This is a genomic window from Streptomyces sp. NPDC005281 (assembly GCF_040607495.1).
Classification (GTDB): domain Bacteria; phylum Actinomycetota; class Actinomycetes; order Streptomycetales; family Streptomycetaceae; genus Streptomyces.
In genome coordinates this window covers 1-56519 of record NZ_JBEXGX010000004.1, presented here as the reverse complement: position 1 = coordinate 56519, position 56519 = coordinate 1, and the positions used below count along the sequence as shown (strand labels likewise).

Here is a 56519-nt window from a genome sequence, read left to right as displayed (position 1 = left end):
TCGCCGCTTCCCGGAAACGAACCTGACCCACCCCTGACCCACCCTCATCTCCGGGCGGGCGTGACGTGCCCTGACAACCGTCCCGCCCGCCCGGGCACCACATCGAAGGATGCACATGCGTCGCGACGTGCGACTCCAGATCATCACCGAGGCCATCGAGCGCCTCATCCCCGGCGCCATCCCGGCCCGCATCAGCGTCCAGGTCGTCGAAGACGTCCGGACCGGCAGCCAGAACACGTGGAGCGGCGACGCCGATGCCCTCGCAGCGGCCGTGTTCACCGCCCTGTTCGGCCGCCCCCGGCCCATCGAAGACAGTCCGCTCGCCCGGGCCGACGCTGCCAAGGGCACCGGAGACCTGGTGGGCGAGCTCGCGCCGCTCCTTGACGGCGACCAGCAGCTCACCTCCGCGCCCTGGTACCCGGCCCGCCCCGGGGACCTGGTTCACGTCTGCTACGAGCGGACCGACGGCCTGGAAGCGTTCGGCGAGACGTACATCGTCGGCGACGTCGGCGACGGCCTGATGAACATGCAGCTGCTCAGCCACAGCTTGCCCGCCGACATGGCCGAGGACGCGGTCGAGAAGCTGGCCGGCTGGTTCACCACCGAGGCCTCCGACGACCCGCTGTACGAGGCCTGGTTCGCGGCCGGGTCCGAGCGGCTCACCGTGGTCCGCGACGGCCGCCCCGTCCACGTCGGGCGTGCACAGTGACGCCGGGCTCGGCGCGCAATGTGCGCCGCGACCGGGTGCGCCAACTGGCGCAGGATGAGCCGGAGCTGAGCCACCGCGCCATCGGTGAGCGCCTCGGCGTCTCCAAGGACACCGTACGGCGCGACCTTGGAGCCGTGGCGCAGGAAGAGCCGGACGCGGTGGCGCAGGCTGCGCCGCAGGTCAGCGAGGGTGGCGCACGCCACGGTGAGCTGGGCAGCGCAGACTGCGCCACCGGTGAGCCGGGCCGTCCTGCGCCGGATGCGCAGGCTGCGCCACGCCCCGCGCTCCCGCAGCGCATGGCGCAGGGCATGGCGCAGCAGTGTGGCGCACTCGACCTGAGCCGGTGCGCCGGGTGTTGCCGTGATCTGGCGATCCTGGCGCAGACCGGCAAGAGCGTCGATGCGCTCGTGCACCAGGCGATCGTCGCGATGGCCTTCGGCTACCGGACCGCGCTCGCCCGGGGCGAGGTCGAGGCCGGCGCCCCGTTCATCGTCCGGGACATGACGCTCGTGACCGCCGTACGGCCCGAGCGCGTGACCGACCCGGCTCCCGGCGCCGAGTAGGACGTCGTGGCCGACCGGTGGCCGCCGCGCGATTACCCGGGCCTGTGGGTCCGGTTCGCGGACCGGCGTGCCCCGGCGGCCGCTATGAGGCCCACGGCGCGGCCGAGGTCACCCACCTGACCCACACCATCGCCGAGACCCACGCCCGGGAATGCCCGGGCGCCCCTCCGCCAGACGCCCGGCCCACCCGGGGCCGGCCCTGACCCAGAACAGGAAGCTCTTCGTGTCCGACCATGCGCACCTCGCCCGTACCGGAACCATCGCCATCGTCATCGGCGGCACGGTCATCTCCGGCTGGTACCTCCTGGCCGTCGCCGGCGCCGTCATCGCCGCAGGCGCCTTCCTGATCCGCTTCGGCTTCCGCCGGGGCAGGAAGGCGGGGCAGCAGTGACTCAGCCCCTGTCCGCCCACGTTCACCGCTCCGGTTCCGCGTTCGGCGCGGCTGTCGTCCTGGTGGCGGCCGCCGTCTGGGCCGCCCATCACGGCCTGCAGGCCGGCCAGTTCGAGGGCCGTACCAGCGGCCGTCTCGCCGCCGTCTGGTCGACCACGTTCGTGATCCTGCTCGCCCAGACCGTGCTCTATCACTGCGAGCGCACGCGGCGGCCGAGCCCGCGCGCTCGCCGCCAGCTCGACGCGCTGCACGTCGCCGTCCTGCTGCCCGTCTACAACGAGGACCCCGGTTACTTGAAGCTGGGCCTCGAATCGCTGATCGGCCAGACCCGGCGCCCGGACTCGGTGCACGTCGTCGACGACGGCTCGACGAGCAGCGACTACGCGGCCGTCAGGACCTGGTGGACCGCGGCCGCGGCCGCCGCCGGCATCACGACGACGTGGCACCGCCAGGCCAACGCGGGCAAGCGCGAGGCCCAGGCCGCCGGCGTCCACGCGAGCCCGATCGCGGACGTCTACATCACGGTCGACTCGGACTCCTGCCTGGACCCCTACGCGGTCGACGAGCTCCTCCTGCCGCTCGCCCGCAAGCAGGTGCAGTCGGTCGCCGGGATCGTCCTGGCGACCAACCACCGGGCCAACCTGCTCACGAGGGTGACGGATCTGTGGTTCACCACCGGGCAGCTCACCGACCGCTCCGCCCTGTCCGCTATGGGCTGCGTCCTCGTCAACTCCGGCCCGCTGGCCGCCTACCGGGCCCCGGTGGTCCGCGACAACCTCGACAGCTACCTGCACGAGACGTTCCTCGGCCGCCCGGTGAAGTTCTCCGACGACTCCCTGCTCACCCTGTACGCCCTGCTGCGCGGCTCCACGGTCCAGCAGCCCTCCGCCGTGGTGTTCACCGCCCTGCCGGAGAAGCCGTCGCACTTCCTGCGCATGTACCTGCGGTGGATGCGCGGCTCGACGATCCGCTCCGTGTGGCGGATGCGCTACCTGCCGGTGACCGGCTGGGCGTACTGGGCGCACTTCCTGCGCTGGTTCGGCCTGGCCCTGTCCACCGTGGTGGTCGGCTGGCTCCTGGTCGTCGAGCCGCTGCGCTCCGGCAACCTGCCGCCGGCGTCGTTCCTCCTGGTGCCGTTCCTGATCGGCTGGGCGCAGGCCCTGCGCTACCTCGGCGTCGTCCGCTCCGACGAACGGATCCGCCAGCGGGCCGTCACCTGGCTCCTGATGCCCCTGGCCGTCATCGCGTCCTGGACGGTCCTGCGCGTCATGCGCTGGTACGGCGCCGCGACGTGCGCCCGGACCGGCTGGGGGACGCGCCAGCACGGAGCCGAGGTCACCCTCGGCCCCGCGGTCACCGAGGACGTGCCCGAGGTCGAGAGAACGCTGCCGCTCGCCATCCCCATATCCGGCACCTGACCGCCCGCCATCGACCCTGCCGGGCCCCGGCCACCCGGGGCCCGGCCATCCAACCCGAGGAGCTCCACCGTGGAATCCCTGCGCATGCCGACCCCTGCCGCCATAGCCCAAGTCCTGGCACCCCGTACCCGCAACGCCTACGACCGCCACCGCTGGGAGGAAGCCCTCCTGGCCACCAAGGTTCCCCACCACAACGCCCTGCTGCTCGGCTGGACCCTCGCGCACATGGCCGGCGACGCGGGATACCTGCCCGCCGGCAGCACGCAGATGGAACGGCTCGCCGCCCGCGCCCAGATCAACCCCAAGCAGGCCCGCCTCAGCGTCATGCAGCTGATGCAGGCCGGTCTGGTCACCCGGCCGGACATCGAGACCTGGGAGCCGCGCGAGGTGACCCGGCCGATCACCCTGACCCTGCCCACCGGGCTCCCTCATCCCGGCGGGGACCCCGAGTGAGCGGCGTCGAGGGCCAGTTACCGCTCCTGCCCGACGACCCACCCGCCTACGGGTGCCCCGCGGCCGCCGTCGACCCGATCCGTACGCAGGGCCGCGTCGAGTACGCCGTGCACTGCGAGGGCCCGGGCGGCTGCGGCTCGATGCACCGGCACATCTTCCCCGGCGTGCGCACCGGCCCCTGCGGCGCCACCTACACCGTTCCCCACCCCGACGTCAGTACCGAGACCAGCTAGGACACCGTGACCCACTCGCCCGAGCTCGCTCCCGAGCCCCGCCGCCACCGCGGCGGGGCCGGCAGTGCTGCCCGGGGCCAGTGGGTCCGCTACCCCTGGCGGATCGTCAACGACGCCGACACGTACGCCCCCGCGGACACGAACGTCTACGGCAAGGTCGCCGCCCTGTCCGCGCGCGGCGTCTCCACCGCCGGCGTCGAGCGCCTCGCCACCTACCTCGGCACCTCCGTCTCCACGGTCGAGCGAGGCCTGCGCCGCCTCGGCCGCCCCGCGCCGACCGACGGCGTACGCGAGCTCTACACCCACCGCCGCAGCCACCCCGGCACCGGCACCGGCCGCACCGCCGAACGCTGGTGCCGCACCCCAGCCCGCGGCGAGGCGTACGTGTGGGGGCCCGTCCTCGCCGCCGACACCCTGCGCCCGGTCCTGCACCGCCTCTACCTCGCCCTCCGCTACCAGGTCCACGTCCGCGGCCACCAGCCCACCCTCGCCGAGCTCGCCGGCCTGCTCCGCCACCACAGCGGCAAGAGCAAGGGCCAGGCCCTCGCCGAGGCCGCCGTCTCCCGCCTCCTGGACGAGCTCACCGACCTCGGCTGGATCTCCCTCGACAAGGGCGCCGGGTACCGCGGCCGCCACGCCGTCACCGTGCACGACGACCCCGTCCACCCCGCCACCGAGCCGCCCGTGACCCCTGATCCTGGTGACGGATCGGGTCCTGATCTTGGTGACGGATCGCTCGCGTATAAGGAAGACCAAGAACTGAACGACGCGAGGAACACCCCGCCGGGTGGTCCTTTCCGCCGGAGGCGAGACGACCGTAAGTGGGTCGGCGAGCCTGTGGATAACGCCGTCTCAGTCGCTTCGGTCGCTGCCACGTTCCGGCCCGCCGTACGCCCCTCAGCGCGCTCCGCGTACGCCGGACCGCCGCTCACCCTCAGCCCACGCGTCTGGGCCGTCCTGGCCCCTGTCAGAGACCTCCTGCCCGCCGTCCAGATCTTCCAGGTCCGCCGAATCGCCCGGGAGATCGGACGCCAACTCGACGCCGGCATCTGGCCCGAGGACATCCGCGACCAGCTGCAGACCCTCCGCGGCTGGACCGACACCATCCGCGACCCCGGCGCCTGGATCCTCCACGCCGCGCTCCCCGTGGCCCCCGGGCCCTGCGGCACCACCGACTGCTACCGCGGCTACCAACGCCACACCGGCACCCCCTGCAAGGCCTGCACCGAGCTACGCGAGGCCCGCCGCCGCGCAGCACACCCGCCCCATCCGCACCCCAGACCCACGGCCACCGCCTGACACGGAAGGACCCCTGCCGATGTACCCGCCTCGCACGACACCCCGCAACGGCTTCGGCCGCTGCGACGACTGCGACCGCGCAGTCCTCTGGTGCACCACCACCGCCAACCGCGTCCCCATCGCCATCGACCCACCCGAGGACTCCACCGGCAACCAGGCCATCCGCGTCGACGCCGAAGGCCGCTACTGGGCCCGCCAGCTGTCCGCCGCCCGCCCCGCCATCGAGACCCGCGAGGTCCTCCGCCGCCCCCACATCGCGTCCTGCCCCATCGCCCGCTCCCGAGCAGCCGCCCGCCGACGCACCACCAGCCGCACCCACACCGGCGTCCGCCCCACCAGGTGGCAGCGATGACCCGACCCGGCCCTGCCTGGCGCACCCGCGCCGTCGACGCGCTCACACCCAAGGTCCTCACCATGCTGCGCACCGGCGACACCCTCGAAGCCGTCCACCGTGAGACCGGGCTCAGCCGGACCACGATCGCCTCCCTCCGCGACGACCACCAAGTCGTCGTCCCCAAGCGCACCGCTCCCTCGCGCTCCTTCGCCGAGGCTCTAGCCCTCCACACCGAGGCCTTCGGCGACGGACACCTCCGCTGGACCGGGCCCACCCGCGGCCGTACACCCCTGCTCTACGCGAACAACGCCCGCTACAACGCCCGCTACGTCATCTTCCGGCGCCGCCACGGCTGCGACCCCGTCGGCTACATCCGCACCATCTGCACGGCCCCGGCCTGCATCGCTGGCGAACACCTCGCCGACGACATCAGCAACACGAACCCGGCCATCAGCCAGGCCGCAGCGATCACCTACCTCATCAGCAAGGGCGCGAGCGACTGGCAGATCGCGTGCCACCTCGGCGCCGGCGCCCAAGCCATCAACCAGATCCGCACCCAGCTCAAGGAAGCCGCCCGTGCCCGCTGACCGCACCCTCGCCACAGAAGAACCCACCGAGCTCATATCCGCCGCGCTCTACGACTGGTGGACGACCGCCGACCCCGGCACCCAGTTCCACGCACCCGACGTCGCCGACCACGTCAGCGCCACCCTCGCCCACCACGGCTACACCATCACCCGCGCCACCTCGACGACCCCGATACCCACCCGCCTCAACATCATCACCGGCGCGCTCATCGCCTTCCTAGCAGCCCTCTCCACCGCCTTCGCCATCCGCCTCGACCTCTGGATCTGGGCCGGCATCGGCGCCTGCGTCACCGTCCTCACCACCCACGAGACCGTCGTCGACTTCACCACCCGCCTCATCTCCCGTAGGAACCAGCACCGATGACACCCCTGCAGACACTCGCCGTCGCCTTCATCGGCGGACTCGCCGCACTCTTCAGCATCGCCCTCTGCGTCGGCCTGGCCCTGCTCGCCATGAGCGCCTGGGACCACCTCAGCAACCTCCCCGAGGCCTACCGCACCCGCCGCGAACGACTCCAGGCACGCCGCAAAGACTTCGACACCTGCCGCGCCATCGACGCCCTCCCTGCCCGCACCCCCGACGAATGACCCAGCCCTCGCGCGCACGCGCCCGCCTGCGTTCCGCGCGCGCAATTGCAGGCACGCGCGTGCGCGCGAGGCAGCCCCACTACCCGCCAGTACGGATGCCCCTCACCCACCGACCGGAGACCCCGATGCCCGAGCACGTCTACGTCAACCCCGACAAGACCTTCTTCGCCAACCGCAGCGGCGTCAGGGTCGAACAGCACCTGCACTGCGCCCACGGCGACAGCTCCCTCTTCCTCGCCCTCTACGGCGCCTACGACCACCAAGGCGACGACACCGCGGCCCTCTACGTGGCCCTCCCGCGATGCGCGTTCGCCGAGATGATCGGATCCGTCTACGCCCAACTCCGCCACGCCGAAGGCGAGGCCGCCCTCGCCGACTTCCAGGACGCGATTCAGCAGTCCGTGCAGAAATTCGCCACCCAGATCGAACGAATGTACGAGCAGCGGCGAGACTGCTGTGAAGCCGGCTTCCGTACCAACGGCGCCGAGCACACCTGTGGCCGGACGGACGGGACCCAGAAGTGACCCAGCCCAGCATCGAACAGCAGCAGCAACTCAACGACGAGCTGCGCGAGCTCATCCGCGAGGCCCACGGCGTCCTCAAGGACATCCGCCGGGAAAAGCGCGAGGCCCGCGAGCTCCTCCCTCTCCTCACCGACGAACTGTTCAGCGACGAGGTCAAGAAGCAGCTGGCCGCGCTCAACAAGGTCACCAAGCAGGCCATGGACGACGCCGTCGCCCGCGTCTTCAAAAAGTTCGACGAGCTCGGCGCCATCGTCATGGGCGAGGACCGCATCAGCCGCCGCAAGGGCAAGCCCTCCATCCCCTCCCTCGTCAACGCCCGCGCGGGCAAGGCCGGCCGTGACTAGCTGCGCCATCTGCCCCCGCAACTCACCGGACGGCCAGCACCTGTGCCTGGTCCACTCCGGCGAGCTCCGCGGATGGCTCACCGAACTCCCGCACCAGGCCCGGCTCCTGGAACAGTTCCTCGTCCCGTCGGTACAGCCCACCCAGGGCCGCACCGGCGGGACCGGCCGCGCCCACGCCCCACTGCCCGTCGACATCCGCGTCCTGGTCCTCCTCGGCCCCGGCCGCCTCGACGACACCCCCGACCCCGACGACGACGGCACCGCACCCATCGCCGCCGTCCTCGACGCCTGGGCCGGCCACATCACCTACCACCACCCGTCCGTCACCCGGGACCGGCACGGCGCCGTCTACATCCGCCCCTGCGAGCAGGCCCGGCCACGCCACGGCGCCACCATCACCGGCTGGTGCCAATGGCTCACCGCCTACCTCCCCTTCGCCCTCACCCTCCCGCTCGCCGGCGACCTCCACCGCCAGCTCGGCGACCTCATCCGCCGCCTCCGCAACCTCACCCACACCACCCCGAGACACCACCCGCGAGCAGCACCGTGCCCCGCCTGCGACCTCTGCACCCTCGTCAAGACCGACGGCCGCTGGCACATCCACTGCCTCGACTGCGGCCACCAGATGACCCCCGACGCCTACGACCAGCACACCGCCCGCTACCTCGCCCAGCACCAGGCCGACAACGCCGCCTGACACACCCGCGCGTTTCTGCTGGACAAGATCCTCACTTAGCGTGAACATAGGGCCAGCACCACACGTGTGCCCAGGCCGCTCAAGACAGCCCCGGACCCCACCAGGCCCGGGGCTGTCGCACGTCCGAACGGAGGCCCGTGACCCAGCTCTACAACGGCGCCCAGGCCGCCGACCTCGCCACCCAGTGGCGCCGCACCATCAGCGCCACCGCGGCCGCCGTCACCCGCCCGGCCATCTGCAACTGGGTCGCGCGCGGGCATCTCACGGCCGCCGGCCTCGACGACCACGGCCGCCCCCTCTACGCCCTCGCCGACCTCGCCCGAGCCGAAAGGGCCACCCGCGGCCGCGCCCTGCGCCTGGTCGCCCACTAACCACCTCATGCGGAGGGGTGGAGGGGAAAGCCGCCGCCCAGGAACGCGCAGGCCTGGGCGGCGCACCCCACCCGGCACCCAGTCCACGGCGCAGCTCCCGGAGACCTGAATCCCGGAGCTGCGCCGTGCCCCAACACGCCGAGACGGAGCCAGCTGTGCCTGATCCCCACGCGGACTTCCACAGCCGTCAGGTGACCCGGTGGTTGGAGCGCAAGGTCATCGAGGCGATGCGAGAACGCATGCGCACCTTCATGGCCCAGTTCAAAGCACAGGACGGAGCGCTCATGCCCGACACCGCCACGGCGCCACGCAGCGCCGCCGAGGCCGCTCACCTCCTGGCCGTGCAGGGCAAGCACGTCCACTTCGCCTCCGGCGGAGACATCACCTGCCTGCGGGCCACCTGCCAACACCCCGGCTGGCCCACATCCGCACAACCCGGCTACGACCAACGGAGGTAGCAATGCCCGCGCCCGCACTCGGCCAGATCGTCCTGGTCCCTGCAGACCCCGCAGTGAACAACGGGGCCGACACGGCACCGGCCATCATCACCCGCGTCTGGAACGACCGGATCGTCAACGTCCGCGTACTGCTCGACAGCGACGCCATCCAGTGGCGCACCTCCGTCACGTACGCCGACAGCCTCGACGACATCGAGTACACCCACGCCTGGACGTGGCCACCGCAGGTATGAGGCGCCAGCGTCCCTGCCTGAACTGCGGGCGCCTCACCCGCAATGCCTCACGCTGCGACACCTGCCAGGCCACGTACCAGCAGCGCCGAGACCAGGCCCGAGGCAGCGCACACCAGCGCGGCTACACCCAGGCCTGGCGCACCGCAGCAGCAGCGGCAGTGGCCCGGCACAGATCCCAGTACGGCGACTGGTGCCCGGGCTGGAACGTGCCAGCCCACCACGCCACGGATCTGACCGGCGACCATATCCAGCCCAAGGCCCAAGGCGGCACCGACGACCCGGCCAACATCCAGGTACTGTGCCGCGGCTGCAACAGCCGCAAGCACGCTCAGACCTGACGCCCCCACGCAGGGCCTGCAGCCTGCTGTCCCGTACCGTCCTGCACTGCCATCAGCAGCTGGGCCAGCAGCTGGTTGGTACGCCGCTGCTCTTCGAGCAGTGCGTCGAGCCTGGCGTTCGTCTCGCCCTGCGCCTTCTTGCCCTGCTTCAAGATGGCGCTGTCGCCCATCACACCCACGGCTACCCCCACACGCACAGTGCCCCTGCCATCACGCAGCGGCCGAAGTGCCACACGGTATCGACGCCCGTGACAACGCACGCCCGGAACACCCCAATCCGGACGCGATCGGATGGACTCCACCCATCCCCAGACTGACGGCGGCACGGAAGCGCTGATGCAGCGTCCGGACAGCGCAGGGGTGCGCACCCTGCCCGTGCCGCCGTCACATCCCGTCATCCCTCGGCGAACCTCTGGCCAGAGGTCGCTGCGGGTGGGGGGTGGGGCAATCCGTGGCGCGTGCACCTATCCGGACCCGGCCCCCCACCCCGCACACGCGGCCGCGAAATTGGACCATTTTTTCGCCGGGCCGATCTTCCGGGAGGCGATCATGTCCGCAGGCCGGCCGCGAACCCCCACGGAACGTAAGCGCCTCACCGGCAACCCGGGGCACCGGGCACTCCCTGAGCCCGTCATCGTGCAGCTGGTCGCCGCCGCCGAGATTCCCGCGGTGCCCGACACGCTCGGCGAGCTCGGCGCCAAGATCTGGGAGCGGCTCTGGACCGCAGGCCAGGCCTGGCTCTCGCCGACCACCGACCTCGACATCCTGACGCGTCTGTGCGAGGCGCACGAGGAACGCGACGCCATCCGCGACACCATCGCGTCGACCGGCTACCTGGTACCCGGCTCGATGGGCCAGACCCGGGCCAATCCGCTGCTGTCCCAACTGCGGGCGCTGGAGTCGCAGATGACCAAGTGGGAGAGCCTGTGCGGCTTCACCCCGACCGACCGGGCCCGCCTCGGCATGACGGAGGTCAAGGTGAAGAGCAAGCTCGAAGAGATGCTGGAACGGCGCGCCAAGCGGACAGGCACCGGTGGCACGTAGGGCGGCCGCACCGCCCCGGTTCCCCAAGCGCCTCCCGCGCGGCCCGCAGCTCTGGGATCCGGCGAAGAGCCGCTGGCACGAGGACAACACCGACGGCATCTTCGCCTGCGACCTGATCCAGAACTACCTTCGGCTCACCAAGGGCCCCCGCCGCGGCGACCTGGTCGAGCTCCGCGAGTGGCAAGCAGATCTGATCTGCGACGTGCTGCGCCTCGAACCGGGTAGCAGCCGCCGCCGGCAGTACTGGACCTACCTGCTGCTCGTCCCCCGGAAGAACTCCAAGTCGCTGCTGGGCGCAGGCCTCGCGATCGACGGCATCTTCGACGAGCCCGGCGCCGAGGTCTACAGCTGCGCGGCCGACAAGGATCAGGCGAAAATCATCTTCGGCGAGGTCCGGGCGGCCGTCGAGATGGCCCCCGAACTCGACGCCAAGCAGGGCGGACTCCTCAAGGTCTACCGGGACGCCATCGAGTACCCGGCGACCGGCTCGGTCTACCGGGCCCTGTCCGCCGAGGCCTTCACCAAGGAAGGCCTCAACCCGAGCCGCGTGCTCTTCGACGAGCTGCACGCGCAGCCCAATCCCGAGCTGTGGCTGGTCATGAACCAGGGCTCGGACACCCGTCAACAGCCCCTGATCGTCGGCATCTCCACCTTCGGCGTGAAGACCGACTCGTCCGGCGAGGACAGCGTCTGCTACACGCAGTACCAGTACGCCAAGAAGATCATTTCTGGCGAGCTCAAAGACCCCCGGTACGGCGCACGGATCTACGAGACCAACGACCGTACGCGCGGCTTCCGTTATCTCGACCGGCGTGTCTGGGAGCGTGCCAACCCGGCCTTCGGTGACTTCCTCGACCCCGAGAAGATGGCCGCCGTCAGCCGCAAAGTGCCCGAGGCCGACTTCAAGACCAAGCGGCTGAACATCTGGGTCAACCAGGCCAAGGCCTGGCTGCCGGAGGGCGCCTGGGAGAAGTGCGCGGCGCCGAAGACCACCATCCCGGACGGGGCCGACGTCACCCTCGGGTTCGACGGCTCGTTCAACAACGACTCGACGGCCCTGATGGTCTGCCAGGTCCCCGAGCCGCTCGTTTTCGACCCGGACGCCCCCGAGCACGAGGTCCTGACACCGGAGGAGCGCGAGCGCCTGGCCGCCGGGCTCAACGCCAATCTGCGACGCGCGCACCTCGACGTCGTCCAGGCCTGGGAGAAGCCGGCCGACGCCCCGCACGACTGGACTGTGCCGATCCTCGAAGTCGAGGACGCCATCAGGAAGGCGTGCCGCCGCTGGAACGTGCGAGAGATCGTGTGCGACCCCGCGCGCTGGGCGCGCACGTACCAGGTCCTCGAGGAAGAGGGGCTGCCCGTCGTCGAGTTCCCGCAGTCGCCGGCGCGCATGGTGCCCGCCACTCAGCGGTTCTACGAGGGCGTCATGAACCGCGGCTTCACCCATTCCGGAGACCCGCGCCTGGCCCGGCACGTCGCCAACGCCGTTGTCCGCAACACCAGCCGAGGACTGATGATCTTCAAAGACTCCAAGGGCAGCCCCCGCAAGATCGACCTGACGGTCGCCGGGATCATCGCCCTCGACCGCGCGTGCACCGCGCCCGAGCCGGAACCGACCCCGCAGTTCTTCAGCTGGGCCGACCTGTAGGAGGTGCCGTGAAGCTGCTGTCCCGGATCAAGCTGCCCAAGCTCAGGCGGCCGCGCCGCACGTTCACCGACCTCACGGACGTCGCCGGCCTCGGCTGCCTCGTGGGCGACGCCTGGTGGTGGCAGCCCCAGGCCGGTCTCGCAGCCCTCGGCGCCGTCCTGCTCTACATCGGATGGGCGGTGGGCGAGTAATGGGTTTCCTCCGCCGCGCCACCGAGCGCCGCACCGTCCAGCAGTTCGGCGACTCCAGCATCCCTACCAACGGGAGCCTGGCAGCGCCGACCGCCTCCGGTGTGCCGGTGAACGAGCAGACGGCGATGAAGCTGATCGCTGTCCACGCCTGCGTACGGATCATCTCCAGTGCCCTGGCGGGGCGGCCGTTGCGGTCCATGCAGAAGCGCGACGACGTCCTCGTGCCCATCACACCCGCCCCGGCGATCGTCACCGACCCGTTCGGCGGACTCAACAGCACCAGGTTTCCGTCACGGCGCGCCGGCCTCAAGCAGATGGCCGTGTCCCTGCTGCTGCGCGGCAACGCGTACGCCTACGTGCTCACCCGCGACTACCTGGGGCGCCCCACCCGGCTGATGGTGCTGCACCCCAGCAGGGTGCGCGTCGAGCTCGACGACGACGGCGGCCGCACCTACTACCTTGACCGGCAGCGCGTCGAGAACCCGGGCGACATCGTCCACATCACCGGCCTTTGCATGCCCGGCGCGGCCGAGGGCATGTCCGTCATCGCCTACGCCCGACAGTCCATCGGCCTGGGCCTGGCCGCCGAAGAGTTCGGCGCCAAGTTCTTCGGCCAGGGCGCCCACCTCACCGGTGTCGTCGAGATGGAAGCCAACCTCGACAAGACGCGCGCCCGAGAGCTGAAGGAGTCCTTCGAGGCCTCCCACTCCGGGCTGCCCAACGCGCACGCGATCGGCGTCCTGTCCGGCGGCGCCACGTGGAAGCCGATCTCGGTCGCCCCGGAGGACGCGCAGTTCCTCGGCACCCGGGCCGCAGCCAACTTGGACATGGCGATGCTCTTCGGGGTGCCGCCGCACATGCTCGGGCAGATCGACCGCACCACCAGCTGGGGAACGGGCATCGAGCAGCAGGCCATCGGCTTCAGGATCTGGACCCTCGACGACTGGCTCGGCACCTTCGAGGACGCGTGGACGACGCTCCTGCCGCGCGGCCAGTACGCGCGCCTGGACACGACCAGCCTCGAACGGACCGACACCGCTGGCCGCTACAACGCCTATGTACAGGGCCGTACGGCTGGCCTGCTCACCCAGAACGAGATCCGCGCCAAGGAGAACCTCGCCCCCGTCGATGGTGGCGACGACATCAACGCGCCGCTCAACAGCGCGCACGCCGGCGACACCGCCGAGCCCGACCAGCCACCGGAGCCGCCGGACGATCCCCCGGTGCCCGCGCCGAAGCCGAAGAAGTAGGAGGCCGTGATGCCTGACCTGTCCGTACGGGCCGATCGGCCCGCCGAACTGCAGCGGCGAGCAATGCAGTTCCGCGATGTCCAGCTGCGCGCCAAGGAGGACGGCACGGGCGGCGACGCCCTGACGTTCACCGGCTACGCGTGCATCACCGAGGTCGGCTACGAGATGAGTGACTGGCTCGGCCCGTTCACCGAGGTCGTACGGGCGGGCGCGTTCGCCAAGACTCTCGGCGAGAACGCGGACGTGCCGCTCCTCGTGAACCATGCCGGGCTCACCCTCGCGCGGACCAAGTCGGGGACGATGCGGCTCTCCGAGGACGACACCGGCCTGCACACCGAGGCCGACCTTGACCCCGCCAGCCCGCACGTCCAGGCACTGCGCTCGGCAATGGACCGCGGCGACGTCGACGAGATGAGCTTCGCCTTCTGGATCACCCGCCAGATGTGGTCGCCGGACTACGACCAGCGGGACGTCCTGGAGGTCAACCTCAACAAGGGCGACGTCTCGATCGTCAACTACGGTGCCAACCCGAACACGGCTGGCGCCACCCTCAACTCCCGCTCCGTCTCCGAGCAGTTGCAGCGGCTGAGCGCCGACGAGCGCCGCGAGGTGTTCGACCGCCTCGCCGGAGAATTCACCCCTGCGCCCAAGGAGCCCACCGGGCCGTCCCTGGGCCTGCTGGAAGCCCGCGCCCGCGCGCTGGCCCTCTGAGGCCCGGTGCGCGCCTACCTCGCCGTCACGATGCCCGGCTGCCTGGTGGTCTACGGACTGACCCGGCTGTTCGAGTCACTCGGCTGGTACCCCTGATCGTTCCACCGCCTGCCATCGCGCCGGAGCCGCGCCGACCGCCACGCCGGACCCCATGCCCGGGGCACCACCTGGCCGGTCACCCGGACCACCACCCGAGCCGCAGGCACGCCACCACCATCCACCCGAAAGGGAATCGCCATCATGCCCAACGCACTCATCCCGGGGCTGATCGAGCGGCGTGCCGAGCGCAAGAAGCAGCTCGACACCCTGCTGGAGACGGCCAAGAACGAGAGCCGCGAGAAGCTCTCGACCGAGGAACAGCAGCAGTTCGACGCGACCGAGCAGGAAATTCGCGACATCGACGTGCGCCTGGCCGAGCTCGACGAGCAGCAGCAGCGCGACGACGCTGCCGCCGACATCGCCCGCCGCCACAGCCTGGGCGGCCGCGCCGAGATCCTCTCCGAGCCGCGCACGTACGAGCGCGACTCCGGGCACAGCTACTTCCTCGACCTCGCCCGCGTCCAGCTCAACCGCGGCGACGGCGACGGCGGCGTCTCCAGCGCCCTGGACCGCCTGCAGCGCCACGGCGCCGAAATCGACGTCGAGATGCCCAAGCGCGAGGCCGCCCGCCGCGCGGCCGCCGAACGCGACCGTGACCGCCTCGACCGGGACATCAACGCCCGGGCCGGCCGCGGCACCGTCTTCGAGAAGCGCGTCAACCCGAACAGGACCGATGGCCAGGGCGGGTATTTCGTGCCGCCGCTGTGGCTGATCGACGAGTACATCGACCTGCCGCGGTTCGGCCGCACCTTCGCCAACTCGGTTCGCAACATGACGCTGCCGCCCGGGACCGACAGCATCAACGTGCCGAAGGTCGCGACCGGCACGAAGGTCGACGTCCAGACCGCCGACGCCGCGGCGGTCCCCTCGCAGGACCTGACGGACACGTCCGTCTCCGCTCCGGTGCGCACGCTCTCCGGACAGCAGGACGTCGCGATCCAGCTCCTGGACCAGAGCCCTGTCGGCTTCGACGAGATCACGTTCGCGGACCTGATCGCGGACTACAACATGAAGCTGGACCTGCAGTGCATCAACGGCTCCGGTACCGCCGGGCAGCTCAGGGGTGTCCTGAACGTCAGCAGCATCAACAGCATCACGTACACCGACGCTTCGCCGACGCTCCCGGAGCTGTACCTGCCGTCGATGCAGGCCCTGTCTCAGGTCGCGACCAAGCGCAAGATGATGCCCACCGCGGTGTTCCTCACGCCGGCGCGCTGGTTCTGGATGGCCTCTCAGCTCGACTCGCAGAACAGGCCGTTCATCCTTCCCGAGACCCAGTCGCCCTTCAACCCGCTCGCCCTGCAGACCGGCGGCGACGTCGAGGGCCCCGTGGGCAGGATGATCAACTTCCCGCTGCTCGCCGACGGCAACATCCCGAACAACCTGGGCGGCGGCACGAACGAGGAGCGCATCATCGCGACGCGCACCTCCGACCTGTACCTGTGGGAGGGCTCGATGCGCTCCCGCGTCCTGCAGGAGGTTCTGAGCGGGACGCTCCAGGTCCGCTTCCAGGTCTACAACTACGCGGCCTTCATGGCCGACCGGCGCCCGGAGGCCATCTCCGTCATCTCCGGCACCGGGCTGGTCGCCCCGTCCGGCTTCTGACCCCAGCTCCCCGGGCCGCTGTTCGAGGGTGCGGCGGCCCGGGGTCCTTCCCCCAGTGAGGAGAGTGTGCGATGCATGACCGCGTCGCTGAACTGGCCGGGCTCCGTAACGAGCTGGCCACCTGCGAGAACGGGCCGCGAGAATCGCGGCGCGAGAAGACCGGCGAGGTCCAGGCGCAGATCGACCGCGTCCGCAGCGAACTGGAAGACCAGGCCGAGAAGATGGAAACGCGCGCCGAGCAGCTGCTCGCGAACGGCCACGACGGGCAGGCCGGCCTTGCAGCGGAACAGGCCCGCGCGATCCGCGTCGCGCTCGACGGGGACACCCCGGCCGAGGACTCGCCCAAGCGCAGCGGAAAGCGCAACACCGCGGCCGCCAAGCCTCCGCAGTCCCGGGGCGGTGTCGCCTGATGTCTCCGCTCGCCAACGGTCGGTACCCGACCAAGAACGCCCAGTGGATGGTGTCCGGGCAGCCCGCCGGGACCTACCGGTCGAACCTCGACCGGGTCGCCACCGTGTCCGACTTCGCGTCGCTGACCACCCAAGTCATGCAGTCTGCGGCCCTGTACCTGCAGGCCGGTGACACCGTCACGAACCTGACCTTCAAGTCCGGTTCCACGCCTGCTGGCACTCCCACCAACTGGTGGTTCGCCCTGTACGACGACAGCACCACTCCGGCGCTGCTCGGGCAGACCGCAGACCAGCTGACCGCGGCCTGGGCGGCGAGCACCTCAAAGACGCTCGCCCTGGCCTCGCCGGTGACGATCCCCCGTACGGGCATCTACTACGCCGGCGTCATGGTGAAGGCCACCACCCCGCCGAGCCTGCTCGGCTCGGGCACCGTCGCCGCGGCGGTCTCCGGGTTCGTCCCCGGCGAGCTGGTCCTCGCGCAGAACTCCGGCGCGTCCCTGACCACCACCGCCCCGGCAACCATCGCGACCCCGTCGGCAATCGGATTCGTGCCGCGCGTCGTCGCCACCTGACCGGAGAGAGGGGGCCCTCGTGACGCTGATCTACTACGCCGGCCAGGACGTCCGGCTGTCCGAAACGATCCTCGACGACACCGGGGCCCCCGTCACCGGTACGCCTACCGTCACCCTGACGGTCACCGACCCCCACGGGATCGTCACCACCCCGGCGACGTCGACCGCCGGCAGTGGCCTGTACGTAGCCGCTGTCCCCGCGGTCGCCGTCGCCGGGATCTGGCTGCTCCGCTGGACGGCGACCGGCACCGGCATCGGCTATGCCTCGGAGAGCCAGTTCCAGGTGCGGCCGCTCGGCGTCGAGCAGATCGTCGACCTCCTCTCGGTCAAGGCGCACCTCAACCTGCCTGTCACCGACACCAGCCAGGACGCCGAGCTGCAGGGCTTCATCCTCGCCGCCGGCGAACTGGCCCGGGACGTAGTCGGACCGCTGCTGCCCGAGCAGCACACCGAGTGGCACAACGGCGGCAACCCGACCATCACCCTGGACTGGCTCCCGCTCGCGACGGTCCTGTCCGTCACCGAGTACGTGTCCGCCTCGACCTGGGTCCTGACCGAGCAGCCGCTGGGCACCTCGACGGACGCCTACGGCTACACCGTCGACCTCGACCGGGGCCAGATCGTCCGCCGGGCCACCGGCGGTGCCGTCTGCTTCCCGCCCGGCATCAAGAACGTCAAGGTCGTCTACACCGCCGCCCCGCCCGGCGGCATCCCGTGGACGGTCCGGCTCGGCGCCCTGGAGCTCATCCGGCACCTTTTCCAGCTCACCCAGCAGGGAGGCCGGCCGCGTTTCGGCGGCGCCGACCTCGACGGAGAGTCCGGCGGTGTACCGACCGGGTTCGCCCTGCCGCAGCGTGTCCTTGAGCTGTGGCAGCCCTTCAAGCGGCCTCCGGGGATCGCATGACCACGCCCATCGGGGACATCCCCGCGTCCAGCATCCCGGCCGCCCGCATGTGGATCTTCAACGGCCTCACCGCTCAACTCGCCGACAGCAAGGGCGTCCTGGTGTGCCTGGACGGCCCCGGCACCTACCAGCCCGACGAGATCATCAACATCGGCGACGTGCACCAGCAGTACAGCCCCGAGAACACCGTCGGCTCCGGCGGCGCGTACTGGCTGCGCGAGGACTACACGATCACCGTGACCGTCGACGTCTACCGCGGTGGCGACGACCCCGTCGGCACCTTCGCCCGGGCCCGCGCGCTCGCCGACCTGGTCGTCGCCGTCGTCCGTTCCGACCCCTCCCTCGGTGGCGCCGTCGACCGCGGCAAGCCCGGCTCCGCGACGCACACGAACGGCTGGACCGAGGACCACAAGGGGCGCCAGGCCGTCATCGAGATCGGCATCGACTGTCTCAAGACCCTGTGAAAGGGGGCCGCTGTGCGGCGCTACACCTACACCGGCGAAGAGGGCCGCTACTACCCGACGCTCGGCCTCACCCCCGAGCCCGGCAAGCGGTACTCCCTCGAGCGCAACCCCGGTGACGGCGACTGGACGCCGCCGGACCCGGAGCCCACCCCGGAGCCGGAGGCGCCCGCCGCGGCGGCCGAGGCCGAGCAGAACCAGGAGAGCAGCGATGCCTAAGCCGTCCCACCTCGCCGTGCTCGGCGTGGCCAAAGAGGTCACGCCCGGTACGCCTGTCGCCGCCACCAAGTGGGTGCCATACAAGACGCTCACGCCCAAGGACGACGTCAACCTGATCCAGGACACCGGGCAGCGCGGTGCCCCGGTCGATGTTTTCGGCCTCTACCCGGGGCAGAAGGGCGCCGAGCTCGACATCGGCGGCGACGTGTTCGCGGACACCATCGGCTGGATGCTCGCGAGCGTGCTGCCCGACCTGGTCACCACCGGCGCCAGCGCGCCGTTCACGCACGTCTTCTCGACCCTGTGCACGGGCGACACACAGCCCACCCCACAGACCTGGACCATTTTCGACCCGCTCAACACCTGGCAGTACCCGGGCGCCCAGTTCTCCGAGCTGGGGTTCAAGTGGAACGCGGACGGGCTCTTCGAGTGGTCGGCGAAGGCGATGTCCTGGCCGTATGCGACGACCACCAGCCCGACGCCCTCGTTCACCTCGGTCGCTCCGGTCGCGAACTGGAACATCACCAACCAGATCGCCGGGGTCGCGACGTTCGTGCAGGACGGCGAGCTGACGATCAAGCGGAACATGACCGCGATCCGCGGCAGTGCCGGCACCCAGAACCCGTACCGGATCTGGACCGGTGACATCTCCGTCGAGGGCAAGCTCAGCCTCGTCATGGAGTCGACCGCCCAGCGCACGGCGTTCCAGGCCGGGACCGTGCAGTCCTTCGACTGCATCTACACCCAGGGCGCCGCCGCGACGACCAACGGCCTGACGCTGCACTGCAGCCAGGTCGCCTACACCGAGGGCACCCCGTCCTACGGCAAGGAGTACATCGAGCTGCCGGTCAGCTTCACCGCCATCGGCAACACCACCGACGTCGGCGCCTCGGCCGGCTACAGCCCCATCAAGGCGACGTTGCAGAACGCGATCGCCGCGAGCACCTACAAGTAGGCGAAGGACTCACCCTCATGAGCATTTCCCGTCACCAGCTGCCCGGCGATGGCTGGGCCGACCTGCGCGCGATGGACGAGGTCCCCGAACGGCTGCGTCGTCCGGTCCGCACCATCCAGATGAAACTGGCGCAGAATCCGGCGTTCGCCGAAGTCGTGAAGGACGCGCAGTCCAGCGGCGTCAAGGCGGTGCAGGACATCGACGAGGCGCAGGCTGTGCAGATGGCCGCGGCGATGGGCGATGACGCCCTGGAGCTGATGGACGACCTGAACGACCGGCTGATCGTCTCCCGGGTGGTGGGCTGGTCGTATGGCCCCGAGGTCACCCTCGACGCGCTGCAGGACCTACCCGGCAAGGTCTATGACCAGCTCAAGGAGATCTGCGCCGAGGGCGCGCTCGCGGCCGGTCCGGACTTCTCACCGTCGACCGAGGCGAACAGCCCTACCGAGCCCTCTACCGCCTCCGCGTAGCGCTAGAGGGGAAACACGACTACCCCGCGCACCAGCTGCCCCTGGACGCGTACCGGGACTGGCAGCTGTGCCGGGTGGTCGGACCGCCGAATACCTGGCTCGACCTGCCCGCCGAGCGCCTGGACTGGATCCTCGCGGTCGACGGCGCGGTCGAGCAGGCCAAGGCCAACGCACAGGAGGAGGCGAACCGCGGATGAGTGAAGTCATCGCCCGGGTTACCGGGTTGCGAGAGCTGGACGGGGCCCTAGAGCTGATGCGCCGGGACGTCGATCTCGCCACCATTCGTGCGCTCAAGGCCACCCAGGCCCTGGCGAAGAAGTCGGTGCGGGCGAACCTTCGTGGCCGCCCACGCTGGGACCACCGCGGCAAGTCATCCCGCACCGGGGCCACGGTGAAACTGAACTTGTCCCCGCATCACGCGACCAAGGGTGGTGGCCCTGGGCGGCTGACAGGGACGCTCAGCCGCGGCGTCGGTGGGGTGCGCCGGCCCCGCCGAACCCTGGCCGGATATCAGGGCGGCGTCGGTGTCGGCGGCGGTGTCCGCAACCTGTACAAGAAGCGCAACGAGGGCCTCTACCCGTACTTCGCCCCCGGGATCCGCCGCGCTGAGCCGCTGATGTCGAAGGTGTGGTTCGAGGCCTGGGGCCGCGCAGTCCGATAACTGAAGACGTGAGGGGGGTGCATCCATGGCCGGCCTGCCTCCCGTGTTCGTGGAGTTCCTGGGTAACTCCGCAGGTGTCCGTCGTGCGATGACGGACGTGCGCCGGGAGTCCCGCCGTACTGCCGAGGAGACTGAGGGCGCGTTCGCCAGAACGGGCCGCCTGTCCAAGGTTGCGATCGCCGGAATCGGCATCGCCGCTGCTGGAGTTGCAGTCAAAACGGTCAAGATGGCCGGTGATTTTCAGGTCCAGATGACGCGCGTGCGGACCGGCGCGGGCGAGTCGGCGAAGAACATGCAGACCGTCGGCCAGGGCGTCCTCTCCATGGCCGGACAGGTCGGCCAGTCCACGGAGGAGCTGACCAAGGGCCTGTACATGACGGAGTCCGCCGGGTATCACGGCGCGGACGCCCTCAAGGTCCTCAAAACCGCGGCGATGGGCGCCAAGGTCGGTGCCGCCGACCTGAATACGACCACGGACGCCGCGACCACGGCGATGAACGCCTACAAGATGGGCGCGGGCTCCGTCACCGACGTCATGAACTCCCTGATCGCGACCGAGGCGGAGGGCAAGACCAACCTCGAAGCGCTCGCGGGCAGCATGTCGACGATCCTGCCGGTCGCGGCCGCCGCGCACGTCGGCCTGCACGAGGTCCTCGGCGCGATGGCGACGATGACCGCCCAGGGCACCCCTGCCGCAGTGGCGGCGACCTACCTGCGCCAGACCATCGGCCAGCTGTCCAACCCGTCCAACAAGGCCGCGACCGAGATGAAGAACCTCGGGCTGTCCGCGGTCGAGGTCGGCCAGAACCTCGGCAAGCGAGGCCTCGCATCCACGCTGACGATGCTCACGGACGCCATCCAGAAGAAGATGGGGCCGGCGGGAACGGTTCTCATCCGGCACCTGCAGGGCGCGAGCAAGAACACGACCGAGTTCCAGCGGGCGCTCGCCAACCTGCCACCCCAGCAGCAGACCTACGTCGGCGCGCTCGCCACCATGGTCGGCGGAACCAAGAGCATGCAGGCCGCACTGCAGCTGACCGGCCCGCACATGAAAGATTTCATCCGCAACACCAAGGGCATCGACGAGCACGTCAAGGCCGGCGGGAAGTCTGTTGAGGGCTGGGCGGACGTCCAGAAGAACTACAATCAGAAGCTGGCCGAGGCCAAGGCCTCCGCCGAGGCGCTCGGCATCCAGATCGGGCAGTTCCTGCTGCCCACCTTCCAGAAGATCATGGGTGTCGTCGCCAAGGGTGCGTCCTGGCTGGCCGCACACCGCAACGCGGCCAAGGCCCTCGCCATCACCATCGGCGTCGTCCTGGTCGTGGCCATCTCCGCACTCACCGCCGCCCTGTACGAGATGGCGGCCGCGGCCGCGGTCAACCCGGTCACGTGGATCGTCGTCGGAGTCATCGCACTGATCGCCGCGATCATCCTGCTCGCGATGCACTGGAAAGCCGTCTGGGGCTACGTCAAGCAGGTCGCAGGCGACGTCTCCAGGGCCGTCACCGGCGCCTGGGACTCGGTGCGCGACGGCACCGTCTCCGCCTGGAACTCCACCGTGAACTGGGTCAAGGGTGCCTGGCACGCGATGGGCAGCTTCTTCTCGTCGGCCTGGCACGCCGTGGCGGACCCGGTCGTGCACGCCTGGCAGTGGCTGAAGCGCACCACGATGACCGTGTGGAACTCCATCACCGCGTTCTTCAAGAAGTGGTGGCCCCTGCTCCTGGTGATCTTCGCGCTGCCCATCGCGATCCTGCTCGCGATCTGGAACCACTGGCACAAGCAGATAATCAGCGCCTGCAAGACCGCGTGGCACGCCGTCAGCGGGTTCCTCAAGAGCGTCTGGAACGTGATCAAGTCGGCGGCCGTGACCGTGTGGGGTGTGATCGCCACCGCGGTCATGACGCCGATCCTCGCGGTCTGGGGCTGGCTCCAGTCGATCTGGGGCACGATCTCCGGCTGGCTGAGCTCCGCCTGGGGCGCCATCGCAAGCACCGCGGCGTCCTGGTGGGGGCAGATCAAGTCCGCGATGACGGGCCCGGTGAAGGCTGCCTGGCGCGTCATCTCCTCGACCATGGGCCAGGTCACGCACGCCATCGCGAGCAAGCTCACCGCCGCCTGGAATGCGGCGAAGAGTTGGGGCGGAAAGTTCTTGTCCATCGGCAAGAACATCGTCATGGGCATCGTCCACGGCGTCGAGCACGCCGGCAGCGCCCTGTGGGGCGCGCTGAAGCACCTGGCCAGTAGCGCGCTGGATCACGCCAAGTCGTTCCTGGGCATCAACTCGCCCTCCAAGGTGTTCGCCGACCACGTCGGCAGGGGCATCCCGGAGGGCATTGCCAAGGGCGTCAACGATCACGCTCACCGCGCGCACACGGCGGTGCGGCACCTCACCCGCAAGCTGGTCGTCACCCCGGCGTGGAAGAAGTACATCGCGATCGGGACGTACGTGATCTCCAGCCTCGTGCAGGGGCTCACCGCGTCCACGGCCCGGGTGAAGACCACGGCCGCGCACATCGCGTCGCTGCTCTACCGCCAGTTCGGGTCCGCCGGCCACCGGCACCTCCAGGCCCTGGTCAAACGAGACGGCGCCCACCTCGTCCAGTTGGCCAACCAGCGCGACCGGATCACGATCAGGCTGAAGGCCGCGAACAAGAAGCTCGCGGACCTCCAGAAAGACTGGAAGAAGGTCCGGGACGACGTCGCCTCGAGCGTCATGCAGAACGTCTCCGTCGTCACCGCGCTGCCCGAGGGCTCGGTCGCCCTCACGAGCCAGGACGTCGTGGCGAATATGCGGGCACAGGTCGCCAAGGCGAAGAAATTCGCTGCGGACCTGATCAAGCTGCGCAAGGAGGGCCTGCGGGCCGACCTGGTGCAGCAGATCGCCGACTCCGGCGTCGACCAGGGCGGAGACACCGCCGCGGCGCTCGCGGGCGGCAGCAAGGCCCAGATCACCGAGATCAACAAGCTGCAAGGGCAGGCCAAGACCGCCGCGGGCAAAATCGGTTCGGCCACCGCCGATGCGATGTACAAGGCCGGCATCCAGTCGGCCCAGGGCCTCGTGCGAGGCCTGAAGAGCCAGCAAAAGGCGATCGCCAAACAGATGGCGCACATCGCCAAGGCGATGGCGGCCGCCATCAAGCACGAGCTGAAGATCCACAGCCCGTCGCAGGTGTTCCACGAGATCGGCACCTTCATCACCGCAGGCCTCGCCCGGGGCATCCACGCCACCACCCGGACCGCCGAGGCCGCCGCCCTCGCCATGGCCGGGGCCGTCTCGGCGGCCGGAATGCCGGCCGTCCCGAAACTGGCAGGCGTGCGCGCACCGGCGTTCGCGGGCGCTGCCGGGGCAGCGGGCGGCGTGCTGGAGCTCACCACCATCGTGCAGCTCGACGGCGACGTGCTGTTCCAGAAGATGCAGCGCCGGGCCCTCCAGCACGAGCGCCGGAACACCAGCAACGGCCTCTCGGCCAAGACGATCTGACCAAGGGGGCCCTCGCCGTGACCGTCCCACCCGGATTCCCTCTCGACGACAACCCCCTGATCGCCACCTATCCCCGCGTCCTCGTCCAGATCGCCTGGAACGCGGGCGGAAACTCGACCGCCCCGAACCACTGGTACACCGTGTCCAAGCGGCTGCGCGGCAACTGGAAAGCCACGGTCGCCGGACGGCAGTACGAGCTGGACACCGTCACCTCCGGGTCGATGACCTTCGCCCTGGACAACCTCGACGGCGCCTTCGACCCAGACAACAGCGCCTCGTTCTTCTACCCCTACGTGCTGCCCTACCGGCGGGCCCGCCTGGTCTGGCAGGTCCAGCCCAGCCGGAACCTGCTCTACTCGTGGATCACCAACGGCACCGATGCGACGAGCCTCGCCGCATCCGCGGGCACGATCAGCGTTGCCACCGGCCTGTCCGCGTCCCTGTCCGGGCTGACCACCGCCCACACCTGGGCCGTCCCCAACGCGACCGGGTCCGGCGCCGTCTTCGGGTTCAGCGGCGCGACCAGGTCGTGGGCCTCGTTCGACTGCGAGGGCACCACGGTCACCCCGGGAGCGTCCTACGCCGCCGGCATCGACCTCCAGCTGGCCTCCGGAGGCATGAGCAGCCTCGGCCTCCAGCTGCGGATGCAGTTCTACAGCCTCACCGGAACCCTGCTCGGCTCGGCGACGAGCTCGGCGACGTCCATCACCACCAGCTGGGCGCGCCTGAACTGTGCGGGCACGGCGCCGGCCGGCGCCGCGTTCGCCGTCGTGTCCATCGCCACCACCGCGACGACCACGTCGGCGACCACGGTCCGCGCCACCGGATGGCAGCTGGAGCAAGCGGCGGCCGCCACCGGCTGGGCAGGCTCCGGCAGTTGGGTCCAGCTGTGGCAGGGGTTCGTCGAGCGGTGGCCGCAGTCCTACGACAAGAACGGCAAGTACGGCCTGGTCGACGTCACCGCGGTGGACGCCCTGGCCCCACTCTCCCAGCTCACCTACCAGAACGTGATGCCCGGCTACGCGTCCGCCATCCAGCCGGGCAACCTGCAATGCCTCTACGACCTGGCCGCGCCCGGTGCCAGCCCGGACGTGCCAGCGGGCAGTGCATTCCTGCCCTACGCCGGAGCGCAGGTCGGCACCGGAGGCCTGGACATCGTCGGCGCGAACATCGTCACCGGCGCCTCGATCACCTCCACCAGCGATCTGGGGACCCTGTGGGGGGTACCGGGCCCGGTGACCACCCTGTCCAGCAACCAGGCGGCCGCCCTGGGCACCAGCGCAGGGGCCACCTACCTCGCGCCGTGGGACGGGACCGACCGGCTCATGCTGCCCAACGGCGGATGGACCCGGGTCATCTGCTTCCGCACCACGAACCAGCCCGGCACCGGCGGCCGTTTCAACACCGCCACTCTGTGGGCCGCGACCGGGCCCGGCTACATCACCGGATCCGGGAACCAGTCGGTGGCGAGCCTGGAGATCTACAACACCGGCCAGCTGAGTATCAAGCTGCAGAACGCCGGCAACACCGCCAGCTGCTACGTCCTCAACCCCGTCTCCGTCTGCGACGGCAACTGGCACTGCGCGGTCATTTCCCTGTCCTCGGACGGCAAGACGGCGCGACTGGTCGTCGACGGAGTGTTTTCCTCACCGACCGCAGCGGCCTCGATGGGGTCGTCGACGTACACCGTCGATGCCATCGGCGCCATGATCACGACGAACGGCGAGAACACCAGCCCCTTCAACGGCGACATCGCCTTCTTCGGGCAGTGGAACACCGAACTCGACGCGGTGAGCGAGGGAGAGATGACCCGGGGGTTCGCCCTGGGCTGGTCCGGGGACGCCGTCAGCACCCGCATCGCACGGCTGCTCAGCCTCGCCGCGTTCCACCCCGGCTCGGCAGCCAGCTTCTCGTACCTCGGCAGCCAGGGAACGCTCGGCGCGATGGACCTGAACGGCCGCACGGCCCTGGACGCCATCCAGGAGAGCGCGGACACCGAGAACGGCCAGTTCTCCGCCGACCGCAACGGCAACCCCTCCCTGCACGGGCACCTGTGGCGGTGGATCCAGAACACGCCCGTCGCCACCTTCGGCGAGAACCTCGCGGGCGGCGAGATCCCGGTCAAGGACGACATCAAGTTCGAGCAGGACCCGGCGCACCTCTACAACGACATCCAGGTCACCTGCGACGGCGCGAGCGACGCGACCGACGTCACCCGGATGCGGGAGGTGCAGGACGCCACCAGCCAGGCGGCGTACTTCCCCCAGACCCTGACGCGCACCATCAACCCCCAGTCGGTCGTCACCGGCCTGGGCATGGCCAACTACCTCCTGTCGCTGTACAAGGACCCGCACACCCGGCTCCAGACCCTCACCGTCGACCTCGCGCACAGCCCGTCCGTGCAGGTCAAGGTGAGCAAGCTGAACTTCGCCGACCTGGTCCGCGTCATGAAGCGCCCCACGCTGGCCCCGGCCAAGCAGATCGACGGGTTCATCGAGCAGATGGAGTGGTCCGGCGACGACACCGGCGCCGTCCTTCAGCTGCGGGCCCAGATCTCCCCGAACTCCCAGTACCGGTACTGGATCATCTCCGCAGCCTGGGCCGCACTGACCACGTCCCCGGCCTCCGGTGTCAGCGTCATCACCGTCGGCCCGGTCTCCGGCAACAACAGCATCGCCGCGCAGGCGGTCATCCCGGCCGGGTTCACCATGGTCCTCGGCTACGGCACCGCCAACGTCGAGACCGTCACCGTGCAGTCCGTCCAGACCGTGTCGGCCGGCTACAGCACCGTGCAGCTCACCCTCGCCGCCCCGACCACCAAGAGCCACACCGCGGGCGACGTGATCTGTTCACCGCTGCCGGGCTCCACTCTGCCGCCCGGTGGCAGCTACCCGTCGTGCTTCGACGCTGCCGCACTCTTCGGCGGCACCTCACCCCTGTTCGGATTCGGATGACGCCGGAGGCACCGTGACCACCCGCCCCACCCTCACCCCGGCCACCGCCGGGTTCCCCGCCTCCGACGCCTGGTGGCTCGCCCAGGTCTACAACCCCCTCAACTACCTGTACGGGCAGCTGCCCGTCGAGACGTACAAGACGAGCGACACCACGATCACCAGCTCCACCACGTTCGCGTCCGACCCCGACCTGCAGTGCACCCTCGCCGCGAACTCCGTCTACCGCGTCGAGATGTACCTGCACTTCGCGGCCCTGGACGCGGCCCGCTTCAAGACGCAATGGCTCGTACCGGCGAGCGCCACCGGCAACCGGTCATGCATCGGCCCCGACCAGGGCGTCATCCTCTCCGGCACCAGCTCCGGCGGCACCGGCCGGTTCGGTGTCCACGGTTTCACCACCGCGTCCACCTACGGCACCCGCGACAGCGCCTCCAACCTCTGCGCCGCCATCGAGGAGGCCGTCGTCACCACGACAACAGGCGGCACCCTCGCCCTGCAGTGGGCGCAGGCCACCTCCAACGCGACCGGCAGCAAGCTCGGCGCCGGTTCGTACATGCGCGTCAAGCTCCTCTCGTAGCCACCCGCGCGCCGACGCGTCACCAACCCCTGTGAGGAAGGCAGCATGACCCGCATGCCCGGCGCCCTGTGGCGCCCCGTCGTCAACCACCACCCCAACGGCGTGAAGGAACACCGCGGGCTCGTCCTGCACGTCCAGGACGGCAACAACAGCCCGTACGGCTGGTTCAACAACGCCGCCGCCGAGGCCAGTTCGGACTTCTGGGTGTCCAAGTCCGGGGCCATCGAGCAGTACGTCAACACCGGCGTCGACTACGCGTGGGCCCAGGCCGCAGGGAACCCGTACTACGCCAGCGTGGAGACCGAGGGCCACCCCGACGAGCCGCTCACCCATGAGCAGATCGAGGGCGTCGCCAGGATCTACGCCTGGGGCCACGCCGAGTGGGCGTGGCCGCTGATAGTCGTCGACTCCACCACCCTGCACGGCCTCACCTACCACGGCGTCGGCGGCGCGGCCTGGGGCGGACACACCGGATGCCCGGGCGACCTCCGAAAGCCCCAGCGCGCCCAGATCATGGCGCGCGCCGTCGAGCTGGTCGCGCCGCCGGCACCGCACCGCACCGTGTCCGTCGCGCACATGGTCGCCGCGATGAAGAAGGACGCAGCCGGCGCCCAGGGCCACGTCACGTACAAGACGGAGGCACTGCTGCTGGAGGACGCCCTGTACCGCGAGGGACTGCTGTCCAAGGCGTACGCGACCGACGGGAGCCTCGGCACCAGGACCCGGCGCGCCTACAAGGCGTGGCAGAAGTCGGCGGCCGGCGGCTCCCTCACCGGCGCCGACGCCGACGGCTACCCCGGCATCTCGTCCCTCGGCCGCCTCGGCGCACGCCACGGCTTCACCGCCACCGCCTGAACCGGAAGGACTCACCATGCGAATCGCCAGCTCCTGGAAGGCCGTTGTCGGAGGCGTCGCGGCAGCTCTCGCGTCCCTGGGGACCGCGCTACAGGACGGAGTCCTGACCTCGGGGGAGGGACTGACCGCCGTGGCGGCAGGACTCGCCGCGGCAGGGCTCACCTGGTTCGTCCCCAACCGAGCCGCCGAGACGAGCAGGCAGTGACCGTGCCCGAGGCCTCGGTAGCGGTCGAGCTGGAGAGGCTCCGCGGTACGGTCGCCACCGGTTTCGCCGAGGTCAAAGGATCGTTGTCCGTCCTCGTTGAGCGCTCCGACCGCAACGAGAAAGACGTGCAGAAGCTGCGCACCGACACGGAGAAGGACCTGGCGGAGCTCCGCGCCGACGTCGAGGCCCTGAAGCGGGGCCGATGGCCGCTCCCGGCGCTCGGCGCTCTCGCCGGCATGGCGGGCGCCGCGGCCGGATTCCTGGCCCTGTTCGTCCGCTGACACCACCAGCAGTCCCACAGGCCCCTGTCCTCCCCTCCGGGAGGGCAGGGGCCATCTTTGCGTGCCCGGCGTCGGAGGCCGCGGATATGCTGCCCGTAGCCTCCGGGGCCCGACTCCCCGGGGGCGCCCTACTGTCGGGAGTAGATCAGCGTCATGGAATACCGAATCGCGTATCGCGTCCTGCCCGCCGGCGTCGGACCGGACGACTACGAGCCAGCCGACCTCGAGCCCCGCGAGGACGTCGTCGAACTCCCCGCGCCCGAGGGCGGATACGGCCCGGCCGTCCCCGACGTCCAGGCAGCCCTGCGGGACATGCTCCCCGACGGCGACGAGCCCATCGCCATCCGCTTCCTCGACTAGACCCGGGCCCGCGCGTCCTCGAACCGCGCCCGGTAGTGGGCGTGGTCACGCGGGAACCGGGTGAGCTCGGGCAACGCATCACTGAACTGCGCGGCCGCAGCAGCCCAGTCACGGCACACGTACGCCGTATCGGCCGCCTGCAGCCGCGCACGCAGTGGGTCGAGCCAGTACAGCCAGCCCGGCCGGTCTCCTTCGTCCGGCACCCGCAGCGCGAGTTCGAGCGACTCGTCCGCCAGGCGCCGGGCGAGGTCCCTCTCTGAGCACGCCGCGGCCGCCATCGCCGCCTGGTGCACGGCGGCCGCCTCCGCCGCCGGCGACAGCGCCTGCGCACCGCCGTGCCGGGCGCCCTGCGCAGTCCGCAGGGCCCGCATCGGATCGCCGAGCCGAAGACTGTAGTGCGCCCGCACCCGCTGCGCCCACGACGCCATGTCGTCCTGCCCGGCGTCGACGGCCCACCCGTGGGCGAGGTCGATCCACGCGAGCGCCGGACCGCGCCGTCCTTCCTGCCAGGCCACCCACGACAGCCAGTGCGCATGCTCGGCCGCCAGGAGCATGAGCCGGTCGGCGACGTCGCCAGATGCATGCGGGACCAGTGCGGTCACCGTGTCGACCTGGGAGCGGACGATGGGCCACAGCTCGCGGCCGCCGATCTCGTCCTCGGCCCGCCGGTGCTCCGCCAGGACCCGGCTGATCCAGTCCGCCGTGCGCAGGTCCATACGCCCCCGGTAGTGCGCGTGCGCGATCCGCTCGCGCAGCTCCGCCGGCGGACCCCATTCCTCGGACGACCGCTGTTGCATCGGTCCGCCCAGCTCGATCGGCACTGCCAGCCCTTCTGAGAAACGGGCCACCACGTCTTCGCTCGTGACCCGCGCCCGCCCGCTCTCCAGGCGTGACACGCGGCCCTGGTCCATCCCGACCAGCTCGCCGAACGCGGCCTGCGAGATGCCCGCCAGGGCCCGATACCGGCGGATGATCGTGGGCCAGTCACGGGACGTCCACGCCACACGCAGACGACCGTCAGCCCAGAGTTCCCGACCACTCATAGAGCGACCATACGGCCACTACATGTAGCCGCTACATGGGATCGCGCGTATTTCCTCCCGACGATGAGGGCTCATCACCGAGTCGGGTCGGAGAGGCACAGAGCAATGAGCGAACACACCAGAGGGCCCCTGCGCCCCGTCGAGGACGGCGCAGGCACACTCGTCCACCCCGGGCGCGACCGCAGGCTCGCGGCCGAGCACTGGCTGCTCTCGGCTGCAGCGAACCAGCAAGAGGCACGTACGCACTGGGCCGATGGCGACGTCGCCATCCTGAACCTGGGCACCCTGTTCTCCGCCGTCCGGATCCCGGCGGATCTCGTCCTGGCCGTGGCCATGGAACCGGTGCCGTCCGTTCACGTCGACGAGGTCCTCGCAGAGGTCCTCGCCGGCCCCGTCGTCTGCGATCCCCGGCACCAGCGCTACTACGCGCTGGTGCCCGCCAGCATGCCCGTCACATGGACGGACGCGGTCGCCGACTGGAGAAGCCGCGGCGTCGAAATGCTCGGCCGCGAGAGCGTCCTGGGCGTCCCGGGCCTGACCCGCACCGAGATCGGCGTCCACCAGCTCGCGTCGTACTGGTCCGTTCCCATGGACTCCGCGGGAGAGCTGTGCAGCCCGCTCGCCGTGGCTCGACTGCTCGCGGTAGCCATGCGTTCGATGCCGGAGGACCTGGCACAGTGACCACGTCCATCGACACCATTCGGCTCCTCCTTCACGAGGTGCCTCACGGCCAGGACCTCACCGACGCTCAGCGCACCGGCACCCAGTGCGTGTGGTGCGAGGCGGCGTACGAGCCTCGTTTCGTCGACCTCGGCGGCATCTCGGCCCGCTTCCGGCCGCAGGGCTGCGCCGACTGTCACCCGCTGCACCTGGCCGTCGTGCAGACATATTTCGAGTGGGCCGACCACGTCGCTGGCTGCGTGCTCTGCGCGGACAAACGGCCCTGTCCTTCCAGCGGCCGGATGCGGGACGGACACGCCCGGGCACGCCAGGACGCTGGCGCCCAGGTCACACCCAGATGCTTCGACTGCGCCGGGCCCGTGGAACTGCAGCATCCGGCCCTGCCCGTCCTGTGGCTGGGCGAGGCGGCCGCCCCGCACCTGCTCTACTCCCACGCTGGCCTTTGCCCCGTCACGGAGGTGACACCGCATGCGTAAGGGGCCCCTGATCGCGTACCTGACAGCCCTGGTCATCCTCGGCGGCGCCCTCATCTGGGGCATCGCCAACAGCGGCAGCGGCTGCTGACGAAAAACTGTGGCCCCGCCGGCCGACCGGCGGGGCCACACGCGTATGCACATTCGGGCCCTTAGTCGAGGTATCAGCGTCGTGGAGTTGACGGGCCCGGCGTCGATCAGGAAACCGGCCAGCCGGATGCCGCCCACGTCGGCCGTCCTGAGCACGGTCACGCCGTTGTCCGGGATCAGTGTGGCGTAGCCGAGTCCGAGGATCACGGTTCCCGCGCGGTTCACCTGGATCGGCTGGTCCAGCCGGTAGATCCCCGGTGTCAGCAGCAGGTGGAGCCCCTGTGCGAGCGCGGCGTTCAAGGTGGCGGCGGTGACCCCGGGTTTGGCCACGTAGAACTGGCCGAGCGGCAGCGACGTGCCGCGCGGAGTGCCGTTCCCCCAGGTGGTGCCGCGCGCGTTGACGCGCTTCTCCGGCAGGAACACCCGGTACTCGCTGCCGCTGAGATACAGGAACGGCTTCTCGCGCGACACCGGTGTGGTGTCGAGCGTGGTGTACGGCGGGTTCGGGAAGGAATGCGCCGGCGCGCCCTGGACGCCCGAGAACACCATGTTCCAGACGGCGTTGACCCAGCCGCCCACGAAACTGTCGCGGGTGTACCACTGCTGCTGCGAGTACGGTCCGACGGAGCCGTCGATCCGGCTGTCGGCGATGTATCCGCCGCTGGCCCAGCCGTAGCCGTCGGGCGCGAGGTTGAGTCCACCCTTGACGTGCATACGACGGAACGGGGCGGCCTGGGCGACCGCCCACCGGTTGGTGCCGCTGACCGGGCTGAGAGCGAGGTTCTCCGCCGAACGCCAGAAATTCTGGGTGGCGTTGCCGTTGAACCAGCCCGCGTCGACGGTCACGTCACCATTGATCGTCGTGTCGTCCGGTGACAGGCCGAGGCCCGCGATCGAGGTGTAGAAGCCCAGTTGGGCGTTGAGCCCGCTGTACGTGCCGGGCTTGAACAGGAACGCGTAACGGCCCGTGCCGAACTGCGCCGACTCCTGCTGCCGGAAGACCTGGTCGAGCTTGGCCTGGATTCCCGGCGTCGACGGGCTGAACACGATGACGTTCGGGCCCAGATCGCCGCCGCCGGGAAGGGCAGACGGCCGCCGGACCGACGAGGACGTGACGGAGGAGGAGGACGAGGCGGGCTCGGTGGGGGAGGCGGACGCCGGTGAGGACAGCGCGAGCAGTCCGGGCGCGGCCGCGCCGGCCGCCATCGCTCCGAGAACGGTGCGCCGGGCGACGGTGGAACGACCGGGGTCCGGGGCGTCTGTGGGGGTTGAAGGCATGGGGGGCGACTCTCCTGGTTCAGGAAGTGAACGATGGGAGGTACGGGGGAGCGCTCTCTCGCCGATGCATGCTTCAACCACGTGAACGACGCGTCAAGAGTTGCGACCGGAGTCCGGCATGTCATTGGGCGAAAAGAGGCCAACCCAGCCCTGATTTGGGCTGTTTGGCGGTCCTATGCGTTCACCCCTGGGTCGGACACGGCTCCGGCATTGTGTTCAAGAGGTGCGCACAAATCGCCTCGTGATCCTTCGTCAACTCTCTTGACACTCGGAAGCGGCCGCCGCAACACTCCTCGACGGGAGAGCGCTCTCCCGTTTCCTCGGCACATGTGATGGACCGTCACGCGGACGGTCCGGCGGGGCGCCGGCTCGGCGCCGCCCGGCCGTTCGACCCCCACCGTCCCCATCGACGTGGCAGGAGGTCTCCATGGCACGGAGATCGAAGATCGTCTCAGGAATGCTGATGTCAGGCGCGCTGGTGCTGACCTCGTTCGGCCTGGCGCAGGTGGCGATGAGCGCGGACCCCGCGTCCGGCCCACCCTCGCCGGCGGCCGGTTCGACCGTCGTCCACGCCGCTCACGCGATGGCCGCCTCGACGCTCTCCTCGCCGGAGGACCCGGACGGCGACGGCTACATCCCGGCGAATCCGCAGGTGACCGGGGTCGTCCCGTCCAAGGCGGATCCGACGCACCGCTACTTCCACGAGTTCCAGGCGAACTGCTCGGTGACCCGTACGAGGCCGGACGACCCGATCGTCTACCCCGGTCAGCCGGGCAAGTCCCACGACCACACCTTCATGGGCAACACCACGACCGACGCGGCCAGCACGACCGCCTCGCTCGACGCCGGTTCGACCACCTGCAAGGCCCCGGGCGACAAGTCGGCCTACTGGATGCCGACCCTGCTGAAGGGCGGCACACCCGTGCTGCCGGTGGGTCCGCAGGTCATCTACTACAAGGCCGGTGTCACCGACTACACCAGCGTGCGGTCCTTCCCGAAGGGGCTGCGGTTCGTCGTCGGCAGCCCGATGCAGTCCGCGGCGGACTTCCGCAACCACCGGGGATTCGTGGAGGGATGGGAGTGCGGCAACAGCTACTTCAACGTCGACTTCCCGCAGCAGTGCCCGAACACCGCCGACGTCCAGCTCAACATCCGTTTCCAGGCACCCAGTTGCTGGGACGGCAAGTACCTCGACACGCCCAACCACCAGAGTCACATGGCGTATCCGGTGGTCAACCCCGGCACCAACGACAACATCTGCCCGGACGACCACCCGGTCGCCCTGCCGATGATCGAGTTCAAGATGGCCTTCCCGGTCAACGGTGACATGTCCCAGGTCAGGCTCGCGAGCGGTGCGGGCTACTCCTTCCACTACGACTTCTTCAACGCGTGGGACCCGCCGACACTCAAGGCGCTCGTCGACCACTGTGTCGTCGGCGGACTCCAGTGCGACGCCCGCGGCTACGACCAGACGCACCCCGAGGCGGGCGCGGCACTCGACGCGAACTACCGGCTCCCCTGACGGGACAGGGACGCGTTCCGCCGGACCGGCGCACACCCCGGCCCGGCGGAACGGTGCACCCCCGGCGCGGATCGCGCCCGAACCCCTCGTCCGAACCCCACATCCACCCCCGTCTGCACCCCTCGCCCCGTCACCTGCACCCTTCATCCCCTCACCCGTATCCCGGACGGACACTCATGACCGGATCCCGTACCACCCGGCGCCGTGTCGCGGCGCCCCTCACCGCGGGCCTGCTCGCGGCGGGAGCACTCGTCCTGCCCGCCCAGCCGGCCCAGGCGGCCGGCGGCGTCGTCAAGGTCACCGGCTCGCAGGGCAACTGGCAGCTGACCGTCGACGGAAACCCGTACCAGATCAAGGGCCTCACCTGGGGGCCCGCCGTCGCCGACGCCGGGCGCTACACGCCCGACCTGAAGTCGATGGGCGTCAACACCGTCCGCACCTGGGGCACCGACGCCTCCAGCAAGCCCCTCTTCGACGCGGCGGCGGCCCAGGGCATCAGAGTGATCGCCGGCTTCTGGCTCCAGCCGGGCGGCGGTCCCGGCAGCGGCGGCTGCGTGAACTACCTGACGGACACGGCCTACAAGAACCAGGTGCTCACCGAGTTCCCCCAGTGGGCCGCGACCTACAAGGACAACCCCGGCGTCCTGATGTGGGACGTCGGGAACGAGTCCGTGCTCGGGCTCCAGAACTGCTACAGCGGCGACGAGCTGGAGCGACAGCGGGACGCGTACACCACGCTCGTCAACGACATCACGAGGAAGATCCACGCCGTCGACCCCAACCACCCCGTCACCTCCACCGACGCGTGGACCGGCGCCTGGCCCTACTACAAGAAGAACGCGCCCGACCTGGACCTGTACGCGGTGAACGCCTACAACGCCGTCTGTGACATCAAGTCGGCCTGGCAGCAAGGCGGTTACACCAAGCCCTACATCGTCACCGAGTCCGGTCCCGCGGGTGAGTGGGAGGTCCCGGACGACGCCAACGGCGTCCCCGCCGAGCCCACCGACCGGGCCAAGGCCGACGGCTACACCCGGGCGTGGAACTGCGTCACCGGGCACAAGGGAGTCGCGCTCGGCGCCACGATGTTCCACTACGGGACCGAGTACGACTTCGGCGGCATCTGGTTCAACCTGCTGCCCGCGGGCGAGAAACGGCTGTCGTACTTCGCCGTGAAGAAGGCGTACGGGGCGGACACCTCCCGGGACGACACCCCGCCGGTGATCACCGACCTGTCCGTCGAGGGGGACCCGGGCAAGGTGCCCGCGGGCCGCGACCTCACCCTGTCGGTCAAGGCCACCGACCCCGACGGCGATCCGGTCACGTACGAGGTGCTGGACAACAGCATGTACATCGACCAGAGCAAGCAGCTGAACTCGCTGCCCTTCACCGACCTCGGCGGCGGCCGGCTCAGGGTGACCGCGCCGGACCGGCCCGGTGTGTGGAAGTTCTACGTCAAGGCCAAGGACGGCAAGGGCAACGTCGGCGTCGAGACCCGTTCCGTCCGGGTGGTGCCGCCCACACCGAGCGGGACGAACGTCGCCCTCGGCAGGCCCGCCACCGCCTCCTCGGCCCAGACGGGCGGCGGAGACTGCCCGTGCGCCGCGCCGAACGCCGTCGACGGGAACCTCAACACCCGCTGGGCCAGCGACTGGAGCGACCCGCAGTGGCTGCGGGTCGACCTCGGCAACCGCACCTCGTTCAGCCATGTGCAACTGGTCTGGGAGACCTCGTACGCCAAGGCCTACTCACTTCAGACCTCGGACGACGGGCAGAACTGGACCACGGTCCGCACGGTCACCGACGGCAACGGCGGAGTCGACGACCTCGACGTGTCCGGCGCCGGCCGCTACGTACGGGTCAACGGCACGGCCCGCGGCACCGGATGGGGCTACTCGCTCTACGAGTTCGGGGTCTACAACTGAACCGCGACAGCAGTGGAGAGCGCTCTCCCGGAAATGAGGCCGCAAGCGTGAGCACGACGGACGGCGAAGCGGAGCGCGAGACGCTCCTCTGCGGACTCACGCTCCGCGAGAAGGTGCGGCTGCTGACCGGCGCGACCACGTGGCGCACCCGGGCCGAACCAGCCGTGGGCCTCAGGGAGATGGTCCTGTCGGACGGGCCGTCCGGAGTGCGCGGACAGTCCTGGGACGAGCGCGATCCGGCTCTGCTGCTGCCTTCGGGGTCCGCGCTCGGGGCCCTGTGGGACGAGGACCTGGTGGAGCGTCTCGGCGGGCTGCTCGCCGCCGAGGCGCGCCGCAAACGCGTCGACGTCGTCCTCGCGCCCACCCTCAACCTGCACCGGACACCGCTCGGCGGGCGGCACTTCGAGTGCTACTCCGAGGATCCCGAACTGACCGGCCGCACCGGCGCCGCGCTCATCAGGGGGATCCAGGCCCAAGGAGTGGCCGCCACCGCCAAGCACTACGTGGCCAACGACTCCGAGACCGACCGGCTCACCGTCGACGTCCGGGTGTCCGAGCGGGTCCTGCGGGAGGTGTACCTGGCACCGTTCGAGGCGGCCGTCGAGGCCGGCGTCCGGGTCGTCATGGCCGGGTACAACGGCGTCAACGGCGCCACGATGACCGCCAGTCCGCTGCTCGAGGAGCCCCTCAAGGGAGAGTGGGGCTTCGACGGCGTGGTGGTCTCCGACTGGGGCGCGGTGCGCACCGGCGAACCGGCAGCCCTGGCCGCTCTCGACCTCGCGATGCCGGGGCCGGAGAGCGCGTGGGGCGAGGCGCTGGTACGGGCCGTGGAAGAGGGACGCGTTCCCGGCAAAGCCGTCGACGACAAGGTACGGCGACTGCTCCGGCTCGCCGCCGCGTGCGACGCCCTCGACGAGCGGCCGCTCGCCGCCGGGTGCGGCGGGGTGGGCGCACCGTCACTCGTCGCGGGGTGTGCCTGGCTGGGCGGATCGTCGGTGGCCGGCAGGTGTGGCAGGCCCGGTGAGCTGTCGACGGCCGCACCGCCCGCTGTCGGCCGGGGCGAGGCGCGGGCGTTGCTGCGGGAGGCCGTGGCCGCGAGTACCGTCCTGCTGCACAACCGCGGTGTCCTCCCGCTCGATCCGGCCCGGCTGCGGACCGTCGCGGTGATCGGCGCGCACGCGGTCCTGCCGCGCGTCCAGGGCGGTGGCAGCGCGGGGGTCTTCCCCGAGCGGGTCGTCACACCGCTGGCCGGCATCAGGGCCGCGCTCGGCGAGGGCGTACACGTCGTCCATGTGCCCGGCCCCTCGACCGACGCGCCGGCGGCGCCCCTGAACACGGACCTGTGCACCGATCCCGTCACCGGCGGCCCCGGCGTCCGCCTGCGTGTACTGGACACGGCGGGACGTGAACTGTTCTCCGAACTCCGCCTCAGCGGAAGGCAGTTGGAGCCACCGCTGCCGCGCGGTGCGCACACCGTCGAGATCGCCGCGCTCCTGCTTCCGGGATCGTCGGGGCCGTGGACGCTCGGCGTCGGCGGCTTCGGCCGCCTGAGCATCGCTGTCGACCAACGCGTCGCCCTGGAGGGCGAGTTCGTCAAGGACACCGACGATCCTGCGGTCGTCCACGTGAGTCCGCCCGTCCATGACGTCTCCGTGTCCCTCACGGCGGGACGCGCGGTGCGCGTGGTGGCGCGCCGCGAACTCGCCCCGGGGACAGGCCGGGCCACCGTCGTCACCGCGGCCCCACCGCGGCCCGACGACGGTCCGGCCCTGGCCGATGCCGTACGGGCGGCCTGCCGGGCGGATGCGGCGATCGTGGTCGTCGGCTCGACCGAGTACGGCGAGTCCGAGGGATACGACCGGACGGACCTCGGACTCGGCGGACGCCAGGACGAGCTGGTCCGCGCGGTTACCGCCGCCGAGCCGCGCACGGTCGTCGTCGTCAACAGCGGCGGGCCGGTCGAACTGCCCTGGCGCGCGCGGGCCGGTGCCGTTCTGCTGACCTGGTTTCCGGGCCAGGAGGGAGGCGGGGGCCTGGCCGACGTGCTCTTCGGCCGGGCCGAACCGGGCGGCCGGCTGCCCATGACGTGGCCGGCGGTCCTCGCCGACGCTCCGGTCACCCGCACCCGGCCCGAGGGCGGACACCTCGACTACACGGAGGGCCTGCACATCGGCTACCGGGCCTGGGCCCGCCACGACCGCGCACCCGCCTACTGGTTCGGGCACGGACTCGGCTTCACCACCTGGGCGTACGATGGGCTGGGCGTCCCCGACGACGTCCTGGCCGGCGAGCCGTTCACCGTACGGGTGGACGTACGCAACACGGGCCCGCGCCGCGGACGCGAGGTTGTCCAGGTCTATCTCGCCGGACCCCCCGGACCCCTGGACCGCCCGGAACGCTGGCTCGCCGGGTACAACGCGGTGAGCGCCGGACCGGGTGAGCGGGTCACGGTGTCGGTGCGGATACCACCCCGCGCGCTGCGCCACTGGGACGAGGACGAACACGAGTGGCGCACGCAACCCGGCCCCTACCGGGTGCTCGTCGGCCGCTCCGCGGGCGCCCTCCCGCTGACGGCCACCGTACTGGTCCGGACCCCGGACTGAGTGCCGGGCGACCGGGGAGAGCGCTCTATGCCGAGGCGGCGCATGCCCGTTAGGGTGCCGCCATGAGCAGACAGGCTCCCACGCTGGAGGATGTCGCGCGGGAGGCCGGAGTCTCCCGCGCGACCGTGTCCCGGGTCATCAACGGTGTCCGCAACGTCGACGTCGGGATTCAGGAAGTGGTCCGCGATGCCATCGAGCGGACCGGATACGCGCCCAACCGCGCCGCGAGATCGCTGGTGACCCGGCGCAGCCAGACGGTGGCACTGATCGTCTCCGGCGCGGGAGACACCCCGGGGCAGGAACAGAACGCCTTCGCCGCGCGGGTGTTCGCGGACCCCTTCTTCGGACGGGTCGTCAGCGGCGTTGTGGGGTACCTGCGTCCGCGCTCCATGCATCCGCTGCTGATGTTCGCCGAGTCCGCGGAGACCAGGAGCCAGGTGCTGGCCGACCTGCGGCAGGGCAGCGCGGACGGCGCCCTCGTCGTCTCCACCCACGCCGACGACCCGCTGCCCGCACTGCTCGCCGACGCGGGCCTGCCCGCGGTCCTCTTCGCCCGGCCCTCCCGCCCCGTGCGCCTCAGCTACGTCGATCTCGCCCACCGTGAGGGGGCACGGTTGGCGGCCGAGCACCTGCTGAACCGGGGGTGCCGGCGGATCGTCACGGTCGCCGGGCCGCTCGGCGTGGCCGCGAGCCAGGACCGGCTCGCCGGGTTCCGCGACACGATGGCCCGTAACGGACACCCGTACGTACCCGTCGCCGAGGGCGGGTTCACGCTGGACAGCGGTATGGCGGCGATGTCCGGGCTGCTGTCCGAACACCCGGACGTGGACGGGGTGTTCGCCGCCAACGACCTGATGGCCCAGGGTGTGTGCCGGCTGCTGCGGGAGCGCGGAAGAGTGGTGCCGGACGATGTCGCGGTCGTCGGCTTCGACGACTCCAGCGTGGCCGTGACCTGCCGGCCTCCGCTGACCACGGTGCGCCAGCCGGTGGAGGAGATGGCGGGGGCGATGGCCGCTCTCCTCGACGAGCACGTCACAGGCGTCCGTACCGAACCGACGTCCCTGATCTTCGACCCGGAACTCGTGATCCGCGAGTCGGCCTAGCGCGGTCGCACCCGTCCGGCATGTCCTGCCGTGACGCCGACGGGGCCCTCGGTGGCGGACACTGGACCGGTCAGGTTCGAGAGCACCCGCCCGGTCGGGCGGGCCGGCGACGGAAGGCAGGCGGATGACCCACCCGATCACCGTGGGCGTGGACGGATCTCCCGAGAGCAGGGCGGCGCTGGCCTGGGCGGGCCGCGAGGCCGTACGCCGAGGGGTGCCCCTGCGGGTGGTGTACGCCTGGCACTGGCCGCCGCACGACATGGTCGGCGGTGGTGACCGGGAGGACCAGGCGCGCTGGGTCCACGGCATGATCGAGGACGCGGCCCGCACGGTCACCGACCGGCACGACGGCCTGCCGGTGACGGTGGACGTGATCGACTCCGACGGTGGCGACGTGGTGGAGGCGCTGCTGGGCGTCGCGGCCGACACGGGGATCCTGGTTCTCGGGTCGCGCGGCTACGGCGCGTTCGTCGGCTTCCTGCTCGGTTCCGTCGGACAACGGGTGATCGCCGAGGCGCCCTGCCCGGTCGTGCTGGTGCGAACGGAGGACCGGCCCGAGGACGAGGCGGGCGGCCGGGAGATCGTCGTGGGCCATCAGGGCGGTCCCGAGGACGGTGCGGCCGGTCTCCGCTTCGCGTTCGAGACCGCGGCGGCCCGTGGCGCTTCGGTGCGGGCCGTACGGGCGTGGAGCCTGCCGCCGGTGTTCGCCTACAGCCCCGGTTCGCTGAAGATGCTGGACGAGGCCGGCGGCCTGGAGCCGTACGAGAGGAAGGCGCTCGCCGAGGCCCTCGGGCCCTGGCGCGAACGCTTTCCCGATGTGCCCGTCACCCAGCACATCGAGATGGGCAGCGCGGGCCAGGTACTGCTGTCGCTCTCCGACCGGGCCCAGCTGATGGTCGTCGGCCGCCGCGCCGACGACTCCGTGGTGGGCGTGCGGATCGGTTCGGTGGCCCACGCGGTGATGCACCACGCGCCCTGCCCCGTGGCGGTCGTCCCGCACTCCTGACCCGGCCCGGACGGCCGGTCCGCGCCACGGGGTCGGCAGGGCGAGCCAGGTGCCCCGGGACAGCCCTTAGGCGTTGTCGGCCCGGGACATCCGCAGGGCGAGATCCTGGAGCAGGTCGGCGGTCGTGACGTCGGTCCGCCCCGAGTCGTGGAGGTCGGCGAGTTCGGAGAAGAGGAAGGCGAAGGCGCCCACCAACGAGATGGCGGCGGGCAGATAGGCGTCCGCGACCGCCTGCCCCGCCTCCGCGGGTCCCGCGTCGCCCGGCACCTCGACGCGCGGGAACACCTCGGTGACGAGAGCGCCGAGATTGTTCTCGGCCGACTCGACCCCGGCTTCCTCGTCCTGGGCGATCCTGCGCACCATGGCGTTGGTCTCGGTGAGCACGCCGATCGCGCGCAGGATGATCTCCGTCTGTTCCATGCCGTGAGCCTAAACGGGCGAAGCCCCGCTGTGACCAGGATCTTGGTCTCGGGATGGTAGACAGGGCTCATGGACGACAACTCCCCTGCCCGCCCGGCCCGCGCGCGGTGACCGCCGGCATCGACACCCCCGACCGCCGGGGCCGCACAGGACTCGACCGGACGGGCCGCGACCTGACGGGCAACCCACGGGTCAGGATCCGCGATGTCCAGCTCCTGTCCTGCCACTGGTACGTGGAGCGCACCACCACGTTCGATCTCCGGCTCGCCGACGGAAGCTGGAGCACCCAGGAGCGCGAGACCCACGACCGCGGCAACGGAGCCACCCTCCTGCTGTACGACACCGAGCGTGAAACCGTGCTGCTGACCAAGCAGTTCCGGTATCCCGTGTATGTCAACGGACACCCGGACGGCATGCTGGTCGAGACCCCTGGCGGCCTCCTCGACGAGGACGACGAGCACCCCGAGGACGCGGTACGGCGCGAGGTGATCGAGGAGACCGGGCACACGGTCGGGGAGGTCGAGCACGTCTTCGACGTCTACATGAGTCCGGGCTCGGTGACCGAACGGGTGAGCTTCTACGCCGCCTCCTACGGTCCGTCCACCCGCACCCACGAGGGCGGCGGCCTCGACGAGGAGGGAGAGGACATCGAGACGGTCGAACTCCCCTTCCGCGAAGCCCTGTCGATGATCCGCACCGGGGAGATCGCCGACGCCAAGACGATCATGCTGTTGCAGTGGGCCGCCCTGGAGGGGCCGTTCGCCAAGGCTTGACCTCAAGAGCACTCCAACGACCAGACTCCCGTTCGGGCCCGGGGACTTCGGGCCCGAACGGGAGGGGACACCATGCGCTACCGCACGATCGGCACGGACCCGGGGACCCGCCGTGAGGTGAGTGTGCTCGCGCTCGGCGCGATGCTGTTCGGCTCGGTGACCGACGAGGAGACGTCCTTCGCCGTACTCGACCGCTATGTCGAGGCCGGCGGCAACTTCATCGACACGTCCGACAACTACGCCTTCTGGACCGACGGCGGCCAGGGCGGGCAGAGCGAGGAACTGCTCGGACGCTGGCGGCGCAGCCGGGGCACCGGCGACGAGATCGTCCTCGCGACCAAGCTCGGCGCACGGCCGCTGGCCCCCGGAACCGACTACGTCGGCAACCCCGAGGGCCTGTCCGCCAAGGTGATCCGCGAGGCCTCGGAGCGGAGCCGGGAACGCCTCGGTGTGGAGAAGATCGACCTTCTGTACGCGCACATCGAGGACCGCACCGTCGAACCGGGTGAAACCGTGCGGGCGTTCGCCGAACTCGTCGCGGAGGGCAGCGTCGGACTCCTCGGCGTGAGCAACCACGCCGTCTGGCGCGTGGAGCGGGCCCGGGCCCTGGCCGCCGCGGCCGGACTGCCCGGCTACGAGGTCCTCCAGTACCACCACAGCCTGCTGCGTCCCCGCTCCGACGTGCCGAGCGGGCTCTTCCCCGAGGGCAGCCTCGGCGCCGCGACCGGAGAACTCGTCAGCTATCTGGGGGCGGAGCCCGGCCTGACCCTGGTCGCCTACTCGCCGCTGCTGGGCGGGTACGGACGGGCGGACAAACCGCTGTCGTCCGACTACGACCACCCGGGGAACGCCGCCCGGCTCGCCGTGCTCCGGGACGTGGCGAAGGAGACGGGGGCGACCCTCAACCAGGTCGTGCTGGCCTGGCAGATCGGCGGCGAGCTGCCGGTGATCCCGCTGGCCGGCGCCTCCTCGGTGGCCCAGCTGGAGGAGAACCTGGCGGCGGTCGACCTGGAACTCACCCCGGACCAGCGGGCCCGCCTGGACGCGGCCCACTGACATCGGCCGGGCCGCGTCACCACGGGCGGCCCGGACGGCGTCGGCTACTGACGCTCACCCCCGTGGGGGCGGCCTGCGGGTGGTGAGCAGCAGGGCGATGTCGTCGGGGCGCTCGTTGGCCTGCCGGGCCTCCGCGGTGAGCAGATCGGCGGCGCGGGACAGGGAAGGGCCGCCCGCCGTGAGGTGCCGCGGGGGGCCCACCTCGGCCAGGGTGGCGCGAAGGGCCTCGACCCCGTCGTCGATGTCCGTGCCGGGCCGCTCGACCAGCCCGTCCGTGTACAGGGCGAGCACCGCGTCGGGCTCCAGCACCAGGTCCGTCACGGGGTAGTCGGCGTGCGGGTCCACACCGAGCACCACCCCGCCCGGCAGGTCCAGCACCTCCGTACGGCCGTCGGGATGGCGCAGCAGCGGCTGCGGATGCCCGGCCCGCGCGGCCTGTGCGACACCGGTCAACGGGTCCACCCGGACGTAGCAGCAACTCGCGAACTGGCCCGGGTCGAGGTCGATGAGGAGCCGGTTGGTGCCGCTCATCACCTCGTCCGGAGGATGGTCTCCGAGCGCGAACGCCCGCACCGCGCTGCGGAGTTGACCCATGGTGGCGGCGGCCTGGACGCCGTGGCCCTGTACGTCGCCGATGACGAGGGCGAGGCCGTCGCCGGCCTCGACGACGTCGTACCAGTCGCCGCCCACGTCCATGCCGACGGTGCCGGGCAGATAGCGGCCCGCCGTCTGCACGAGGGGGTGCGCCGACAGCCGGTGCGGCAGCAGGGCCTCCTGGAGTCCGCGGGCGAGCGCGGCCTCGCTGTCGTAGCGCCGAGCCCGCTCCAGGGACTGCGCGATCAGGCCGGCGAGCGCGGTGAGGACCGTACGCTCCTCGGTGCTGAAGGTGCGGGGCCGGTCGAACCCGAGGATGCAGGAGCCGACCGGGCGCCCGGAGGCGATCAGGGGAAGGAAGGCGCGGGCCCCGACCGTGGCGTCCAGCGCGATGCCCGGATAGGCGGCGGCCAGCTGTTCCATCGACTCGTAGAAGAGTGGCCGGCCGCTGGTGAGCGTCTCGACCCCGGGCAGTTTGGCGTCCAGGCCCACGCCGTCGAAGGGGGAGAGGAACCCTTGCGGGAAGCCGGTCTCCCAGGCCAGGTAGAGCCGGCGGTCCTGGAGCAGATAGATGGCCAGACGGCGGCTGCCGAACGCGGGCAGCAGCTCGCGCATCACCACCTCGGACACCTGCCGCGCGGTCACCGCCTCGGTCAGCGCGATCGCGAGGACGATGGGCCGGTACTGCGGTGCCGTGCCCGAGACACCGGAGTCGGGCTCCTCGGCCCCGGCCCGTACGGCCTGCGTCGCCTCCACGTCGAGCGGAGCGTTTCCGGCGGCTCCCGGGGCCGGTCCCAGGGGCGTGATCTTGCAGGTCACCCCGCGGGGGCCGGGGTAGACCGAGAAGCTCAGCCAGGTTCCCGACAGGTGTCCCGAAGCGGTCGCGGGGCCGTTTCCCAGCGGGCTGTGGGCCCGGAAGTGCACCGGGTCCGCCGAGAGCAGCGCGCTGCGCAGATGATCCTCGTAGGAGGGATGGTCCATCCAGGGCACCACGTCCCACAGCAGCCGGCCCAGCAGCTCGGCCCGTGGGCGGCCGAGCAGATCGGCGGCGCGCGGGTTGGCGTAGGTGATCAGCCCGATCCGGTCGATCGCGAAGACGCCTTCCGGGAGCTGGTCGGCCGCCCCGTCGGCGGCCGGCCCCGGTCCCGGGTCGACGAGCGCGCCGCTGACCCGGTACGGCGGGTCGTCCGTTCCACCCGTCGTCCAGAGTTCGAGGAGCCGCAGCCCGCCGTTGCCGGTGCGTACCGGCAGGGGATGGGGCGGCGGCCGGCCGGCGGCGGTCTCGCGCAGGGCGGCCAGCAGCAGCCGGGGTTCGTCGTGGGCCAGGGCGTCCGCGAAGGCCTCGGGCGTCCCCGCGAAATCCTCCTGGGAGATGCCGAGCAGGGCCCACAGGGCGTCGTCCGCGATCAGCGCGCCGTCGTCCGGATCCCAGGTGAAGCCCCCGACGCACCGGGTGGACGGGCCGTCGACCGGCGGCCTGGTCCCGAGGGGTTCGCCGTCCCACAGGACCGGGGACCCGTCCCTGTCCAGCTTCGCCAGCGCGGCCCCGAGCTCCGCCGCCACCGCCGTCATCCGGTCACGGTCCGGCAGGACCTCGGTCGCGTCGGAGGCCGGCGGGCGCAGCACCGTGAGGACGCCGTACGAGACGGAGTCACCCACGACCGGCACGTACAGCGAACCGAACTGGAACGGGAGGCCCGCCGCGAGCTGCGGATAGCGGCGCATCGTCTCCGCCGGGTCGGCGAGCAGCACCTCCACGCCGAGGCGATGGGCGTCCGCGACCGGGAACGGCCGGTCCACGTGCATACGCGACCAGGGCCGGAAGAGGGGGCCGGGCAGCCCCGCGAGTACGGCGAGACGCAGCAGGCCGGGGGTGTTGGAGCGCAGATAGACGCCCCCCGCGAAGCCGCGGGCGGCCCGGATCGCGTCCGTCACCGCGTCACTGAGCAGGGAGGCCAGGCTGTCCAGCGCCCGGCCCTCACGCTCGGCGCTCCCTGTCATCGATCTGCCCTCGTCCGCCCGCCGCCAGGTGGGTAACACAGCAAGAATGCGCCTCTCAGGTCGTTCACCGCACCTCGACGTCCTTCGTGGCACCGGGAGGCGAGGCCGTTCCTTCCGGCCGCGCCCGAATGTGCCCTGCGTGAACATACCGGCTCGGGCCCGGTTCGGTAGCTGTCCGGAGGCGGGTGATTCAGGCGGCCGGTGCGGGCCGCAGTCTCTCGGCGGCGACGGCCGCCACGGCCTCGGCCACCGCGGCGAGGGCGGGGAAATCGAGCTTCCACTGCTGCCAGAACAGCGGGACGTCGACACCGCGTTCCGGTACGAGGCGCACCAGCCTGCCGGCGCGCAGCAGGGGTTCCGCCTGGACCTCGGGCACCATGCCCCAGCCCATTCCGGCCACGACGGCGTCGACGAACCCCTCCGACGTGGGGACGAGATGGCGCAGCGGGCTCGCCCCGGGACCGCCCGCGAGGGCGCGGACGAAGTCGTCCTGGAAGTCGTCGTCGCGGTCGAAGGTCACCACGGGGGCCGAGCCGATCACCTCGCGCAGGGGAGTGCCGGTCGTGGTGCCGAGCCACTGTTCGGCGCAGCCGGGGCTCGCCACGGGCAGATAGCGCATCCGCCCGAGGGCACGGACCGAGCAGCCTGCCACCGGCTCGGACGACGAGGTGACCGCCGCCATGACCGCGCCCTCACGCAGCAGGGCGGCGGTGTGGTCCTCGTCCTCGCGGCGCAGTTCGAAGCACGGCCGGAGGTCGTGGGGCACGCGGGCGAGCGCCGGCAGGAACCAGGTCGCCAGCGAATCGGCGTTCACCGCGATCGGCAGCCGGGTGGGCTCGCCGGTTCCCGGCATGCCGAGCTCGGTCTGCGTGTCGCGCTCCAGGCGGGCGAGCCGGCGCGCGAAACGCACCACGATCTCGCCGGACTCGGTCGGGCGCACCGGCTTGGTCCGCGTCAGCAGGACCCTGCCGGTGCGCTGTTCGAGGGACTTGATCCGCTGGCTCACCGCCGAGGGCGTCACGTGGAGGGCCGTGGCCGCCGCGTCGAAGGTGCCCTCGTCGACCACCGCGAGCAGGGTGCGCACCTGGTCGAGCGGAAGTTCCGTCATCACGAGCGCTAATGATACGTAAGAATCTTTAGCTGTACTTCTGGCAGTCCGCTTCCTAGCGTCGAAGCCATGACAGACGCCCTCACCACCGCGGCCGCCGGGTTCGGCGCCGGACTCTCCCTCATCGTCGCCATCGGCGCGCAGAACGCCTTCGTCCTGCGCCAGGGCGTCCGCCGGGACGCGGTCCTCGCCGTGGTGGCCATCTGCGCCCTGTCCGACGCGCTGCTCATCGCGCTCGGGGTCGGCGGGGTCGGCGCCGTCGTGGTGGCCTGGCCCGCCGCGCTCACCGCGGTCGGACTGATCGGCGGCTGCTTCCTCGTCGTCTACGGGGTGCTCGCCGCACGGCGGGCGCTGAAGCCCTCGGCCCTGCGGGCGGCGACCGGATCCACGGGCTCCTGGCGCCGTGCCGTCCTCACCTGCCTCGCCCTGACGTGGCTCAACCCGCACGTCTATCTCGACACCGTGTTCCTGCTCGGCTCGCTGGCGGCCGGTCGCGGGTCGCTGCGCTGGACGTTCGGGCTGGGCGCGGTGCTCGCCAGCCTGTGCTGGTTCGCGGCCCTCGGCTTCGGCGCCCGGCTGCTCGGCCGCTTCCTCGCCCGGCCCGGGTCCTGGCGGGTACTGGACGGCCTGGTCGCCACGACGATGATCGCGATGGGCGCCACGCTGATCGCCGGCGCCTGAGCGGCCGTACCCGTCCCGGAGCGCCGTGCACGGCCCGTACGACCGACCCCGGGCCCGGACGCCCCGTGCACCAATCCGGTCCCCCGGGGGACACGAGCCGCCCACGCTCGGCCATAGTGATCCCCGGATCGAAAGATGTATCGAGCAACCAGGATGAGCGTGGACACGAGCGAGAGCAGCACGGACAACGGCGCCCCGGCGCCCGGCGGAAGCGCGGAGGCCACGCGGCCGCCCGGCGGGCGGACGGAGACCGGGCAGCCGCACAGCTCCGGATGGCGCCGCTGGGCCATGGACACCCGGCCGCTGCGCCGCCCCGCCTACCGCCGGCTGTGGACGTCCACCGCCGTCACCTCCGTGGGCAGCCAGCTCACCGCGGTCGCCGTGCCCAAGCAGATCTACGACATCACGGGCTCCTCGGCCTGGGTCGGCTACGCGAGCCTCGCCGGCCTGCTGCCCCTGGTGGTCTTCGCCCTGTGGGGCGGAGCGATCGCCGACAGCGTGGACCGCCGCAAGCTGCTCCTCGTCACCAACGCCGGCATAGCGGTCACCTCGCTGCTCTTCTGGGCCCAGGCCGTCACCGGACTGGACTCGGTGCTCGTCCTGATGGTCCTGCTCGCCCTCCAGCAGGCGTTCTTCGGCCTCAACTCCCCGGCCCGCAGCGCGTCCATCGCCCGGCTCGTCCCCGCCGACGAACTGCCCGCCGCCAACGCGCTCGGCGCGACCGTCATGCAGACCGGCTCGGTGGCCGGGCCGATGCTCGCCGGCGCGCTCATTCCCCTCATCGGGCTGCCCGAGCTCTACATGATCGACGCCGTCGCCCTGTGCGTCACCCTGTGGGCCGTCCTGCGGCTCCCCCCGCTGCCGCCCCTCACCGGAACGGCCTCCCAGCGCGCGGGCCTGCGCGAAGTGGTGGCCGGTTTCCGATACATCGCCCTGCACAAGGTGCTGCTGCTGTCCTTCCTGGTCGACATCATCGCCATGGTCCTCGGCATGCCGCGCGCCCTGTTCCCGCAGCTCGCCGCCGAGACGTACGCCTCCTACGGAGAAGGGCTCGCGCTCGGACTGCTGTTCGCGGCGATCCCCGTCGGCGCGGTCGTGGGCGGACTGCTGTCGGGCACCTTCTCCCGCGCCCGCCGGCACGGGCTGATGGTCATCGTCTCCGTCGCGGCCTGGGGGGCGGCCGTCGCCGGGTTCGGCCTCAGCGGCAGCCTGTGGCTCGCCGTGGCCTTCCTCGCCGTCGCCGGGGTCGCCGACATGGTCTCGATGGTCTTCCGTGGCGCGATCCTGCTGTCCGCCTCAACCGACGAGATGCGCGGACGGCTCCAGGGCGTCTTCACCGTCGTCGTCGTGGGCGGCCCGCGCGTCGCCGACGTCCTGCACGGGACGGCCGGTTCGGCCTTCGGAGCTCCCGCCGCGATCGCCGGCGGAGGCCTACTGGTGATCATGGCGGTGCTTGTGCTCGCTTTTGTCTCACCGGCCCTGAGGCGTTACACAATCTGAATCAAAAAAACGACCATGGTGGTCCTAGAGTGACGGCCATGGTGGACACACGGCCTACGTCGGCCTTCCACGCGCAGAACATCAGCGCGGACAGCACCGGCCGTCTGGTGGGCGCCCTGGATGCCCAGGACGTCAATGACGGTGTACAGCGCCTGCGTTCGTGGGCGCACGCGGCACTTGCCGTACGGCCCGGAGAGCGGGCGCTCGACATCGGCGCGGGCACCGGCTCGCAGACCCGGCGTCTCGCGGCGGCCGTGGGTGCCCGCGGCAGGGTGCTCGGCATCGAACCCAACCCCGGGCTGCGTGCCGTGGCCGAACAGCGGGGGACCGAGGAGCGCAGCGCCGCCCGCTTCGCCGACGGCGACGCGCTCGCCCTGCCGCTGCCCGACGCCACGGTCGACGTCGTGTGGTGCGAGCGGGTGCTCCAGCACCTCGCGGAACCCGAGAAGGCCGTCTTCGAGATAGCGCGGGTGCTGCGTCCCGGCGGACGGGTCGCGTTGCTGGACACCGACTGGGCGACCACCATCCTGCACCCCGGTGACCCCGAGACGATCGCCGCGCTCACCACCGGCGCGTTGTCGGCGGCCGCCGACCCGTACTCCGGACGCAAACTGGTGGGACGGCTGACGGGCGCCGGGCTGGTGATCGACGACCGTGGGTCGCAGGCACTGCTCCAGGACCACAAGTCGGTCGCCTGGCCGCTCATCCGCATGCTGGGCGATTCGGCGCTGAGCCGCGGACTGATCGGTGAGACGCAGCGCGACCGCCTGTACGAGGACCTCACGGAAGCCGCACGGCAGGGCGGCCTGCACATGTCGGTGACGATGTTCGGGGCCGTGGCGCACCGTCCGGAATGATCAGGTCCGGAGGCGCGGCGCACCGTCCGGAATGATCCGCTCTGGCTCATGGCGTAGCGTCCGGATTGATCCGGAATACAATGGAATGGCCGTCGCTGACGGGCCAGTACGCAGATTTCCCCTGGTATTGGGGGTACGCGAACACCATGTACACCGCGAGCCAAGATCTGATCGCAGCGAGTTCGTCTCTCAACGCGGGCGCAGCCTTCATCGGCGGCCTCATCATCGCCGGTGCCCTCGTCTGGGCCGTCCGGATGGGCATCCGGGTGCGGAATCTGGAATCACGCCCGCCCACGGCCGAGGAGCAGCCCAGGCTGCCCGAGACCGGGGCGGTGCACGAGGAGCGCGAGATGCGGGAACCGGACGAGGTCCCGCACGCCGCGGACGAGAGCGAACGGCTGATGCCGTACAACATGCACTCCGCGGGAACCAAACACGCCGATGACCAGCACCGCAAGCGCTGGCAACCGGGATCCAGCGGGTCCTTCGGCAGCGGCGGACCCGGCAGGACCTGACCGGGACGCGAAGGAGCCGACCGCCGCGAGCGGCCGGCTCCTTCACGTACGCGCGCACCGGCCCCGCCTACGGGAGGTCTGCCGCCGAGTCCTCGGGAGCGAGGTCGGGACGCAGCCGCAGCCACGACGGCTGGCGCAGCAGGCCGGCCCGGGTGCGGGTGCTGTAGCGGACCTCGCCCACCAGCCGGGGCAGCACCCAGTGCGCCTCGGCCGCCCGGGGGAGGCTGTCGAAGGGGCAGCGGTCCGTGCCGGCGGCCCGCAGCAGCCGGGCGAGTTCGGCGCGTTCGGCCTCGCTCCATCCGGTGCCCACGCTCCCGACGTAGCACAGCCTCCCCGCGTCGCGCTGGCCCACGAGCACGGCACCGGGCAGTCCCGACAGACGCCCCCTGCCAGGCACCCAGCCGCCGACCAGGACGTCCGCGGTCCTCATGTTGCGGATCTTGATCCAGGAACGTGAACGCACGCCGGGCTCGTACAGCGAGTCGAGGCGTTTGCAGACCAGCCCCTCCAGGCCGCTCGCCCGTGTCGCCCGCAGCGCCTCTTCGCCGTGCCCCACGAGGGCCGTCGGCGTCGACCAGAACGGACCCTCGAGACAGAGGCTCTCCAGCGTCTGCCGCCTTCGCGCGTAGCGCCGGCCCGTCAGGTCGCCCCCCAGATGCATGACGTCGAACAGGACGAGATGGGCGGGCGCCTGCTCCGCGCGCCGGGCGGCCCTGCCGGGCGACCGGGTGAGGCCCATCCGGGACTGAAGCAGTTGGAAGTCGCCCCGGCCCTGTGCGTCCAGGACCAGCACCTCGCCGTCCAGGACGGCCGCGGTCGTGCCGAGCACACCGCCGAGGGCCCGCAGTTCCGGGTAGGCGGCGGTGATGTCCTCACCGGAGCGGGCCCGCAGCGTCAGCCCGCCGTCCCCGTGCAGATAGACCACGGCACGCTGACCGTCCTGCTTCGTCTCGTACGCCCAGCGCAGGTCCTGGCTCGCTGCCGGCAGGGTTCCGGGCGTCGCGAGCATGGGCGCGATCAAGGGCAGATTCACACCTCCTGTGTCGACACACCACCACCCGCACACGCTTCACCGGCGCCCGTTTCGCCTGAACGGCCGCGCCGGGGCGCTCCGGAGCGGTGATCGAGGGCGCGGCCGCTCAGCCTTCCAGCGCCTGGGCGATCAGGGTCTGGAGATACAGCCCGCGGTGGGCGTCGAGTTCTCCCGCCCGGCCCGTGCGTACGGCGGTGGCGAACTCGCGGCGCAGTACGGGCCAGGACTCCTCGTGGTCGAGGGCTCCGGCGTCGAGGACCAGCTCGGGATGCCGGCCGAACAGCTCGACGCGGGTGATCCCCCGCTCGACCTCGACCGAGCCCGACAGGGACGCCTGGCTCACGGCCCCGCCCTCGTGCTCGCAGGTGAGTTCGAGCCAGCGGCGCGGGTCACCGGCGCCGCGCACCCGGACGACCGGCCCCAGCGCCGCGTCCAGCAGATCGAGAAGGTGCGGTCCGAGGTCCAGCAGCGCCCCGTGCTCGAGTCGCCACGGGGTCGCGAAGTCACCGCCCAGGAAGGCGCCGCTCAGACCGCAGGAGCGCGCGCCCGAGACGTCCAGGGTCCGCGCCTCGGCGAGGAACCGCCGGACGGCCGGGTGATAGCGGTTCGTCAGGACGAGCTGCGAGACCACGCCCGACGCGTCGATCGCGTCGACGAGCCGCCGCGCCGCGGCCAGGTCGAGCGCGAGCGGTTTCTCCAGGAGCAGGGCCTTGCCCGCCTCGGCGGCCCGCACGGCGAGTTCGGCCTGCACCTCGGGCGGCACCGAGAAGGCCACCGCCTCGCAGCCGTCGAGCAGTTCCTCGAACGTCTCGGCGGCCTCCGCGCCGTACGGGGCCGCCGTCTCGCGGGCCGCCTCCGGCCGGCGTGCCCACACCGACGTCAGCGTCGTCTCGGGTCCCGCGGCGAGCACCCGGGCGTGCACGGCCCGCGCCCAGGGCCCCGCGCCGACGAGCCCCACCCTGACGGGGGCACGGTTCCAGGTGGGCTCGGTGGTGGTCACGGCATCTCCTCTGCGCTGTACTGGGCCTGACGCGCCGTCGGCCGACAGCGCCCACCGGGGGAGCGGCGGCGGCCGGACGACGGATCGGCGGACGTGTGGACAGACTTCACCACGGCGTCCCGGTGTTCGGCCAGCGTCCCGGCCTCGCGTTCACCGCTCCCGGTCCCGCGGGGCACACGGGGGCGCGGGATCCCGGCGCGTGACGGCGGAAAGCGCGCCTCTGTCGGTCCGGGCCCCCCGCGCGCCATCATGCCGGACATGGATCCCACACAGGACAAAGCAGGCTTCGGGGGCGGTACGGGCCTGGCCGCGCTGCCGGAGGACTGGGAGCGGTGTCTCGCCGTGGCCGCCCACCCGGACGACATCGAGTACGGCACGGCCTGCGCCGTCGCGCGCTGGACCGCGCAGGGCAAGCAGGTCGGCTATCTGCTGGCCACCAGGGGAGAGGCCGGCATCGACGGACTGCACCCGGACCGGGCGGCACCGCTGCGCGAGGCCGAGGAGCGGGCCGGCGCACGGCAGGTCGGCGTCGAGACCGTCGAGTTCCTCGGTCACCGTGACGGCGCGGTCGAGTACGGGATCGGACTGCGCAGGGAGATCGTGCGCGCGATGCGCCGGCACCGACCCGAGATCGTGGTGTCCGGCGCGTTCACGGTACGGATGATCGGCGGCCTGACCAACCAGGCCGACCACCGGGCGGTCGGCCTGGCCGCCCTCGACGCGGCACGCGACGCGGGAAACCGCTGGATCTTCCCCGAACTCGCCGACGAGGGCCTGGAGCCCTGGAACGGCATCCGCATGGTGTGCTTCGCCGGGGCGGAACAGCCCACCCACGGCGTCGACGTCACCGGCGACCCCCTCGAACGCGGTATCGCCTCGCTGGAGGCACACGCCGAGTACACCAAGGGTCTTGGCGAGGGCGCCTTCGAGCCGCGGCCGTTCCTGACCTGGGCGACGGGCATGGGCGGTGCGGTACTCGGCGTCGAGTCCGCCGTCCTCTTCGACGTCCACCAGCTCGTCCCGGACGGTCCGCCGCCCTGGGTGTGAGCGCTCCGGGCCCATCCGCCGGGACGGGTCCGGGAACAGGGAGCGGGGCGGAAACCGGGCCCGTCCTCGGCACCGGCCTTACGTCGGCGGCGCGTTCCACGGGGGAGCTCGGGCCCGCTCGGCAGGACCGCGGGCCCGTTCGGCGGGGCACGGATCCCTGCGGCAGGGGCGCGACTTGACCCGATCATGAGGGCCGGCGCGGCGCGGGACTCGTAGGCTGTGCGCGAGTGATCACCGTCGAACCGGAGGAGCGAACGTGACACCACGCCCGCACGAGGCCGCACGACGCACAACCGTCCTTCGCCGCGAAGCCGTCGTCGCGGCCGTCCCCGTCGCCCTCGCCGCGCTGCTCACCGCGGCCGGACCGGCCACGGCGGCCGGGACCGTGGGCGCCGCCGGCGCGGGAGACCCCTACTTCCCCCTCTCCGGCAACGGCGGCTACGACGTCCACCACTACGATCTGACCCTCGGCTACGACCCGCACAGCCGCCACCTCGACGGCAGGGCGGTCATCACCGCCAGAGCCACCCAGCGGCTGACCCGCTTCGACCTCGACCTCAGCGGACTCAAGGTCACCGGAGTCACCGTCGACCACGCCAAGGCGGCCTTCCGCCGCGACGGCCAGGAACTCGTCGTGACCCCGCAGAAGTCACTGCGCGAAGGCCAGGAGTTCCGCGTCACCGTCACCTATTCCGGCACCCCGAAGCCGGTCACCGACCCCGACGGGTCCCTCGACGGCTGGATCCCCACCGACGACGGCGCGTTCGTGGCGGGTGAGCCCCAGGGCGCGATGACCTGGTTCCCCGCCAACAGCCACCCCACCGACAAGGCGTCGTACGACTTCACGCTGACCGTCCCGAAGGGGCGCACCGCCGTCGCCAACGGCGTCCTGCTCGGGCAGCGGACCGCGAACGGCCGGACCACCTTCCGCTGGCGCCAGTCCGAGCCGATGGCGGCCTACCTCGCCACGGCGACCGTCGGCACGTTCAAGGTCGAGCAGTACACCACCCGCGACGGCCTCAAGATCTACAACGCGGTCGACCCCCGCGAGGCCGCGGCCGCCGCGCCGGTCGTCAAGAAGCTGCCGTCCGTCCTGGCCTGGGAGAGCAAGCTCTTCGGCCCCTACCCCTTCCGCGCGGCCGGAGCCATCGTCGACCGGGCCCCGCAGGTCGGCTACGCCCTGGAGACCCAGACCCGCCCCGTGTACGACTCCGCGCCCGACCTGCCCACCCTCGTACACGAGAGCGCCCACCAGTGGTTCGGCGACTCCGTCACCCTGACCCGGTGGAAGGACATCTGGCTGAACGAGGGCTTCGCCACCTACGCCGAGTGGCTGTACGCCGAGCAGCACGGCGGCAAGAGCGCGCAGAAGGCGTTCGACGCGCTGTACGCCACCCCCGCGGGCAAGGACCTCTGGGCGTTCCCGCCCGGTGATCCCGGCAGCGGCGAGCACATCTTCGAGACACCGGTCTACGCCCGCGGGGCCATGGTCCTGCACAAGCTGCGCACCACCGTCGGCGATCCCGTGTTCTTCCGGATCCTGCGCTCCTGGGCGGCCGGCCACCGTGAGGGGCACGGTACGACGGCCCAGTTCATCAAGCTGTCCGAGCGGGAGTCGGGCAAGGACCTGACCGGGCTGTTCCACACCTGGCTCTTCACGTCGGGCAAGCCCGCCTCCTCCTGAGGCGGGCCTGCCCCGGTGTGGCCGCGGTCCGGGTCAGACCGGCCGCAGCCACACCGTCGCCAGCGGCGGCAGGGTCAGCTCGATGCTGGTCGGACGGCCGTGCATGCCGATCGCCTCGGCCTTCACCGGCTCGGGGCCCGTGATGCCGCTTCCGCCGTAGCGCAGTTCGTCGGTGTTGAGGACCTCGCGCCAGGCGGGGATGTCCGCGGGGACGCCGAGGCGGTAGTCGTGGCGGACGGCGGGGGAGAAGTTCGAGACGGCGAGGAGCGGGGTGCCGTCGGCGGCGTGGCGCAGGAACGCGAAGACGTTGTCGTCGGCGGCGTCGCCGACCACCCAGGTGAAGCCGGACGGGTCGGTGTCGCGTTCCCACAGCGCGGGCTCGCCGCGGTAGAGGGTGTTCAGGTCGCGCACGAGATCCTGGACCCCGCGGTGGTCGGGTTCGGCGCCGTAGGCGGGGTCGAGGAGCCACCAGTCGGGTCCGTGGGCTTCCTTCCATTCGCCGCCCTGGGCGAACTCCTGCCCCATGAAGAGGAGTTGCTTGCCGGGGTGGGCCCACATGAAGGCGAGGTAGGCGCGCAGGTTGGCCCGCTGCTGCCACCAGTCGCCGGGCATCTTGGAGACGAGTGACTGCTTGCCGTGCACGACCTCGTCGTGGGAGATCGGCAGGACGTAGTTCTCGCTGTAGGCGTACACCATCGAGAAGGACATCTCGTTGTGGTGGTACTTGCGGTGGATCGGCTCGTGCTGCATGTACTCCAGCGAGTCGTGCATCCAGCCCATGTTCCACTTGAGGCCGAAGCCGAGCCCCCCGTCGCACGTCGGACGGGTGACGCCGTCCCAGGCGGTGGACTCCTCGGCGATGGTGACGACGCCGGGGTTGCGGCGGTAGACGGTGGCGTTCATCTCCTGGAGGAACGCCACCGCGTCGGGATTGTCCCGCCCACCGTGCTCGTTGGGACTCCACTGTCCGTCTTCGCGGGAGTAGTCGAGGTAGAGCATGGAGGCGACGGCGTCGACGCGCAGGCCGTCGATGTGGAACTCCTCGCACCAGTAGGTGGCGTTGGCGA

63 protein-coding genes (1 of these 63 running past the window's edge) are annotated in these 56519 nt (G+C 71.1%); 54 read left to right on the top strand and 9 right to left on the bottom strand.

The window, feature by feature from the left end; all coding sequences use genetic code 11:
* From ABZV42_RS07360 to ABZV42_RS07270, 19 genes are all read left to right on the top strand, one after another.
* Positions 1–26, top strand: the final stretch of a protein-coding gene (locus ABZV42_RS07360; RefSeq protein ID WP_356051156.1) for a hypothetical protein. Its footprint begins 166 nt before the window's first position; only the last 26 of its 192 coding nucleotides appear in the window; its start codon lies off the left edge, out of view; it ends in the stop codon at positions 24–26.
* 89 nt (positions 27–115) lie between these two features.
* A complete protein-coding gene (locus ABZV42_RS07355) occupies positions 116–709 on the top strand; it encodes a hypothetical protein (protein ID WP_356051155.1) in 594 nt (197 codons plus the stop codon).
* Positions 706–1272 (top strand): HTH domain-containing protein, encoded by a 567-nt coding sequence (locus ABZV42_RS07350; protein WP_356051153.1) that lies wholly within the window; start codon positions 706–708, stop codon positions 1270–1272. The genes ABZV42_RS07355 and ABZV42_RS07350 overlap by 4 nt, the downstream gene beginning before the upstream one ends.
* A gap of 223 nt (positions 1273–1495) precedes the next feature.
* On the top strand, positions 1496–1663 hold the full coding sequence (locus ABZV42_RS07345; protein WP_356051151.1) for a hypothetical protein: 168 nt from the start codon (positions 1496–1498) through the stop codon (positions 1661–1663).
* Positions 1660–3081, top strand: coding sequence for a glycosyltransferase (locus ABZV42_RS07340; protein WP_356051149.1), 1422 nt, complete (start codon positions 1660–1662; stop codon positions 3079–3081). The genes ABZV42_RS07345 and ABZV42_RS07340 overlap by 4 nt, the downstream gene beginning before the upstream one ends.
* A 69-nt stretch (positions 3082–3150) precedes the next feature.
* Positions 3151–3534 carry a hypothetical protein gene (locus ABZV42_RS07335; RefSeq protein ID WP_356051147.1) on the top strand — a complete coding sequence of 128 codons (384 nt, stop codon included), beginning with the start codon at positions 3151–3153 and terminating at the stop codon, positions 3532–3534.
* Positions 3531–3767 (top strand): hypothetical protein, encoded by a 237-nt coding sequence (locus tag ABZV42_RS07330; RefSeq protein WP_356051145.1) that lies wholly within the window; start codon positions 3531–3533, stop codon positions 3765–3767. The genes ABZV42_RS07335 and ABZV42_RS07330 overlap by 4 nt, the downstream gene beginning before the upstream one ends.
* Positions 3768–3773: 6 nt before the next feature.
* The gene (locus tag ABZV42_RS07325; RefSeq protein WP_356051143.1) at positions 3774–5066 is read left to right on the top strand and encodes a hypothetical protein; all 1293 of its coding nucleotides are present in this window, start codon (positions 3774–3776) and stop codon (positions 5064–5066) included.
* A 19-nt stretch (positions 5067–5085) separates the two neighbouring features.
* Positions 5086–5418 carry a hypothetical protein gene (locus ABZV42_RS07320; protein ID WP_356051141.1) on the top strand — a complete coding sequence of 111 codons (333 nt, stop codon included), beginning with the start codon at positions 5086–5088 and terminating at the stop codon, positions 5416–5418.
* Positions 5415–5987, top strand: a complete 573-nt coding sequence (locus ABZV42_RS07315; protein ID WP_356051139.1) for a hypothetical protein — start codon at positions 5415–5417, stop codon at positions 5985–5987. The genes ABZV42_RS07320 and ABZV42_RS07315 overlap by 4 nt, the downstream gene beginning before the upstream one ends.
* Entirely contained in the window at positions 5977–6351 is a 375-nt protein-coding gene (locus ABZV42_RS07310; protein ID WP_356051137.1) for a hypothetical protein, read from the top strand. The genes ABZV42_RS07315 and ABZV42_RS07310 overlap by 11 nt, the downstream gene beginning before the upstream one ends.
* On the top strand, positions 6348–6575 hold the full coding sequence (locus tag ABZV42_RS07305) for a hypothetical protein (protein ID WP_356051135.1): 228 nt from the start codon (positions 6348–6350) through the stop codon (positions 6573–6575). Before ABZV42_RS07310 ends, ABZV42_RS07305 begins: the two co-directional genes overlap by 4 nt.
* 125 nt (positions 6576–6700) lie before the next feature.
* Entirely contained in the window at positions 6701–7099 is a 399-nt protein-coding gene (locus ABZV42_RS07300) for a hypothetical protein (RefSeq protein WP_356051133.1), read from the top strand.
* Entirely contained in the window at positions 7096–7443 is a 348-nt protein-coding gene (locus ABZV42_RS07295) for a hypothetical protein (protein WP_356051131.1), read from the top strand. The genes ABZV42_RS07300 and ABZV42_RS07295 overlap by 4 nt, the downstream gene beginning before the upstream one ends.
* On the top strand, positions 7436–8140 hold the full coding sequence (locus ABZV42_RS07290) for a hypothetical protein (RefSeq protein WP_356051129.1): 705 nt from the start codon (positions 7436–7438) through the stop codon (positions 8138–8140). The genes ABZV42_RS07295 and ABZV42_RS07290 overlap by 8 nt, the downstream gene beginning before the upstream one ends.
* Before the next feature lie 137 nt (positions 8141–8277).
* On the top strand, positions 8278–8511 hold the full coding sequence (locus ABZV42_RS07285; RefSeq protein ID WP_356051127.1) for a MerR family transcriptional regulator: 234 nt from the start codon (positions 8278–8280) through the stop codon (positions 8509–8511).
* A 155-nt stretch (positions 8512–8666) separates the two neighbouring features.
* Positions 8667–8969 carry a hypothetical protein gene (locus tag ABZV42_RS07280; protein WP_356051126.1) on the top strand — a complete coding sequence of 101 codons (303 nt, stop codon included), beginning with the start codon at positions 8667–8669 and terminating at the stop codon, positions 8967–8969.
* 2 nt (positions 8970–8971) lie between these two features.
* Positions 8972–9202 (top strand): hypothetical protein, encoded by a 231-nt coding sequence (locus ABZV42_RS07275; RefSeq protein WP_356051124.1) that lies wholly within the window; start codon positions 8972–8974, stop codon positions 9200–9202.
* Complete coding sequence (locus ABZV42_RS07270) at positions 9199–9540, top strand: HNH endonuclease signature motif containing protein (RefSeq protein WP_356051122.1); 342 nt, start codon at positions 9199–9201, stop codon at positions 9538–9540. Before ABZV42_RS07275 ends, ABZV42_RS07270 begins: the two co-directional genes overlap by 4 nt.
* On the opposite strand, the gene ABZV42_RS07265 is transcribed toward ABZV42_RS07270, so the two are convergent.
* Positions 9531–9737: a hypothetical protein gene (locus tag ABZV42_RS07265; protein WP_356051120.1), complete on the bottom strand. Its 207-nt coding sequence runs from the start codon at positions 9735–9737 to the stop codon at positions 9531–9533. The genes ABZV42_RS07270 and ABZV42_RS07265 overlap by 10 nt on opposite strands.
* Positions 9738–10089: 352 nt before the next feature.
* Between ABZV42_RS07265 and ABZV42_RS07260 the strand changes: the two genes are divergently transcribed.
* From ABZV42_RS07260 to ABZV42_RS07155, 22 genes are all read left to right on the top strand, one after another.
* A complete protein-coding gene (locus ABZV42_RS07260) occupies positions 10090–10584 on the top strand; it encodes a phage terminase small subunit P27 family (RefSeq protein WP_356051118.1) in 495 nt (164 codons plus the stop codon).
* A complete protein-coding gene (locus ABZV42_RS07255) occupies positions 10574–12235 on the top strand; it encodes a terminase large subunit (RefSeq protein WP_356051117.1) in 1662 nt (553 codons plus the stop codon). The genes ABZV42_RS07260 and ABZV42_RS07255 overlap by 11 nt, the downstream gene beginning before the upstream one ends.
* 8 nt (positions 12236–12243) lie before the next feature.
* Positions 12244–12426, top strand: a complete 183-nt coding sequence (locus ABZV42_RS07250; RefSeq protein ID WP_356051115.1) for a hypothetical protein — start codon at positions 12244–12246, stop codon at positions 12424–12426.
* A complete protein-coding gene (locus tag ABZV42_RS07245; RefSeq protein ID WP_356051113.1) occupies positions 12426–13676 on the top strand; it encodes a phage portal protein in 1251 nt (416 codons plus the stop codon). The genes ABZV42_RS07250 and ABZV42_RS07245 overlap by 1 nt, the downstream gene beginning before the upstream one ends.
* 9 nt (positions 13677–13685) lie before the next feature.
* Positions 13686–14387, top strand: a complete 702-nt coding sequence (locus ABZV42_RS07240; protein ID WP_356051111.1) for an HK97 family phage prohead protease — start codon at positions 13686–13688, stop codon at positions 14385–14387.
* A gap of 240 nt (positions 14388–14627) precedes the next feature.
* Positions 14628–16091 carry a phage major capsid protein gene (locus tag ABZV42_RS07235; RefSeq protein WP_356051110.1) on the top strand — a complete coding sequence of 488 codons (1464 nt, stop codon included), beginning with the start codon at positions 14628–14630 and terminating at the stop codon, positions 16089–16091.
* A 71-nt stretch (positions 16092–16162) separates the two neighbouring features.
* Positions 16163–16501, top strand: a complete 339-nt coding sequence (locus ABZV42_RS07230) for a hypothetical protein (protein ID WP_356051108.1) — start codon at positions 16163–16165, stop codon at positions 16499–16501.
* Positions 16501–17073 carry a hypothetical protein gene (locus ABZV42_RS07225; protein ID WP_356051106.1) on the top strand — a complete coding sequence of 191 codons (573 nt, stop codon included), beginning with the start codon at positions 16501–16503 and terminating at the stop codon, positions 17071–17073. Before ABZV42_RS07230 ends, ABZV42_RS07225 begins: the two co-directional genes overlap by 1 nt.
* A 19-nt stretch (positions 17074–17092) precedes the next feature.
* Positions 17093–17977, top strand: a complete 885-nt coding sequence (locus ABZV42_RS07220) for a hypothetical protein (RefSeq protein WP_356051104.1) — start codon at positions 17093–17095, stop codon at positions 17975–17977.
* On the top strand, positions 17974–18441 hold the full coding sequence (locus ABZV42_RS07215; protein ID WP_356051102.1) for a hypothetical protein: 468 nt from the start codon (positions 17974–17976) through the stop codon (positions 18439–18441). Before ABZV42_RS07220 ends, ABZV42_RS07215 begins: the two co-directional genes overlap by 4 nt.
* Before the next feature lie 12 nt (positions 18442–18453).
* Positions 18454–18657, top strand: coding sequence for a hypothetical protein (locus tag ABZV42_RS07210; protein ID WP_356051100.1), 204 nt, complete (start codon positions 18454–18456; stop codon positions 18655–18657).
* Complete coding sequence (locus ABZV42_RS07205) at positions 18650–19612, top strand: phage tail tube protein (protein WP_356051099.1); 963 nt, start codon at positions 18650–18652, stop codon at positions 19610–19612. The genes ABZV42_RS07210 and ABZV42_RS07205 overlap by 8 nt, the downstream gene beginning before the upstream one ends.
* Positions 19613–19629: 17 nt before the next feature.
* Complete coding sequence (locus tag ABZV42_RS07200) at positions 19630–20082, top strand: hypothetical protein (RefSeq protein ID WP_356051097.1); 453 nt, start codon at positions 19630–19632, stop codon at positions 20080–20082.
* Between the two features lie 74 nt (positions 20083–20156).
* Positions 20157–20279 carry a hypothetical protein gene (locus tag ABZV42_RS07195; RefSeq protein ID WP_356051095.1) on the top strand — a complete coding sequence of 41 codons (123 nt, stop codon included), beginning with the start codon at positions 20157–20159 and terminating at the stop codon, positions 20277–20279.
* Positions 20276–20743 (top strand): hypothetical protein, encoded by a 468-nt coding sequence (locus tag ABZV42_RS07190; protein WP_356051093.1) that lies wholly within the window; start codon positions 20276–20278, stop codon positions 20741–20743. Before ABZV42_RS07195 ends, ABZV42_RS07190 begins: the two co-directional genes overlap by 4 nt.
* Before the next feature lie 25 nt (positions 20744–20768).
* Positions 20769–24227: a phage tail tape measure protein gene (locus tag ABZV42_RS07185; protein ID WP_356051091.1), complete on the top strand. Its 3459-nt coding sequence runs from the start codon at positions 20769–20771 to the stop codon at positions 24225–24227.
* 17 nt (positions 24228–24244) lie between these two features.
* Positions 24245–27181: a LamG domain-containing protein gene (locus ABZV42_RS07180; RefSeq protein WP_356051089.1), complete on the top strand. Its 2937-nt coding sequence runs from the start codon at positions 24245–24247 to the stop codon at positions 27179–27181.
* Positions 27182–27194: 13 nt separating this feature from the next.
* Complete coding sequence (locus tag ABZV42_RS07175; RefSeq protein ID WP_356051087.1) at positions 27195–27758, top strand: hypothetical protein; 564 nt, start codon at positions 27195–27197, stop codon at positions 27756–27758.
* A gap of 45 nt (positions 27759–27803) precedes the next feature.
* Complete coding sequence (locus tag ABZV42_RS07170; protein WP_356051085.1) at positions 27804–28613, top strand: N-acetylmuramoyl-L-alanine amidase; 810 nt, start codon at positions 27804–27806, stop codon at positions 28611–28613.
* 16 nt (positions 28614–28629) lie between these two features.
* Positions 28630–28818 carry a hypothetical protein gene (locus ABZV42_RS07165; protein WP_356051083.1) on the top strand — a complete coding sequence of 63 codons (189 nt, stop codon included), beginning with the start codon at positions 28630–28632 and terminating at the stop codon, positions 28816–28818.
* Entirely contained in the window at positions 28815–29099 is a 285-nt protein-coding gene (locus ABZV42_RS07160; protein ID WP_356051081.1) for a hypothetical protein, read from the top strand. The genes ABZV42_RS07165 and ABZV42_RS07160 overlap by 4 nt, the downstream gene beginning before the upstream one ends.
* Before the next feature lie 153 nt (positions 29100–29252).
* Complete coding sequence (locus ABZV42_RS07155; RefSeq protein ID WP_356051079.1) at positions 29253–29459, top strand: hypothetical protein; 207 nt, start codon at positions 29253–29255, stop codon at positions 29457–29459.
* Here the strand turns inward: ABZV42_RS07155 and ABZV42_RS07150 are convergent.
* Together ABZV42_RS07150 and ABZV42_RS07145 are read right to left on the bottom strand one after the other, a co-directional pair.
* The gene (locus tag ABZV42_RS07150; RefSeq protein ID WP_356051077.1) at positions 29456–30502 is read right to left on the bottom strand and encodes a helix-turn-helix transcriptional regulator; all 1047 of its coding nucleotides are present in this window, start codon (positions 30500–30502) and stop codon (positions 29456–29458) included. The two genes, ABZV42_RS07155 and ABZV42_RS07150, sit on opposite strands and share 4 nt — an antisense overlap.
* 422 nt (positions 30503–30924) lie before the next feature.
* Positions 30925–33024, bottom strand: coding sequence for a hypothetical protein (locus tag ABZV42_RS07145; protein ID WP_356051075.1), 2100 nt, complete (start codon positions 33022–33024; stop codon positions 30925–30927).
* 427 nt (positions 33025–33451) lie between these two features.
* Between ABZV42_RS07145 and ABZV42_RS07140 the strand changes: the two genes are divergently transcribed.
* The 5 genes from ABZV42_RS07140 (at position 33452) to ABZV42_RS07120 (ending at position 41183) form a co-directional block, all read left to right on the top strand.
* Entirely contained in the window at positions 33452–34546 is a 1095-nt protein-coding gene (locus ABZV42_RS07140) for a DUF1996 domain-containing protein (RefSeq protein ID WP_355979987.1), read from the top strand.
* A 176-nt stretch (positions 34547–34722) separates the two neighbouring features.
* Positions 34723–36471 (top strand): discoidin domain-containing protein, encoded by a 1749-nt coding sequence (locus ABZV42_RS07135; RefSeq protein WP_355979984.1) that lies wholly within the window; start codon positions 34723–34725, stop codon positions 36469–36471.
* A gap of 47 nt (positions 36472–36518) precedes the next feature.
* Entirely contained in the window at positions 36519–39074 is a 2556-nt protein-coding gene (locus ABZV42_RS07130) for a glycoside hydrolase family 3 C-terminal domain-containing protein (RefSeq protein WP_355979982.1), read from the top strand.
* Positions 39075–39136: 62 nt separating this feature from the next.
* Complete coding sequence (locus tag ABZV42_RS07125) at positions 39137–40177, top strand: LacI family DNA-binding transcriptional regulator (protein WP_355979979.1); 1041 nt, start codon at positions 39137–39139, stop codon at positions 40175–40177.
* A 124-nt stretch (positions 40178–40301) separates the two neighbouring features.
* Positions 40302–41183, top strand: coding sequence for a universal stress protein (locus tag ABZV42_RS07120; RefSeq protein ID WP_355979976.1), 882 nt, complete (start codon positions 40302–40304; stop codon positions 41181–41183).
* 66 nt (positions 41184–41249) lie between these two features.
* On the opposite strand, the gene ABZV42_RS07115 is transcribed toward ABZV42_RS07120, so the two are convergent.
* Positions 41250–41603: a hypothetical protein gene (locus ABZV42_RS07115; protein ID WP_355979973.1), complete on the bottom strand. Its 354-nt coding sequence runs from the start codon at positions 41601–41603 to the stop codon at positions 41250–41252.
* A 107-nt stretch (positions 41604–41710) separates the two neighbouring features.
* Here ABZV42_RS07115 and ABZV42_RS07110 point away from each other — a divergent pair, with 107 nt between their 5' ends.
* The gene (locus ABZV42_RS07110; protein ID WP_356051332.1) at positions 41711–42376 is read left to right on the top strand and encodes an NUDIX domain-containing protein; all 666 of its coding nucleotides are present in this window, start codon (positions 41711–41713) and stop codon (positions 42374–42376) included.
* Positions 42377–42448: 72 nt separating this feature from the next.
* A complete protein-coding gene (locus tag ABZV42_RS07105; protein WP_356051073.1) occupies positions 42449–43432 on the top strand; it encodes an aldo/keto reductase in 984 nt (327 codons plus the stop codon).
* A gap of 54 nt (positions 43433–43486) precedes the next feature.
* Here ABZV42_RS07105 and ABZV42_RS07100 read toward each other — a convergent pair whose 3' ends face one another.
* A complete protein-coding gene (locus ABZV42_RS07100; RefSeq protein WP_355979966.1) occupies positions 43487–46027 on the bottom strand; it encodes a SpoIIE family protein phosphatase in 2541 nt (846 codons plus the stop codon).
* A 190-nt stretch (positions 46028–46217) separates the two neighbouring features.
* Positions 46218–47138 carry a LysR family transcriptional regulator ArgP gene (locus ABZV42_RS07095; protein WP_355979963.1) on the bottom strand — a complete coding sequence of 307 codons (921 nt, stop codon included), beginning with the start codon at positions 47136–47138 and terminating at the stop codon, positions 46218–46220.
* A gap of 66 nt (positions 47139–47204) precedes the next feature.
* On the opposite strand from ABZV42_RS07095, the gene ABZV42_RS07090 reads away from it, so the two are divergent.
* The 4 genes from ABZV42_RS07090 (at position 47205) to ABZV42_RS07075 (ending at position 50688) form a co-directional block, all read left to right on the top strand.
* Entirely contained in the window at positions 47205–47816 is a 612-nt protein-coding gene (locus tag ABZV42_RS07090) for a LysE family transporter (protein WP_355979961.1), read from the top strand.
* Between the two features lie 135 nt (positions 47817–47951).
* Positions 47952–49316, top strand: coding sequence for an MFS transporter (locus ABZV42_RS07085; RefSeq protein ID WP_355979958.1), 1365 nt, complete (start codon positions 47952–47954; stop codon positions 49314–49316).
* A gap of 38 nt (positions 49317–49354) precedes the next feature.
* Positions 49355–50173, top strand: coding sequence for a methyltransferase domain-containing protein (locus ABZV42_RS07080; protein ID WP_355979955.1), 819 nt, complete (start codon positions 49355–49357; stop codon positions 50171–50173).
* A gap of 146 nt (positions 50174–50319) precedes the next feature.
* Positions 50320–50688 carry a DUF6479 family protein gene (locus ABZV42_RS07075; RefSeq protein WP_329297826.1) on the top strand — a complete coding sequence of 123 codons (369 nt, stop codon included), beginning with the start codon at positions 50320–50322 and terminating at the stop codon, positions 50686–50688.
* Between the two features lie 67 nt (positions 50689–50755).
* Here the strand turns inward: ABZV42_RS07075 and ABZV42_RS07070 are convergent, their stop codons facing one another.
* Complete coding sequence (locus ABZV42_RS07070) at positions 50756–51697, bottom strand: ATP-dependent DNA ligase (RefSeq protein WP_355980409.1); 942 nt, start codon at positions 51695–51697, stop codon at positions 50756–50758.
* 130 nt (positions 51698–51827) lie between these two features.
* Complete coding sequence (locus tag ABZV42_RS07065) at positions 51828–52721, bottom strand: Gfo/Idh/MocA family oxidoreductase (RefSeq protein WP_355979952.1); 894 nt, start codon at positions 52719–52721, stop codon at positions 51828–51830.
* A 258-nt stretch (positions 52722–52979) separates the two neighbouring features.
* Here ABZV42_RS07065 and ABZV42_RS07060 point away from each other — a divergent pair, with 258 nt between their 5' ends.
* Both ABZV42_RS07060 and ABZV42_RS07055 read left to right on the top strand, forming a co-directional pair.
* The gene (locus ABZV42_RS07060) at positions 52980–53768 is read left to right on the top strand and encodes a PIG-L deacetylase family protein (protein WP_355979949.1); all 789 of its coding nucleotides are present in this window, start codon (positions 52980–52982) and stop codon (positions 53766–53768) included.
* 256 nt (positions 53769–54024) lie between these two features.
* The gene (locus tag ABZV42_RS07055; RefSeq protein ID WP_355979946.1) at positions 54025–55452 is read left to right on the top strand and encodes a M1 family metallopeptidase; all 1428 of its coding nucleotides are present in this window, start codon (positions 54025–54027) and stop codon (positions 55450–55452) included.
* Positions 55453–55485: 33 nt separating this feature from the next.
* Here ABZV42_RS07055 and glgB read toward each other — a convergent pair.
* A partial coding sequence (gene glgB / locus ABZV42_RS07050) for a 1,4-alpha-glucan branching enzyme (protein ID WP_356051071.1) occupies positions 55486–56519 on the bottom strand: 1034 nt, incomplete at its 5' end.

Coding starts and splice junctions, on each gene's coding strand:
- ABZV42_RS07270 (WP_356051122.1), top strand. CDS start 9,199: ATGAGGCGCCAGCGTCCCTGCCTGAACTGCGGGCGCCTCACCCGCAAT.
- ABZV42_RS07305 (WP_356051135.1), top strand. CDS start 6,348: ATGACACCCCTGCAGACACTCGCCGTCGCCTTCATCGGCGGACTCGCC.
- ABZV42_RS07320 (WP_356051141.1), top strand. CDS start 5,086: ATGTACCCGCCTCGCACGACACCCCGCAACGGCTTCGGCCGCTGCGAC.
- ABZV42_RS07145 (WP_356051075.1), bottom strand. CDS start 33,024: ATGCCTTCAACCCCCACAGACGCCCCGGACCCCGGTCGTTCCACCGTC.
- ABZV42_RS07200 (WP_356051097.1), top strand. CDS start 19,630: ATGAGCATTTCCCGTCACCAGCTGCCCGGCGATGGCTGGGCCGACCTG.
- ABZV42_RS07135 (WP_355979984.1), top strand. CDS start 34,723: ATGACCGGATCCCGTACCACCCGGCGCCGTGTCGCGGCGCCCCTCACC.
- ABZV42_RS07185 (WP_356051091.1), top strand. CDS start 20,769: ATGGCCGGCCTGCCTCCCGTGTTCGTGGAGTTCCTGGGTAACTCCGCA.
- ABZV42_RS07080 (WP_355979955.1), top strand. CDS start 49,355: ATGGTGGACACACGGCCTACGTCGGCCTTCCACGCGCAGAACATCAGC.
- ABZV42_RS07300 (WP_356051133.1), top strand. CDS start 6,701: ATGCCCGAGCACGTCTACGTCAACCCCGACAAGACCTTCTTCGCCAAC.
- ABZV42_RS07070 (WP_355980409.1), bottom strand. CDS start 51,697: ATGCTCGCGACGCCCGGAACCCTGCCGGCAGCGAGCCAGGACCTGCGC.
- ABZV42_RS07170 (WP_356051085.1), top strand. CDS start 27,804: ATGACCCGCATGCCCGGCGCCCTGTGGCGCCCCGTCGTCAACCACCAC.
- ABZV42_RS07190 (WP_356051093.1), top strand. CDS start 20,276: ATGAGTGAAGTCATCGCCCGGGTTACCGGGTTGCGAGAGCTGGACGGG.
- ABZV42_RS07115 (WP_355979973.1), bottom strand. CDS start 41,603: ATGGAACAGACGGAGATCATCCTGCGCGCGATCGGCGTGCTCACCGAG.
- ABZV42_RS07225 (WP_356051106.1), top strand. CDS start 16,501: ATGTCTCCGCTCGCCAACGGTCGGTACCCGACCAAGAACGCCCAGTGG.
- ABZV42_RS07215 (WP_356051102.1), top strand. CDS start 17,974: ATGACCACGCCCATCGGGGACATCCCCGCGTCCAGCATCCCGGCCGCC.
- ABZV42_RS07355 (WP_356051155.1), top strand. CDS start 116: ATGCGTCGCGACGTGCGACTCCAGATCATCACCGAGGCCATCGAGCGC.
- ABZV42_RS07260 (WP_356051118.1), top strand. CDS start 10,090: ATGTCCGCAGGCCGGCCGCGAACCCCCACGGAACGTAAGCGCCTCACC.
- ABZV42_RS07125 (WP_355979979.1), top strand. CDS start 39,137: ATGAGCAGACAGGCTCCCACGCTGGAGGATGTCGCGCGGGAGGCCGGA.
- ABZV42_RS07240 (WP_356051111.1), top strand. CDS start 13,686: ATGCCTGACCTGTCCGTACGGGCCGATCGGCCCGCCGAACTGCAGCGG.
- ABZV42_RS07105 (WP_356051073.1), top strand. CDS start 42,449: ATGCGCTACCGCACGATCGGCACGGACCCGGGGACCCGCCGTGAGGTG.
- ABZV42_RS07120 (WP_355979976.1), top strand. CDS start 40,302: ATGACCCACCCGATCACCGTGGGCGTGGACGGATCTCCCGAGAGCAGG.
- ABZV42_RS07155 (WP_356051079.1), top strand. CDS start 29,253: ATGGAATACCGAATCGCGTATCGCGTCCTGCCCGCCGGCGTCGGACCG.
- ABZV42_RS07100 (WP_355979966.1), bottom strand. CDS start 46,027: ATGACAGGGAGCGCCGAGCGTGAGGGCCGGGCGCTGGACAGCCTGGCC.
- ABZV42_RS07140 (WP_355979987.1), top strand. CDS start 33,452: ATGGCACGGAGATCGAAGATCGTCTCAGGAATGCTGATGTCAGGCGCG.
- ABZV42_RS07090 (WP_355979961.1), top strand. CDS start 47,205: ATGACAGACGCCCTCACCACCGCGGCCGCCGGGTTCGGCGCCGGACTC.
- ABZV42_RS07150 (WP_356051077.1), bottom strand. CDS start 30,502: ATGAGTGGTCGGGAACTCTGGGCTGACGGTCGTCTGCGTGTGGCGTGG.
- ABZV42_RS07235 (WP_356051110.1), top strand. CDS start 14,628: ATGCCCAACGCACTCATCCCGGGGCTGATCGAGCGGCGTGCCGAGCGC.
- ABZV42_RS07245 (WP_356051113.1), top strand. CDS start 12,426: ATGGGTTTCCTCCGCCGCGCCACCGAGCGCCGCACCGTCCAGCAGTTC.
- ABZV42_RS07205 (WP_356051099.1), top strand. CDS start 18,650: ATGCCTAAGCCGTCCCACCTCGCCGTGCTCGGCGTGGCCAAAGAGGTC.
- ABZV42_RS07075 (WP_329297826.1), top strand. CDS start 50,320: ATGTACACCGCGAGCCAAGATCTGATCGCAGCGAGTTCGTCTCTCAAC.
- ABZV42_RS07315 (WP_356051139.1), top strand. CDS start 5,415: ATGACCCGACCCGGCCCTGCCTGGCGCACCCGCGCCGTCGACGCGCTC.
- ABZV42_RS07085 (WP_355979958.1), top strand. CDS start 47,952: ATGTATCGAGCAACCAGGATGAGCGTGGACACGAGCGAGAGCAGCACG.
- ABZV42_RS07060 (WP_355979949.1), top strand. CDS start 52,980: ATGGATCCCACACAGGACAAAGCAGGCTTCGGGGGCGGTACGGGCCTG.
- ABZV42_RS07230 (WP_356051108.1), top strand. CDS start 16,163: ATGCATGACCGCGTCGCTGAACTGGCCGGGCTCCGTAACGAGCTGGCC.
- ABZV42_RS07165 (WP_356051083.1), top strand. CDS start 28,630: ATGCGAATCGCCAGCTCCTGGAAGGCCGTTGTCGGAGGCGTCGCGGCA.
- ABZV42_RS07275 (WP_356051124.1), top strand. CDS start 8,972: ATGCCCGCGCCCGCACTCGGCCAGATCGTCCTGGTCCCTGCAGACCCC.